Origin of the sequence: Arthrospiribacter ruber (genome assembly GCF_019343195.1) — a bacterium.
Classification (GTDB): domain Bacteria; phylum Bacteroidota; class Bacteroidia; order Cytophagales; family Cyclobacteriaceae; genus Arthrospiribacter; species Arthrospiribacter ruber.
The window spans coordinates 1-57,671 of record NZ_RPHB01000011.1; the positions used below are offsets into that span (position 1 = coordinate 1).

General features: G+C 40.8%; 46 protein-coding genes and 1 pseudogene. 32 read left to right on the forward strand and 15 right to left on the reverse strand.

Annotated elements, in window-relative coordinates:
• Positions 1-499 (forward strand): annotated as a pseudogene (locus tag EGN73_RS19685) (transposase); the annotation flags it as partial.
• Positions 500-816: 317 nt separating this feature from the next.
• On the opposite strand, the gene EGN73_RS19690 reads toward EGN73_RS19685, so the two are convergent.
• The 4 genes from EGN73_RS19690 to EGN73_RS19705 all read right to left on the reverse strand — a co-directional run bounded on the left by EGN73_RS19690 (position 817) and on the right by EGN73_RS19705 (position 4,751).
• The gene (locus tag EGN73_RS19690; RefSeq protein ID WP_219293557.1) at positions 817-1,803 is read right to left on the reverse strand and encodes a sugar phosphate isomerase/epimerase family protein; all 987 of its coding nucleotides are present in this window, start codon (positions 1,801-1,803) and stop codon (positions 817-819) included.
• Between the two features lie 300 nt (positions 1,804-2,103).
• Positions 2,104-3,345 carry a TonB family protein gene (locus EGN73_RS22620; protein ID WP_246611677.1) on the reverse strand — a complete coding sequence of 414 codons (1,242 nt, stop codon included), beginning with the start codon at positions 3,343-3,345 and terminating at the stop codon, positions 2,104-2,106.
• Positions 3,342-3,716, reverse strand: coding sequence for a BlaI/MecI/CopY family transcriptional regulator (locus tag EGN73_RS19700; protein ID WP_219293558.1), 375 nt, complete (start codon positions 3,714-3,716; stop codon positions 3,342-3,344). Before EGN73_RS19700 ends, EGN73_RS22620 begins: the two co-directional genes overlap by 4 nt.
• A 303-nt stretch (positions 3,717-4,019) precedes the next feature.
• Positions 4,020-4,751 (reverse strand): nitroreductase family protein, encoded by a 732-nt coding sequence (locus EGN73_RS19705; RefSeq protein ID WP_219293559.1) that lies wholly within the window; start codon positions 4,749-4,751, stop codon positions 4,020-4,022.
• Positions 4,752-4,849: 98 nt separating this feature from the next.
• On the opposite strand from EGN73_RS19705, the gene EGN73_RS19710 reads away from it, so the two are divergent.
• The 4 genes from EGN73_RS19710 to EGN73_RS19725 all read left to right on the forward strand — a co-directional run bounded on the left by EGN73_RS19710 (position 4,850) and on the right by EGN73_RS19725 (position 8,777).
• Complete coding sequence (locus EGN73_RS19710) at positions 4,850-6,337, forward strand: DUF5687 family protein (protein WP_219293560.1); 1,488 nt, start codon at positions 4,850-4,852, stop codon at positions 6,335-6,337.
• The gene (locus EGN73_RS19715) at positions 6,334-7,029 is read left to right on the forward strand and encodes an ABC transporter ATP-binding protein (RefSeq protein ID WP_219293561.1); all 696 of its coding nucleotides are present in this window, start codon (positions 6,334-6,336) and stop codon (positions 7,027-7,029) included. Before EGN73_RS19710 ends, EGN73_RS19715 begins: the two co-directional genes overlap by 4 nt.
• A gap of 90 nt (positions 7,030-7,119) precedes the next feature.
• Positions 7,120-8,307, forward strand: coding sequence for a sulfite oxidase (locus EGN73_RS19720; protein ID WP_219293769.1), 1,188 nt, complete (start codon positions 7,120-7,122; stop codon positions 8,305-8,307).
• A 2-nt stretch (positions 8,308-8,309) separates the two neighbouring features.
• Positions 8,310-8,777, forward strand: a complete 468-nt coding sequence (locus EGN73_RS19725; protein ID WP_219293562.1) for a cytochrome C — start codon at positions 8,310-8,312, stop codon at positions 8,775-8,777.
• Positions 8,778-9,796: 1,019 nt separating this feature from the next.
• Here the strand turns inward: EGN73_RS19725 and EGN73_RS19730 are convergent.
• The 4 genes from EGN73_RS19730 to EGN73_RS19745 form a co-directional block, all read right to left on the reverse strand.
• Positions 9,797-12,454 carry a DUF5686 and carboxypeptidase regulatory-like domain-containing protein gene (locus tag EGN73_RS19730; protein ID WP_219293563.1) on the reverse strand — a complete coding sequence of 886 codons (2,658 nt, stop codon included), beginning with the start codon at positions 12,452-12,454 and terminating at the stop codon, positions 9,797-9,799.
• A gap of 750 nt (positions 12,455-13,204) precedes the next feature.
• On the reverse strand, positions 13,205-13,816 hold the full coding sequence (locus EGN73_RS19735; RefSeq protein WP_219293564.1) for a hypothetical protein: 612 nt from the start codon (positions 13,814-13,816) through the stop codon (positions 13,205-13,207).
• Positions 13,797-14,405: a hypothetical protein gene (locus tag EGN73_RS19740; RefSeq protein WP_219293566.1), complete on the reverse strand. Its 609-nt coding sequence runs from the start codon at positions 14,403-14,405 to the stop codon at positions 13,797-13,799. Before EGN73_RS19740 ends, EGN73_RS19735 begins: the two co-directional genes overlap by 20 nt.
• 11 nt (positions 14,406-14,416) lie before the next feature.
• The gene (locus EGN73_RS19745) at positions 14,417-15,133 is read right to left on the reverse strand and encodes a hypothetical protein (protein ID WP_219293568.1); all 717 of its coding nucleotides are present in this window, start codon (positions 15,131-15,133) and stop codon (positions 14,417-14,419) included.
• A gap of 107 nt (positions 15,134-15,240) precedes the next feature.
• Here EGN73_RS19745 and EGN73_RS19750 point away from each other — a divergent pair, with 107 nt between their 5' ends.
• The 4 genes from EGN73_RS19750 (at position 15,241) to EGN73_RS19765 (ending at position 17,611) form a co-directional block, all read left to right on the forward strand.
• A complete protein-coding gene (locus EGN73_RS19750; protein ID WP_219293571.1) occupies positions 15,241-15,384 on the forward strand; it encodes a hypothetical protein in 144 nt (47 codons plus the stop codon).
• Positions 15,385-15,603: 219 nt separating this feature from the next.
• The gene (locus EGN73_RS19755) at positions 15,604-16,509 is read left to right on the forward strand and encodes an Abi family protein (protein ID WP_219293573.1); all 906 of its coding nucleotides are present in this window, start codon (positions 15,604-15,606) and stop codon (positions 16,507-16,509) included.
• Between the two features lie 103 nt (positions 16,510-16,612).
• A complete protein-coding gene (locus tag EGN73_RS19760; RefSeq protein ID WP_219293575.1) occupies positions 16,613-16,939 on the forward strand; it encodes a hypothetical protein in 327 nt (108 codons plus the stop codon).
• A 141-nt stretch (positions 16,940-17,080) separates the two neighbouring features.
• On the forward strand, positions 17,081-17,611 hold the full coding sequence (locus EGN73_RS19765; protein WP_219293577.1) for a hypothetical protein: 531 nt from the start codon (positions 17,081-17,083) through the stop codon (positions 17,609-17,611).
• Between the two features lie 28 nt (positions 17,612-17,639).
• Here the strand turns inward: EGN73_RS19765 and EGN73_RS19770 are convergent, their stop codons facing one another.
• The 3 genes from EGN73_RS19770 to EGN73_RS19780 all read right to left on the reverse strand — a co-directional run bounded on the left by EGN73_RS19770 (position 17,640) and on the right by EGN73_RS19780 (position 21,833).
• Positions 17,640-19,337: a hypothetical protein gene (locus tag EGN73_RS19770; RefSeq protein WP_219293579.1), complete on the reverse strand. Its 1,698-nt coding sequence runs from the start codon at positions 19,335-19,337 to the stop codon at positions 17,640-17,642.
• Entirely contained in the window at positions 19,318-21,255 is a 1,938-nt protein-coding gene (locus tag EGN73_RS19775) for a hypothetical protein (RefSeq protein WP_219293581.1), read from the reverse strand. Before EGN73_RS19775 ends, EGN73_RS19770 begins: the two co-directional genes overlap by 20 nt.
• 173 nt (positions 21,256-21,428) lie before the next feature.
• Positions 21,429-21,833 (reverse strand): helix-turn-helix domain-containing protein, encoded by a 405-nt coding sequence (locus EGN73_RS19780; RefSeq protein ID WP_219293582.1) that lies wholly within the window; start codon positions 21,831-21,833, stop codon positions 21,429-21,431.
• A 238-nt stretch (positions 21,834-22,071) separates the two neighbouring features.
• On the opposite strand from EGN73_RS19780, the gene EGN73_RS19785 reads away from it, so the two are divergent.
• The 17 genes from EGN73_RS19785 to EGN73_RS19865 all read left to right on the forward strand — a co-directional run bounded on the left by EGN73_RS19785 (position 22,072) and on the right by EGN73_RS19865 (position 48,739).
• A complete protein-coding gene (locus EGN73_RS19785) occupies positions 22,072-23,241 on the forward strand; it encodes a hypothetical protein (RefSeq protein WP_219293584.1) in 1,170 nt (389 codons plus the stop codon).
• Between the two features lie 4 nt (positions 23,242-23,245).
• Positions 23,246-23,596: a hypothetical protein gene (locus EGN73_RS19790; protein WP_219293587.1), complete on the forward strand. Its 351-nt coding sequence runs from the start codon at positions 23,246-23,248 to the stop codon at positions 23,594-23,596.
• The gene (locus EGN73_RS19795) at positions 23,593-24,627 is read left to right on the forward strand and encodes a HEPN domain-containing protein (RefSeq protein WP_219293589.1); all 1,035 of its coding nucleotides are present in this window, start codon (positions 23,593-23,595) and stop codon (positions 24,625-24,627) included. Before EGN73_RS19790 ends, EGN73_RS19795 begins: the two co-directional genes overlap by 4 nt.
• Positions 24,628-24,959: 332 nt before the next feature.
• A complete protein-coding gene (locus EGN73_RS19800) occupies positions 24,960-25,628 on the forward strand; it encodes a hypothetical protein (RefSeq protein ID WP_219293591.1) in 669 nt (222 codons plus the stop codon).
• A 25-nt stretch (positions 25,629-25,653) separates the two neighbouring features.
• Entirely contained in the window at positions 25,654-26,223 is a 570-nt protein-coding gene (locus EGN73_RS19805) for a hypothetical protein (protein WP_219293593.1), read from the forward strand.
• An 83-nt stretch (positions 26,224-26,306) separates the two neighbouring features.
• Positions 26,307-28,742 (forward strand): TonB-dependent receptor, encoded by a 2,436-nt coding sequence (locus EGN73_RS19810; protein WP_219293595.1) that lies wholly within the window; start codon positions 26,307-26,309, stop codon positions 28,740-28,742.
• Positions 28,739-29,788, forward strand: a complete 1,050-nt coding sequence (locus tag EGN73_RS19815; protein WP_219293597.1) for a DUF4249 domain-containing protein — start codon at positions 28,739-28,741, stop codon at positions 29,786-29,788. The genes EGN73_RS19810 and EGN73_RS19815 overlap by 4 nt, the downstream gene beginning before the upstream one ends.
• Before the next feature lie 603 nt (positions 29,789-30,391).
• Positions 30,392-33,376: a SusC/RagA family TonB-linked outer membrane protein gene (locus EGN73_RS19820; protein WP_219293598.1), complete on the forward strand. Its 2,985-nt coding sequence runs from the start codon at positions 30,392-30,394 to the stop codon at positions 33,374-33,376.
• Between the two features lie 19 nt (positions 33,377-33,395).
• On the forward strand, positions 33,396-34,898 hold the full coding sequence (locus tag EGN73_RS19825) for a RagB/SusD family nutrient uptake outer membrane protein (RefSeq protein ID WP_219293599.1): 1,503 nt from the start codon (positions 33,396-33,398) through the stop codon (positions 34,896-34,898).
• A gap of 106 nt (positions 34,899-35,004) precedes the next feature.
• Positions 35,005-38,280 (forward strand): VCBS repeat-containing protein, encoded by a 3,276-nt coding sequence (locus EGN73_RS19830; protein WP_246611678.1) that lies wholly within the window; start codon positions 35,005-35,007, stop codon positions 38,278-38,280.
• The gene (locus EGN73_RS19835; RefSeq protein WP_246611679.1) at positions 38,277-38,879 is read left to right on the forward strand and encodes a hypothetical protein; all 603 of its coding nucleotides are present in this window, start codon (positions 38,277-38,279) and stop codon (positions 38,877-38,879) included. The genes EGN73_RS19830 and EGN73_RS19835 overlap by 4 nt, the downstream gene beginning before the upstream one ends.
• A complete protein-coding gene (locus EGN73_RS19840; RefSeq protein ID WP_246611680.1) occupies positions 38,872-42,195 on the forward strand; it encodes a VCBS repeat-containing protein in 3,324 nt (1,107 codons plus the stop codon). Before EGN73_RS19835 ends, EGN73_RS19840 begins: the two co-directional genes overlap by 8 nt.
• A 3-nt stretch (positions 42,196-42,198) precedes the next feature.
• Positions 42,199-45,489, forward strand: coding sequence for a VCBS repeat-containing protein (locus EGN73_RS19845; protein WP_219293600.1), 3,291 nt, complete (start codon positions 42,199-42,201; stop codon positions 45,487-45,489).
• A 157-nt stretch (positions 45,490-45,646) separates the two neighbouring features.
• The gene (locus EGN73_RS19850) at positions 45,647-46,993 is read left to right on the forward strand and encodes a vanadium-dependent haloperoxidase (RefSeq protein WP_219293601.1); all 1,347 of its coding nucleotides are present in this window, start codon (positions 45,647-45,649) and stop codon (positions 46,991-46,993) included.
• Between the two features lie 314 nt (positions 46,994-47,307).
• Positions 47,308-47,940 (forward strand): 16S rRNA (guanine(527)-N(7))-methyltransferase RsmG, encoded by a 633-nt coding sequence (gene rsmG / locus EGN73_RS19855; protein WP_219293602.1) that lies wholly within the window; start codon positions 47,308-47,310, stop codon positions 47,938-47,940.
• A gap of 153 nt (positions 47,941-48,093) precedes the next feature.
• A complete protein-coding gene (gene vap15, locus EGN73_RS19860; protein WP_246611681.1) occupies positions 48,094-48,333 on the forward strand; it encodes a type II toxin-antitoxin system VapB15 family antitoxin in 240 nt (79 codons plus the stop codon).
• Entirely contained in the window at positions 48,314-48,739 is a 426-nt protein-coding gene (locus EGN73_RS19865; RefSeq protein WP_219293603.1) for a putative toxin-antitoxin system toxin component, PIN family, read from the forward strand. Before vap15 ends, EGN73_RS19865 begins: the two co-directional genes overlap by 20 nt.
• A gap of 9 nt (positions 48,740-48,748) precedes the next feature.
• Here EGN73_RS19865 and EGN73_RS19870 read toward each other — a convergent pair whose 3' ends face one another.
• The 3 genes from EGN73_RS19870 to EGN73_RS19880 all read right to left on the reverse strand — a co-directional run bounded on the left by EGN73_RS19870 (position 48,749) and on the right by EGN73_RS19880 (position 52,802).
• Positions 48,749-50,629 (reverse strand): alpha-amylase family glycosyl hydrolase, encoded by a 1,881-nt coding sequence (locus tag EGN73_RS19870; protein WP_219293604.1) that lies wholly within the window; start codon positions 50,627-50,629, stop codon positions 48,749-48,751.
• A 236-nt stretch (positions 50,630-50,865) separates the two neighbouring features.
• The gene (locus tag EGN73_RS19875; protein WP_219293605.1) at positions 50,866-51,504 is read right to left on the reverse strand and encodes a Pr6Pr family membrane protein; all 639 of its coding nucleotides are present in this window, start codon (positions 51,502-51,504) and stop codon (positions 50,866-50,868) included.
• Complete coding sequence (locus tag EGN73_RS19880; RefSeq protein WP_219293779.1) at positions 51,504-52,802, reverse strand: M20/M25/M40 family metallo-hydrolase; 1,299 nt, start codon at positions 52,800-52,802, stop codon at positions 51,504-51,506. The genes EGN73_RS19875 and EGN73_RS19880 overlap by 1 nt, the downstream gene beginning before the upstream one ends.
• 174 nt (positions 52,803-52,976) lie before the next feature.
• Here EGN73_RS19880 and EGN73_RS19885 point away from each other — a divergent pair, with 174 nt between their 5' ends.
• From EGN73_RS19885 to EGN73_RS19910, 6 genes are all read left to right on the forward strand, one after another.
• A complete protein-coding gene (locus EGN73_RS19885; RefSeq protein WP_219293607.1) occupies positions 52,977-53,126 on the forward strand; it encodes a hypothetical protein in 150 nt (49 codons plus the stop codon).
• Between the two features lie 98 nt (positions 53,127-53,224).
• Entirely contained in the window at positions 53,225-53,734 is a 510-nt protein-coding gene (locus tag EGN73_RS19890) for a hypothetical protein (protein ID WP_219293609.1), read from the forward strand.
• Between the two features lie 21 nt (positions 53,735-53,755).
• Positions 53,756-54,199, forward strand: a complete 444-nt coding sequence (locus tag EGN73_RS19895) for a DUF2147 domain-containing protein (RefSeq protein WP_219293611.1) — start codon at positions 53,756-53,758, stop codon at positions 54,197-54,199.
• Positions 54,200-54,203: 4 nt separating this feature from the next.
• A complete protein-coding gene (locus EGN73_RS19900; protein WP_219293613.1) occupies positions 54,204-55,316 on the forward strand; it encodes a DUF6268 family outer membrane beta-barrel protein in 1,113 nt (370 codons plus the stop codon).
• Between the two features lie 148 nt (positions 55,317-55,464).
• A complete protein-coding gene (locus EGN73_RS19905; protein WP_219293616.1) occupies positions 55,465-55,983 on the forward strand; it encodes a copper resistance protein NlpE in 519 nt (172 codons plus the stop codon).
• Between the two features lie 526 nt (positions 55,984-56,509).
• Positions 56,510-56,731, forward strand: a complete 222-nt coding sequence (locus EGN73_RS19910; protein ID WP_219293618.1) for an antitoxin VbhA family protein — start codon at positions 56,510-56,512, stop codon at positions 56,729-56,731.
• Positions 56,732-56,990: 259 nt separating this feature from the next.
• Here the strand turns inward: EGN73_RS19910 and EGN73_RS19915 are convergent, their stop codons facing one another.
• Positions 56,991-57,635: a hypothetical protein gene (locus EGN73_RS19915; protein ID WP_219293620.1), complete on the reverse strand. Its 645-nt coding sequence runs from the start codon at positions 57,633-57,635 to the stop codon at positions 56,991-56,993.
• Between the last annotated feature and the right edge of the window lie 36 nt (positions 57,636-57,671).

A 57,671-nucleotide genomic window follows, 5' to 3' on the forward strand; every position in this document is an offset into this window, starting at 1 on the left:
AATAGTAAGAGGGAAAGAAAAAAAGCCTGTGGAGTTCGGCGCCAAAGCCCACATTCTTCAGGTTGATGGCCTTACTTTTATTGACAAACTGGATTTCAATGCCTTCAACGAGTGTACCAGACTTAAGCTGTCGGTAGCCAAACATAAAAGGTTTTTCGGCCCTGCAAAACAGCTTGGAGCTGACAGGATCTATGCTACCAACAAAAACCGTGTATTCTGCACTGGAAAAAAGATTTTTACCTGCTTCCCTAAAAAAGGTCCTAAAAAACTAAGCAAAGCTGAAAAAAACCTGAGCTCGGAAATATCCAAACAGAGGGCCACTGTTATGGAAGGTGTTTTTGGAACAAACAAAAACTTTTACGGTCTGGGTAAAATCAAGGTCAAAGGGGAAAAGAGGGAGAAGCTGATGATTTTTTTTGGTATTATGACGGCCAACGCTGTTCTGATCGCTAAAAGAAGGAAAGCCAAAGAAAGTCCAACTAAGCAAAAAGCAGCCTAGAAAAGCATCCAAAAAGCAACTTTATGGGATAGGTGTGCCCATACGGAAAATCCAGGTCATTTTCATACAATACCTGACCGTTAATTGTACTTTTTCAACCCTAAATTGACTCCTGGATCAAGGGTCTTATACATAAAAAAAGAAAGTAGGATTTAGTTTCAACCCTACTTTCTAATTCCGGAGGAATTTTCCAAGAAGCCCTAATTAAACATTCACCAGATAAGCAAACACCATTGCTTTTTGAAATAGAGTATGGCAAAATAAAGAATGTGAGATCTATCAAGTAGATTAAACATCCCTTGCAGTCTGGATGGTTATCAAGAAATCTCCATCCCGACTCTTTCCAGCAATGCCTTGGTAGCCTTGATCCCTTCTACTTCTGATAGATCGTTTCCTTCATATTCTATACCTACATAGCCCGTGTATCCGGCATCCTTGACAATCTGCATCATTTTGTAAAAATCTGTTTCCACGCAATTGCCTTCTGCATCAAAGTTATTGGCTTTTGCGCTTACGCCTTTGGCAAAAGGCATCATCTCTTTCACACCCTGGTAGCGGTCGTATTCTTCCACACATTCTCCTTCCCACTCGGTCTCTCCGGAGCGCTTGACACAGAAATTACCGAAATCAGGCAAAGTGCCACAATTGTCCATGCCGGTATTTTGAATGACTTGGGTAAGCCATTGACCATTGGAGGAGTAGCTGCCATGATTTTCCACTATTACATTTATTCCGTGGGGCTTGGCAAATTCTGATAGGTTGCGCAGACCATCTGTGGCCGCGGCCCCCACTTCTTCAGCGGTTCCCCGCCCAAAAGCATTGACCCTGATAGAATGACATCCCAGAAACTTGGCAGCTTCTACCCATTTTTTGTGGTCGTCTACAGATTTCATTCTGGCTTTTTGGTCCAAATCCCCCAAAAACCCTTCCCCATCCACCATGATCAATACGGACTCCATACCAAGGTCATTTACCCTTTTTTTCATCTCTCCAAGATAGTCCGTGTCTTTGGCTTTGTCCTTGAAAAAAGCATTCACATACTCTAAGGCATGAATGTCAAAAGTGTCTTTGGTAAACTTCGCAAAGTCCAGGTTGTCCAGTTCTCCTGCAAAAAGCATCTTGTGCAGCGACCATTGGGCCAATGAGATTTTGAAAAACATGTCTTTGGATGTTTCTGATACAGTTTCTTCACTTTTTTGGCTTGCACCTCCGCAGCTCTGCAGCAAAATTGGGCTGACAGAGGCGCCTATTCCAAGCAGGCCAAGATTTCGGATAAATGTTCTTCTCTGGGCATCGTTCTTCATAGTTTTGTAAGATTGGGTTTTTGTTGATGCCAAAATACCCAATTCCAAAATATGTTGCTAACCTTTCACGTAATTGCAAAATTTCTACATCTGCAATTAGACCGGCTAACCAATTTAAAGAGGGACATAGATTCTTCCTTCGATATTAATAGATATTGGATATTCATAGATATTGGTTTGAAATCATAGGCTTATTCTATTTTGAAGATTCTACTTTTAAGAAGCCGTGAAATTATGAATCAAAAAAAGAGGCAAGACGAAACGCCTTGCCTCAATTGGTCCATCAAATAGCAATGGATATCAACTTAACTTAAATCTGATCGGCAATCGCATTCTGACAGCTACTTCACGGCCATTTTGTTTCCCAGGTATCCAGTCAGGAGATTGACGAATAACCCTGAGTGCTTCCTCGTCACAGCCACCGCCAATACCTCTGAGGATTTCCGGATTGGTTACCCTTCCATCCTTCTGAATTTCAAATACCACGTAGACCGTGCCCTCAATGCCCATTTCTTTGGCTTTATCCGGGTAATGCAAAGTCGAGCCCAGGAATTTACTCCACTCCTCCATTCCCCCTTCGAATTCCGGAGAATCTTCTACTACGTCGAAAATTTCATCTCCAGTTGAAGACAGGGTGTCAACGTCTAAAGGAATGTCCAAAGTCTCAGCAAAATCTTCCTCTTTGCCAGTGTCGCAGGCAAATACAACAAGCATAGCCGCCATCAATGGGAAGGCCAAGAGAAAAAGGGCCTTTTGAATGGCTTTTGGTTTTTCGTTTTTCATCATCATTTTGATTCGTTTTTTGGTTTGAAAATGGTTAAAGTTATTCATCAGCTGTCCGTGACTTTCTGTAATCAAAAGTCCCAGGAGTAATTTGGCATAATCGGTTTTTGGGTAGGTGTGGGTCACTTCCCTGTCAGCTTCAAATTCATGTACTTCTCTTAACTGCGCCTCGAAAAAAGTCCAAACGGGGTGAAACCATAGGATTGCACTGGCGAATTGGAAAAGCAAGAGATCAAGGGTATGCCACTTATCCGCGTGTACCGCCTCATGTTTGACGATCGGGTAGTGGTTTGGGTCCTCTGGGGCATATTCAGGCAGGAATATGTAGTGGAAAAAAGAGGCAGGTTGAAATTCCGGGTGGATGACAAGGCAGATACCATCTTGTTTGATTTTTCTGGACTTGCGGATTTTTTGGAAGGTAAGTAACAAGCCATACCCCAACATGCCAAGCTTCCAGGTAAAACCCAATAGGTAAACTCCTAGCAGAATGGGTATAATACCAATTTTTTGGTTTTGATTTTGGGTTTCTGAAAACTGAAACTCTGGTAGGTTGTAGGATAACAGTGCTGGAGCAAGTTCTGTGTTGTTACTTACAGGAATGGTGAGGAGAGGAAGTACCATTGCGAAAATCAATGCAATGATGAGGTAGGCCCGGTTCCAGGAAAAGAAAGTAGATCTTGCAAGGAAAATTCTGTAGAATAGGTATAGCAGTAAAATGGCCAGGCTTGCTTCCCAGAGGTAATTGAATAATGCGTTCATGATTTGTTAGGGTTTTCGTGCTCATCTATCAGTTTTTTCAGTTCCTCAATTTCCTTATCGGAAACACCTTTTTCTTTTACCATAAAAGAAAGCACGTTTTTGATCGATCCATCAAAGTAGTTTTTTAGGAGACTGTTGAAGCTTTTGCTTCTGTATTGCTCCTGTGAAATGATGGGAAAGTATTCATGGATGTTGCCATAGGTCTTATGGTCCAGATATCCTTTCTTTTCGAGTTGTTTGATATTGGATGCCAAGGTCGTGTAGGGAGGCTTTGGTTCGGGGAGTTCGTTGAGGATATCTCTGACAAATCCCTTTTCCAAGCTCCAAAAGACCTGCATCAATTGCTCTTCATTGTGTGTTAATGGTTCCATAGTTCAAACGTAATACTAAAAAATTAATATTCCTACGAAAAAGTCGTAAATCTACGAAAAAAATGTAATAGGGAGGGGGTGTTTTGTGGGTAACTATTATAATATTAAGGATTTACGATTTACAAAATACGATTTACGAGGCTTTTAGGCTATCATTCCTTCTTGATTCATTATCCGAAATTTTAAAATATTTAAATATCGAACACAGAACATCGAATAATGAATGTTGAAGTATCTTCCTTCCTCCTTCCTCCTTCATCCCTCATCCCTCATCAATTCAACCCTTTCCCCTTCCTTCCAATTCTATTTTTCAAAAATCACTTCCTCACTTGGAACCCTGAATCTTTCTCCGTAGATCCCTTCGGGAAGACCTTTTCCGCAAGCGATGATCATGGAGATTTCGGCGGATGCCGGTAGATCAAGTAGTTTTATTACCCGCTTGGAATCAAATCCTTCCAATGGACAGGTGTCGTAACCCTTGGATTTCATAGCATACATAAAGGTCATGGCCGATAAGGCAACACTTTTGTGAACTGAAATCCTCACATCCGTTTCTGATACTTCCCTCACCATGGGTCTGGAAAGCCCCACTACCCAGGCAATAAGTTGTTTGGTCCCGGACCAAAATGGATACTTGGCATAAAGTCTTGGTATCAACTTCCCATAATAGGCCAATACCTGTTTTTGTTTTTTGGCATTTGAGCCATTGTAGCTTTCTTTCACTTTATCATAATTAGCCTGAGTCGTCTTCTTCCACTTATCTCTCCTTGCCACTACCACCACCAATTCCCTGGCAGTTTTGGCTGCTTTTTGCCTCATGCATATCTCTGCCAATTTGTTTTTAAGGTTAGAGTATTCCGGTACCCTATAAAATTCCCACAACTGTAGGTTGGAGCTATTGGGTGCCAAAGTGGACAGTTCCAGGCATGATCTGACCACATCGTGATCGAAGTCGCCGTTTTGATCAAAGATCCTCACGGACCTTCTTGCCTTTACTACATCAAAAAATCCTGTTTCCTGTATGAAATCCTTCATTTGGTCAATTAATTTAACTAATTGTAAATGCTTTTTTTAGTTTTACTTCAAAGAGTTTTAAAATTACACTAATTTCCCATCAACATTAAATTAGCACTATGGTATTACAGCTGATCAGACTGGAATTGCTCAAAAGCATGCGGTCTACCTCCTTTGCCAAGTCAGCACTGGTGGCGATTTTTCTGGCCTTCTTGGCAATCGTACTTTTGGCCTACGTCCTGCTTTTGGGGATTGTTCTGAAAGATGTTTTGGAAAAAGTGCTCGAAAGTCAGGATGCTTATGCTACGCTGAGTGGAGGATTGATTTATTTTTTCCTTTTTGAGTTTATGTACCGGTATTTTACACAGCAGCTGCCTGTGATTGAAATGGAGCGTTTTTTACACCTTCCAATCAGCAAAAGCAAGATCATACATTTTCTTTTGGGAAGGTCATTTATTTCTCCGCTCACGCTTATAGTGCCGCTCTTATTTGGGCCATTTGCTATCAGGGAAGTATTGCCACGATTTGGAGATGTGGCAGCCATTTCTTGGATTGCTTCGGTGATCCTGACCAGTTGGTCATTGCATTGGCTGATGCTGTGGTTCAAGCAGAAATTTGAAGACAGCCTTATGGGTATAGGGATTGTGTTTGCAGTGCTCCTTTTGGGAGCAGGCTCCAATTATCTTGGCTGGTACAACTTAGGTGAAATCCTCCGTCCGGTGTTTGACTGGTCATTGACTTCTCCTCTCCCGGTACTGATCATGCTGGGTGTATTTGTGGGCATGTACCAGTTGGCTTTTATGTACTACCGCAGCAACGCCTACCTGGAAGACCTTACCGAGGAAGAAAACATCCGATTTGTCAATCAGGAGCTTGGTTTTCTGTCAAGATTCGGTCTGGCAGGTGAATTTGCCAATCTGGAATGGAAACTCATTATCAGGCATAAAAAGCCCCGTACCTACCTGATGCTGGCAGGCTTCTTTTTGTTATATGGACTGATATTCTATACCAATCCACAATACAAAACTGAGGAAGGTTTCAACCATTTATTTGTCTTCGTAGGTTCCTTCATCACTGGCATATTTATGCTGCAGTATGGTCAGCTCTTTCTTAGCTGGAATTCAGCCAACTTTGATTTTTTTCTACAAAAAAGAGAGGGAGTCGAGGCTTTGGTGATGGGAAAATACCTGCTTTTCGTAGTTGTTTCGGTCCTATGCTTACTTGCTTCCATTCCCTATGCCTATTTTGGCTGGGACATTCTTTTGATCCATGTGGCCGCATTCTTTTTCAACATGGGTGTGGTGATGCACATGGTGGTCTATCTTTCTCTTTGGAAGCCGAAGCCTATGGACCTGAATAAGGGCGCTATGTTCAATTACGAAGGGGTTGGGATTGCCCAGTTTTTGATGATTATCCCCATGATGGTGGCTCCTTATGCCATCTACCTTCCTTTTGCGCTGATCTTCAGTCAGTACATCGGCTTAGTTGCCATGGCCATTGCAGGAATGGCTGGAATAATTGCATTTAAACCACTTTCCAAGCTTTCGGTAAAGCGGGTACTCAATAACAGATATGAAATCTCATCCTCATTCAGACAAGAAATATGATAGATATTCAAGGACTAAAAAAACAATATAAAAGCACCGTGGTACTGGATATTCCGGAGCTTTTCATCCCCAAATCCGAGTGCTTTGGCTTGGTGGGTAACAATGGTGCGGGAAAAACCACCTTATTTAGGATCATCCTTGATCTGGTACGGGCGACCGAAGGCAATGTGCGCATTGATGAAGAAGATGTCAGTCAGACTGAAAACTGGAAATGGAAGGTAGGGGCTTATCTGGATGAACATATGCTCTTATCTTATCTCACCCCAGATGAGTATTTTGAAGCCTTGAGGAAAATTTACAGGCTTTCAGAGGATGACCTGAAATTGCATTTGGCGAGATTTGAAGAGCTGTTCAATGGGGAAATTTTAGGGAAAAAGAAATATATCCGTGACCTCTCTAAGGGAAATCTTAAGAAGGTGGGTATCGCGGCAGCCATGATGGGCAACCCTGAGGTGGTGATGCTCGATGAACCTTTTGAAAACCTCGATCCAAGTTCACAAAACAGGCTTAAGAGACTGGTTCTTCATGAAAAGGAAAATTCTCAGGTCACTTTCCTGATTTCCAGTCATGACCTCAATCATGTGACCGATATTTGTGACAGGATTGTATTGTTGGAAAAAGGCAATGTAATCAAAGATATCAAGGAAAAAGCGATCATGGTAGATGAGCTGAATGCCTATTTTGGAACCTAAATCAGAACAGGTTTTTGAAGAGTGTTCTGAACAGGAAAAAATAATTGTATCGTGAAAGAAGAAAGAAGGTCTTTTTTGAAAAAACTGGGTATGGCTTCCTTAAGTGCAGCGCTGGGGACTGAGATTGTATTTGCGGGAAATTTTCCCACAGGATATGTGCCAGTTGGCTTAGCCGAGCAGGATTCTCTCAAATCCTTGGGTAAGGATCCAGCTTTGAAAGTATTGAATGACCGACCGTGGAACGTGGAGACACCCATCCACCTGCTCGATGACAAGGTTACTCCGGCGGAGAAAATGTTTGTCCGCAATAATGGACTTTTGCCTGAAAACATTGATGCATCTGCATGGACTTTGGCTGTGCAGGGTGAGTCGGTGCCTGAGGAAAAAAACTATACTTTGGCAGAGCTTAAAAGTAAATTCAGGCAATATACTTATCAGCTCACACTGGAATGTGGTGGCAATGGACGTGGAGAATTTTATCCCCCCGCTGAAGGCAATCAATGGGGACAGGGAGCTGTTTCCTGCGCCTTATGGACCGGTATCAGACTCAGTGATCTTCTCCGAGATGCCGGGGTAAAAAAGGACGCGGTGTATGTAGGCTATTACGGTGCAGATGCCCATTTGAGCGGAGATCCTAAGAAGGAATCTATTTCTCGGGGTATTCCCATTGAAAAAGCCATGCAGGAAGAAACATTAATAGCTTTTCAGATGAACGGAAAGGACATTCCTTTGGCACATGGTCATCCCTTGAGGTTGGTGGCGGGAGGCTATCCTGCTTCAGTTTCGGGGAAGTGGCTGAAAACAATTGCCGTGAGGAATAAAGTCCACGACGGTTCAAAAATGGAATCCCCTTCTTATAGAGTTCCCATTGAGCCAGTGGAGCCAGGGGAGAGAACCTCAGATGACAATATGCGGATTATCGAATCCATGCCGGTCAAATCCATTATTACTTTTCCCAAGTCAGGAGCTGAATTTCCTTTGGGCAGGACTTTGGATATCAGGGGACATGCTTGGGCAGGAGAGGAATCAGTCAGCAAAGTGTCCTACTCCATAGATTTTGGTGTGACCTGGCAGGCATGTACATTAGAAAAGCCGGTCAACAGATTTGCTTGGCAGCATTTTCAGGCCCAGATCAAGTTTCCTAAAAAGGGATATTACGAAGTTTGGGCCATGGCCACGGATGACAAGGGGCGCAGCCAACCTATGGTTGTTCCCGGATGGAATCCCAAAGGTTACCTCAATAATGCCTGTCACAGAATTGCAGTCAAAGTAAGCTGATTATGGGGCAGGAGGAGATCAGGAAACTTTTGTTAACCATTACTTCACTTGGCGTACTTATGCTTGGGCTTATAGTAATGGCAATAGCTCTTGTGCTGACTGTTCAGTTTCAACCAAAATGGCTTGAATCATGGTTTTCCCAACCTGAAAAAAAGGAGGTGTTGCTGGCTGAAGAAACAGAGGAAGAATGGACTTCTGAGCGCTTGGAAGAAGTAGGCTTGGTGGAAGGGGAAGGCTTACAGTTGGTTTTGGCCAACTGCACAAATTGTCACTCTGCCAAGTTGGTGACGCAGAACAGGTTCACCCGTGAAGGCTGGCTTCAAGTAATCCGTTGGATGCAGGAAACCCAGGGTTTTTGGGATTTGGGTCAAAACGAGGAGGCCATATTGGATTATTTATCCACTCACTTTGCTCCAGAACCAAGAGGGCGGAGAATGCCACTTGAAGTGGAATGGTACAGCTTGGAGTAGGGGGTGTGGCGTCATCGTATTCTATGTCGGGAATTATTTCACGCCAAGGCGCCAAGGGAATTTGGCCCGCAGATATCGCTGATTCCGCAGATGGCACAATTTCCACCGTGCTTTAGCCGAAATAATAATTAAGACAACAAGGGAAAAGCGGCAACTGGCACATTCCTCTATTTGCCGATGCTAGGCCTTTAGCGGGTTTATGATCAATCGTAAAGGATAAGCTTGTTGAAAGCCCAAAAATAACTTTGCGTCATTGCGAGAAATAATGAAAGGTTTCACGCAAGGGCGCCAAGGCGCTATGGTTTTTTTCCGCAGATGGCACAATTTCCACCGTGCTTTAGCCTAAAAAATAAATAAGGCAACATGGGAAAAAGTGGGGAATAGTGCATTTCTAAAATTGCCGATTCTAGGCCTTTAATGGCAATATGTTCAATCGTATTGAATAAGGTTTTTGAAAATCTAAAAATAACTTTGCGTCATTGCGAGAAATAATAGGTTTCACGCCAAGGCGCAAAGGCGCTATGGTTTTTTTCCGCAGATGGCACAATTTCCACCGTGCTTTAGCCTAAAAAATAAATAAGGCAACATGGGAAAAAGTGGGGAATAGTGCATTTCTAAAATTGCCGATTCTAGGCCTTTAATGGCAATATGTTCAATCGTATTGAATAAGGTTTTTGAAAATCTAAAAATAACTTTGCGTCATTGCGAGAAATAATAGGTTTCACGCCAAGGCGCAAAGGCGCTATGGTTTTTTTCCGCAGATGGCACAATTTCCACCGTGCTTTAGCCTAAAAAATAAATAAGGCAACATGGGAAAAAGTGGGGAATAGTGCATTTCTAAAATTGCCGATTCTAGGCCTTTAATGGCAATATGTTCAATCGTATTGAATAAGGTTTTTGAAAATCTAAAAATAACTTTGCGTCATAGCGCCTTAGCGAGAAATTAAGAAATGTTTCACGCAAGGGCGCTATGGGTTTTTCTCCCAAGGCATATTTCTAATCTCTCGCTACTCCCCAAATCAATCCCCCATACTGATATTGATAAAGCTCGCTATTCCAAATCTGACACCGGCCCTTTGGAAGTTGCTGTTTTCAAAGCCCGCTCCCATTTCCAATCGGAAAATCCGGAACAGGTTGTCCAAAGAATAGCCTACTTCCCAATAGTGCGGCGATTCAGCGGTCTTGAGGTAGTTGAAGAAGATGTTTTCCCTTAGTCCTGAAAAACGCAACATGGGCAATTGGGTGAACAGGAACTTTCTGAACTGGTAATGGACAATGGCTGAGACATATTGGCTCTGGGTGGAGTATTGGTAATAATCCAAAAACCTGAAATTGTCTGCTACGCCCATATTGGCAAAAATGGTCCTATTGCCGCCAAAGTGTTTGAAATCCATAAAGTACACTTGCGAGTTGTTCAGAAAGGTACCTGCGGTCAGGTTGAAATCAAGTTTGCCACTCACTCCAAAATTGAAAAAATGTTCCAGATTGGCCTCCAAGCGGTCAAATGAAGCAGCCCCGGGACTGTTGAGTACAGAACCAAAACCCTTAGAATACTTCAGGTTGATCAGTGGGGCAGATTCATAAATGGGTCTTTTTCTTCCATTTCTGATATAATACTTCATTCCCGGCCTCCATTCCAAAGACAGGTCCCCGATCAAAGCTTGATGATCCTCAAAATTTTCAGGGGAGGCCTCCACATTTTCAGGACGGTTGGGCGTGTAGACACGCTCAGGTCTGTTGTACCAGCTGTAATCAGAATTGTTGAAGAGTTCCCTCCTGTTGGCATAGGTCAAGGTAGTCCGGTAAGTGACTTTGTCGTTGACCCGATGATAGAGATAGCCTTTGGCAAAATCCTGCTCATACAGCTTCATGTAGTTTTGTCGCAACAATAAGGAATATAGGGCATTCACCTGTTCCTGTATGGGGTTGTCGGCATTGAACTGGAAGATGTAAGAGCCACCGGTCAAGCCGAAAGTCAGTCCCATTTCTTCTTTGGTAATGGCTCTTCGGATATCCAAGGTGCCATAGGATTGCTTGCTGGCAAATCCGTACCTGAATTCCGGGCTAAAAGTCAAAGACCTGGTGTGACGGCTTACCGAGTCAGCCATTTTTTCAGAGCTGAAAATCCTGTAGTAAGCACCTAAACCCACTTTGAATCCTTCTACAGTGTTGAAAGAAAATTTTGTCAGGTTATTGCGGAAGCCAAGCCTTCTGCCTTTTCCAAAATCGTAGGCTCCTCCAGTGACTATATCCAGGGGTTGGAATTTCCTCCTGGCTTTTCGGGCTACAGAATCAACTTTGGATTCTTTTGCTGCTTCGATGACGGCAAGGCTGTCGTCTCTCTGGTATCCTCGGACTTCTTCTTCAGTCAATTTCACAGGCCTGATGCTGTCCCAATAGGAAAGGCTTCTTTTGGTCGCTAAGGAGTCGACTTTATAAGTTCTTTCCGAAAGTACATCCGCCTCTTCCCGTTCTTTTTGGGCTTCTTTTTCGTATTCATTGACCAATTTCCTGAAATCTTTTCGGGTGATCTTTTCAGATTGGGCCATTTGTTCCATGGCCGATAGGCTCTTGTCCAACTTGATGTCTTTGGGAACCTCATCTATCTTTTCGTCGATGATGGTAGTCTCTACAATCAGGTCAGGATTGAGGGTGATGTCATAATCCCTGGTAGAGGCCAGGTATTTGAATTCCCCGGCAAAACCGAAGAATTTCCCTCCAAAAGTATAAGTGTGGGTGGATGGCATCCATACATTTTCAGCCACAGGTTGATACAGCTGTTGTACTCCTATCTGGAAGCCTAATAAGGAAGTCTTTAGGTCCAGGCTGTGAATGGCCCAAAGGTTTTCAATGATGTAGATATGCCCTTCAAAAACCCTCTCACCTCTTGAACGGGGGGTCACCCTGATCCTATTGATCATCACATCACCTTCTATGAAGGAGCCTTCATATTTGAATTTGTAGTAGGCAAAAGCAGATGGAGCCAGGGGAGAAATGGCTTCGTTGATTTTTGGGTTGTAAAAACTCGTGGCGATGTATGGGGCAGGGGAGGTCTGATTGTTGTCTCCGGAGGTACGGATGCTGATGACTGTTTCTTCTACCTTATTGGGTTGTTGGAAGTGGATTTTGGATACGGATTCGGAAGTGTAGGCTTCATTTAATTTGAATCCGTCTTTTTCAATTTCTTTTTTAAGGAAAAAGGGGGCATTGGTCAATTTTCCGGTTCCTTTCAAGTAAACCATCATGCTGTATTCCTGCACCTGTAGCCTGTGGAATTTGGCTTTGGAAATGGCTTTGCGCATGATGGTCAGGGCAGGATCTTCCTGTCCGGTCCTGACTTCTACTTCCTGAAGGGCATAGGTCTGTTCTTCTAGGCCGAAATCCAAGGTAGCCCAGCCATCTTTCACCTCAACAGTCTTTACCTGTGTGGCAAAACCCAGGTATTGGGCGACCACATCATAATAACCCGGCTTGAGTTTGATTTCATAGTCTCCGTTTTGGTTGGCCGGAACTCCATCTCCTGTATTTCTGATGTAAATGGACGCAAATGGCAGTGCATCACCTGATTTGGAAGTAACGCTTCCCCTGATGCCCTGTGCAGAAATGTCGTGCAAATTGAGGGAGAAAAGTATAGCTAAAAAGCTGATAGCAAAGGCTTTTTTCGTTGCGGTCTTCATAGATTGGCTTAAGTAGTCGAAAAATAAGTTATTACCTTGGAACGGCATACGAAAGGCTAAGTTTTTGGGAATATTTAACTTTTTCACTTGCCCATCCGCTTTAACCTTCACTGATATTCAAAACTTTGCATAAGTAAAACCCACTAACCACCTGCTGTTTCGGCAGGTGGTTTTTTAGTATTTCTTTGGGGCAAAGAAATAGTGTTTAAATGTAGGTTTTTGTAAAGGTTTTTGATCCAGTATTACATGAAGAATTCACAAAGTCAGATCTCTCCCAAATAGACCGAATCGGAAAGGATTATTTTCCCTTTATACCATTTTTGGCTTTGGACTGTTTGCCCGGTGCGGAGCGGACATAGGTCACTCCGTCCACTTTATAAAAAATCCGGTTACCAACCCTGCCTTCAATGGCTGATGCAAGTGTGCCTCATACTCTTCCCATATCAGTGTCTGCTTGAAGTGAACTATGAAGATAAGGATAAATTCTATTATGTCAATTGTATAAGTAGTTGATATTAAAAGCAATCTAAGAGCATTTTAATAATCAATAATAAATGCTGTAGAAATGCATTTGGATTGGTAAAGTAATGGTCAAAGGTTTAATATTCTCAAGTTTAAACTTCCATGAATATCCACCTGGCCTCTAATGGTCTAAAGATGTGTATTACATAAAACAGGGAGCAACAAATACTTTGATTTAAAGTGGTGTTAAGCAGTTATTGTTTTTAGCTGTGACAGTTTAAGATTGTTTTATGTCAGTTGTTTATGGGTTTTTCTACGAAATTCATTTTCAGTAGCATAAATCAATAATCCGATATCAATCATCTTCGGCAAGAAATAGGTGCAAGTTGCTTGTTCCTGAAATCCGTCCCACTCTGGTTCAAAACCGAAACCAAGACAGTTTGTAGTACATAAATCAATGAATTCCATCCAATTGTCTAAGGTTAAAATTTGTTTGATTCTTTTTATTAATTTAAATGGATTTTCCACTTCTTTCGCACTTAGAGAAGATGGATAGGCCAGCCATAGCATTTCATTGTTCTTTTTTGAAATGGAATCCACTCTTTGTAAAAATCCTTCAGATAAGCTATAGGATGAGTTTTTGAATTCTTTTTTTCTTTCTTCCAAGACATAAAGGCTGACAATCACTTCCCTGATAAGTTTAGCTAAAAACAAGGTATAAGATGGTTCTTTTTTGAAAGTCTCATGAGGAAATACCAAAAAAGAAGATTCCAAAAATAGATTTACGTTATTTTTATTATACGCTAGGTCGCAATAGCCAAAAACTATCTCTAAGCTTTTAATTGGGTCTAATTCTTTAGCAAAGATAATCCATTCATCTTCAATCTTGATTATTCTCATCGGTTTGATGGTTAGGTTGAAATTCTCTTACAAATATTAAATAGCAAGCTTCCAGCAGTCCTAAGAAGTATTTTGAATCAATCAAATAAATATCGTCATATCCTATGAGAGAAGTTTTTCTGATGCTGAACTCAAGTAAAACATTCCAGTGCTTGATCCATTTTTTTAAGGACTTGTGATAGAAGAAAGAGTTTAAAAACAGGTTTGGATTCTTAATTTCTTCTTTAGAAAGACTATTTGGTAAGAAAGGAATCCGGTCCAGCAATTCCGTTTCGGATTCTATTGACTTTTTATCAATTAAATCCTTCCATTCGGGATTTTCAATATTTATGTTTTGATGCTTTCGAAACAAATAAAAAGAGGCAAAAATGAGCTTGTTAAACTGGCTTCCAAAGTATAACAGTGAGCCAGGAGACTCTTTTGGGAAACTTATGTTGTATGAAAAAGCATTTTTAAGAATAACTTGTAAATCTGATTTCCAATAATCGAATTCTGCAAATTCAATAAACAATTCATTGAGGGTGGACTGACAATCTTCCCGTGATCGACATTTATTCTTTGAGGGCAATAGTTTGAAGAAAATATCCATACTTGCAATTTTTAGCTTTTATTTTCCTTTTCAGTTGATTTAAAAGTTCTTACATAGACCAAATGGCAAGAATCTAGTATGATATTATAGATCAAATAATTCAGTAGATGATCTTGATAGAATTTGCTTTCTGCCCTTATTCCGAAGAGTGCACATTTATAGGTTTGGTCAAATGCTTGAATCATTTCTCCTAAACTCTTTTCTGCAAACATTACTTTTAGATTCTTGATCGGATCAAGGGAATCGGAAGGATCTGTAGCGGAAGGGAGAAAGCCTTGGATATTGTTGAACCTTTTGCTTTTTTCCAAAATGTGTTTGGGAACCATATTGATTTTGGTTGTGGTCTCTACTACAGTAGAAGGGATGTCATTTTTAGATATTATGTAGGCAGCTTCGATTAGTTTTTTAAAATGTTTTACAAATAAGAACATGTCGCTCAGAGATTTCCAATCAGTTACCTTTCCCTCTGCTGTAGCCTTTAGATAGATCATGTTTAGCTGATGTCTAGACTCGGGAATGGGGTAAAAGACATGGAAGAAATCCTGGATCAAGTCAAGAGGCTTTTCTTTTTCTTCATCAGAAAGCATAGAGGTAAATGTAGGCGCAGATACAGGAGAGATTACTTCATCTGTAATAATAGTCCGGCTATTCTCTCCCAAATTGTAATTGATAACGAGCATGGCAAAATAGGATTTAGTGAAACATGCCTTCAATTTCATCTGATCCATGATGCTAAAAAATTCAAGCCAAGGATATTTTATTCTAGGCTAATTCTAAGAAAGACCTAGAATTTATCTTTTTCTATTATCTTTAAACCAAAGCATTCTTTTTCACGATGACCACACAACAATACCTAGAGAGCATTCGAAAACGTTTTATGCTCGGCCATGCTACTGAACATTCTTTTAGAGGAGACTTACAACAACTGATAGAAACGGACAGGTTGATGAAGGAAGTGGATGGGGTTTCGGAGGTGTGACCCATTTGAATTTCCTTTAAAATAACTTTTTGAAAAAACAGTTTTAATCTATAGTTTAGGTAATTCTTTTAAGTAACACTCAATCAGTCTGTTAAATTTTATTAAAATAAAATAGAATGTTTTTAAATAATTATAATTCATCTTATATTTGTAGCAACAGTACCCGTCACGCTTCCCATAGATCAGCGCACCAGGACGGGTCATTTTATTTTTTAGGGTATGGAGTTTGACAAAAAACCTCTTGCTGTTGAACAACAGATCCAACTGCTACAGGAGAGAGGTATGACTATACCGGAACTCAAAAAAGCATCTCTTTTTTTAACGAATATTTCCTATTATCGCCTTAGTGCATATTGGTATACCTTTTTACAGAACCCCAAATCCGAACATGTTTTTATTCCTGGAACTACATTTGATAAAGTCCTCAACACCTATGTGTTTGATAGAAAACTTCGGCTATTAATTTTTGATGAAATCGAAAGAATCGAAATCTCACTTAGGACTAAGTTGATCTATGAATATTGCCTTGAATTTGGCAACAATTGGTATGAGAATAAAAGTTTATTTAAAGGAAAAGATACTTATTATTATAAACTTCAGGAATTATTGATTTCTGAGATGAACAAAACGAGTGAGGTTTTTATCAGGCATTACAGAAGGAAATATTCATCCCCACCTAACCCCCCTGCTTGGATGGCTTTGGAACTAGCTTCATTTGGTCAACTGTCTATGCTTTTTAAAAATCTTAAACCAAATTCCGTAAGAAAAAGGGTCGCAGCTCATTTTGGAGTAGATGAAATAGTTTTGGAATCATGGTTAGAGTCTTTATCCTATGTAAGAAATGCATGTGCCCATCATATGAGACTTTGGAATAGAAAACTACCAAAAACACCAATAGTCCCTAAAAACCCTCAATACATCTGGTTGGAAAAAAATCCGAATTCAAAGGACGAAAATAAAATCTATTTAACCCTCTGTATTATTGGTTACCTTTTGGCAAGAGTAAGTCCAGGAAATAGTTTCAGCAAAAAGATCAGTAACTTATTATCAGATTTTCCTGAAATCCCCAATCATTATATGGGTTTTACTCCAAATTGGAAAAAAGAATATCTTTGGGGTAGATAATTGACGAACAGATTTACAAAAATAATCTTGTGGAATATTTGAAAATAAAAACGGTTAAGGATCAAATGATGCTGATAAGCTTACTTCAATAAAATCAATGACTTTGGATGGTAAAGTTGGACAGTTGATGGGATGGTTTAGGCTGAACTTAGATATTTTAAAATTTGAGATTGAAATTATGAACATAAACGGCGGTACGCTAAAAGGAATTTATAATCCGGAAAATATTGATCATTTTAAGTTCGTCTTAATGAAGTTGAGCGTAGTCGTAGATGATTTTGCTAAAGACATGGTTGGTTCAGGCAAAGCTTTGAATTTACCCCAACAGGTTTTTAATAAACTGTTGCTCAGAACCCGATCAAATTTGGTAGCCTTGATTTGTTTATTGGACGTATACAAAGAGCAGTCCTTTATATTTCATTCTATTTAACATATCTATAGGACGCTTCTTGTTGATTTTCTTAATTTTTGTTATTTGATGTCATTCTTTGATCCTGAAGAGCCAGATTTCTCCTCTTTTAAGAACGAGTACGATTTCTTCAATAGGGATTATTTAAAATCCCTTTTAGAAATGGATGAAGTAGAGAGATTAATTCCTCAGGAATGTCCAATGTATGATATTGCCAATAAGAGTCAAGAAAAAAGGGAACAAAACTTAATCCAGTTGAAGACCTATTTTGCCCACTTGTATAGGAATAGCAATATAAATGGTGAAATAAAAACAGCAGAAGAGCTAAGGGTTAATTCGAAAGACAGCTTGTTTGAGAGTAAAGACGACAGGGTTAATCCAAAGATAGCGATGTTAAGTGAAAAGCGTAAGTTTCGACGTATATTGAAATCAGACTATAAGGAGTATGCTGATATATTCATCTACTATAAATATTTTACCCAGCAGTATCATTTCTCAGGGCATTCCAACTTACATGCTGGTCAAGACTCTTCGGATGAAAATTACCATAATCTCGTTTGGTGTACATATAGGATGACGGATTTTGTTAAATTACAAATTCAAGAGATTGTGGGAGATAGGAGGTACGAAGAAAAAATTCATCAAATACAAACTCAACTGACAGATTGCCTCAAGCCAACAATTCAAGATTAAAGAAGGTTGTAAGTTAGTTTGATCCAAGTTAATCATCTTTCAGTTCAGACTTATTCTGAATTAATTGCCGCCAATAACTAGGGAATACATACGTTCTATAGTGACGGCTTGCGAGTAATCCGATTGACCAAACTCCTGTCCTAAAAAATGCGAAGCCTTGCTCTGGGCAGTTGTTAAGATATTCAGAAAAAACTATGCGTTTAAAGTCCTCAAAGCTCTCTGGTAATTTAATTCCAGTTAGGCAGTAGCCTGAATCAGGTAAAGCACATTGGGTCAAGAAAAAACTTTCTGTATCAGATTCAGGAAACCAAAGTGTGAGTTCAACACCGGCAAACTCTTTTTCTATGACAAACCGGATCGTATTGTAGAGTTTCGAGTTGTCGAGAATGACAGTCCATTCTGCCAAGCATGTAAGCATGGATGAGGATTTATAGTCATATTTTGCTCTTTTGGAATAATTCACTTCGAGTTCGATCAGTTCTTCATGATTGTTGCTGTACAGTGGAGCTATGTTCATCAGTCGCTTTCCGTCCAATATACCTTTGATCAATCCAACTAATAGTGCTTCTATAACCTCTATTCTATCAGACTTATGTAATAATAGGAAGATAAGATTTATTTCGATGATTTGATCATCGAGTCTTGGGTTATAGGCGATTTTGTTATTGTTAAAAATTTCGATGACTCCAGTAATACATTGAGACACTCTTACTGATAAAAGTCGGGCTAATTGTTCGTTTTTTTCTTTGAAAATTTCATAAAGAAGGAATGATTCTAATCCTATTAGCGCAAGAATGCCTAAATGTTCATAGACGATCAAGTTATAGGTAACAGGATCAATACTGTGTCGGTAAAAACCATCTTTAATTTGGCTCACCGGAATGATTTTTGACAAATAATATTCGTTGATTTCAAGTTTAAATGTCAATAGATCGATGAAAAGTAGTGACTGTTCATCTTTAAAGGGTATCTTTTTGTCAGTTAAATATTTCCATACTCTCAAAATTGTAATTTCTGAAGCTTTTATCGCCAATCTACTGTCATTTTCCTTTTTACAATATGAAAAAATAATTCCAAGTACTAGTTTGATTTTTTTTAAGTTTTTTGTCCGAGTTTTTTTTGTCTTCTGATATTTAATTTTGTCTATCAACGAGTCTATCAATCTTACGTAGTCAGACAAGTCATATTCAGGGTTGTAAATATTAATAATTGTTTTTCTTAATAACACTCGAGCTTCATCTGAAAACAATCTTTCACTTATAAGCGAAGAAAAAACCATATTTACGATTGTTTCCAGTTGCCAAATTTCAAATTCGAAATTTGGATATTCCTTTGTAAAGCCGGCCCAGTTTTGTTGAATGGCCGGATCGTTGATTCCGTTATGAGCAATAATTATCTTGACTGGTAAACTTGAATGTGCTTTAGGAATGTTGTTTTTGACGAAAACCGATACAATTTCTCTCAGGGATGGTTCTAGTGATTGTTCTGTTCCATGCCAGTTTTTCCTATCCAGATTTCCTTGCTTTACGGTGATTAAAAATACCTTCTTCTTGTTGTCTTCAGGGTCCTTCCCTACTGCATATATATCCACACCGTATTGTCGCACTCCTTTTTTAGGAGGAAATGTCACTTCAAATCCTTTTTCTCTTAATAGCTCCTCTATGAGTGAGTCGAGCTCCTTTTCTTCCTTCAAAGAAGCAATATAATCAGTCAATATTAACTTCATCTTTCCTAAGTAGTTGCATTTCTCTTCTTATAGACTCTTGGTAAACGGGGCTGAGGATTTCTCCGGATGGAAACTCCATTTCGTAGGAGATTTTTCCCATATTTGAAATTTCGTGTTTAAAATCTCCGGGCCTTCTAAAAGCACAGCGATGAGCATTTACCTGAGTTTCTTTAATAAAATTTAAAAGACCATTTTTCTCTTTTGGCAAACTGTCAAATTGCTTTTGTTCATAAAATCTTCTTAATTGAACAATCCTAGAGTTTGGTTGGATTTCCCTCAATCTGTCTATTTGGTCTAAACTCTTAAAATAAGCTTCATATTCTTTGAGTGTTGACCGGAAGATTGATTTAGCAAATTTATTTAGAGACTTATTTTTAAGTTCTTCTTTTATGATTTTTAAGGTGCTTCTATAGTTATATACGAGGTAATCTGAAAGTAGAAAAGTAAAATTATGAGTTAAATGATCTTCTTTCGTTTGTATCGACTTTATCAAAGACAGCAATGAATGTTGTAATGGTTTTTGACTATAAATGTAGCCTACCATTTTTCCTCCAATGTAGATCAATTCCGCTTTGCTGTAGTTTTGAAATACATCTTTCGGCATCTGAAATATTTGCTCACTGATTGATAATGCAGAGATTTGAAGGATAGCCTTGTGGATAAGGGGGTTGTCTGAGTTAAGCCAAGAGATAAAATAAGTTCTAAATAGGCTGGGATCTTTTTCTGCGACATTTCTAAATGCGTCTTTTAAAAAGTGACTTCCTCCTAGATTACTAATTCTTGAATGTAATAGCTCATATGCAAAATTGGTATCCTTTTCAATTACGCCCGAAAGTAGTGTTTGTTGCCATCCCGTTAGATCTTTTTCTCCTACTTTAATTATAGACATTACTGTATTTTTGTACCAACACATATCTACTATTTCCTCGTTGTGGAATAGTAGATCAACTGCAGCTAGATAAATGTTAATGTCGTTCGAATTTAAAACTGATGTGACATATTCAAGTACATCTCTTGATAAATATCTGAACCTTGAGCAGAGGCGTATAAATCCTTCTGCCTTAAGTGAGCCAGAATTTCTTTTTTCAGTTATATAGGTGAAATAGTCATTTCGTTCAGTGTTTTCCTGCCTTAAAGTTGAGCCAATGGCATGTAAGATTTCATAGGTTGAATTGTCAGATACATTTTCAGCAAATAGTTCTATGTAATATTGTAGATTTTTCTCCTGCCTTGCTCGTAGCCCTTGCATTATGGCAGGTAGAAATTGTTTAGAATACTGGTTCGTCAGTATATTTGGAATTTCATCTTCAAAGTTCTTTGTATCTTCTGTGCTATAGGTTGCCCATTCTTTGATCGATTTTCCAATTGATTGTAGAGCCATATCTCTTTCATTGTTTTTCACAATTTCGCCAATCCATGGGCCTAATTCCACTATTGGTAATTCTGAAAAAGGTAAAAGATTTGATAGGAAAAAGATTGAAGTCCAGTCGCGAGAGTCAGAGTTATCTGAAAGTTTTCTCCAAGACATACCTCCCGTCCTTATCAAGTATGAGGAAATTGAGAATCCCAACTCTTCTCTAATCAGCGCATTAGCGGTACTCATGCTGTCAACTTTCAGTAGATTATCAATCTGTTGTTTTGACTGAAGTTTAATGATAGATTCTTTTAGTACTATATGGATGTACAGGTACAAAAAGATGTCTAGGTCGGTTTCTTGATCACCCGGTTCAGAAAGGAGGTTCTTTAGTTCCTCTTTGCCACATACCCAATAGTATAGATCATTACTTTGAACTTTGCTTTTTGGCTTTATAGATTTAAAAGATTGGGATAGAATATCTGCTAGCTCACTAGTGTAATGTAGTAGGCTGATCGTATCAATTAAGTTAAAAATCCGTTGATAGTCAACATTCCTTAACATTTCCTATTTGATTTGTGAGGGATGCCCCAAGTTCTGAATAATCATCTAGTATTCAATTATTTGCTATTACTTTGCCAAGTTAAAGCTCTCAATATAAGGAAGAAACTCCTTTGATAACTTAAAAGACAGGAAAGGTTCAACAATTACTTTTTTCATCCATATAAAACTAATAATCACCCCCCTATCAACCGCTCCAACCTCGCCATCATCTCATCCTTTTCCTTCAGCATCCGCTCATACAAAGCAATCTTCTCCTCATGAAGCTGAATTAGCTTTTCAATAGGATCAATATTAAAAATAGCACCTGAATTACCAATAAAGGCTTCTTTATTGAAAGTGTTAGATATTACATTCACCGCCTGTTCCTCATCAAAATTCTGAATGGCCTCCACCGGAATCCGGAGTATTTGAGAAACTTGCTTCAAAATATCTTCCTCGATCAATTCACGCTGCTCGAGCAAGGATATTTTCTTTTGGGACCAGTCTTCACCGAGTTCATGGGCCAGCACTTCCTGCTTGATGCCAAGCATTTCACGGAACCTTTTAATATTTCGGCCTTGATGGATTTTTTGCTGCATGGGTTTTTTAAAAATTGATGTGATATTAAACTATACACAATTTAATGAAAATCTTTTGATCTACCAGTGAAAGTTAAGGCTAACAATACCTTTTTAAAGCCCCGAATAATTTATCCTCCTGCAGAATACCATATCCCCTACCCATTGCTGAATTTGCAGCAGCTTTGAAGACCAGAGTTGTAGTTTTCTTTCTTGTTGAAAATCAACTGCCTTAAAAATTAAACAGAAATTGAAACGGATGGAATTAATAGAGATTATAGATCAAAAAGCTATGGTTGACCCATTTGGTGAGTTAACACGACAATTTTCTGACGTGATGAACTTACAATCTTGGAGAAAAGAGCTTAGAAAACTGGAAGTTGGAATCCATTGCGAAAAGAAATCTTGGATGGGTAAAAAGGAAAAAAAACATCACAAGGTAATGAGAGAATTTGAGAAAATGATAGCTGTGGCTTCTCTCTTAAGTTTATCAATGGAGGATTTTTTTAAAGTTAAAAAATTAAAGATCAAAGACATCTTGCTTCGAGATCCAATAGAAAAGACATTTCAATGGGTTGATTTTCCCCAACACCTCAGTGAAGAAGAAATGAAAAATCCAATAGAAGCACTTTATCAATGCTTCTATGCTTATGACTTTGGTGATTTTATTCAAATACTAAGACAATGGTCTACGATTTCTTTATCTCAATATTCAGTCGAAAATTTCAATTCAACTGATTTTATTCCTGATTTTAAAGAAGATTTTACATTTAAATCTATCTACAAAATTTTGGAATGTTGCCACCTTTTGATGGTCCGCAATGCCCAAGTATCTGCAAAAGATAAGAAAAGATGGATCAGGTCAATTGCTAAAACCAAAGTTGAAGATGCAATAAGCTTTATTGGTTATTTCTTCTATTTCGAAGATCTATCTTTTTGGAGGGCTTTCATTGAGACTTTAAAAGTAGGATACTATGACAAAAAACCAGTTTGGCATGGGCCTAACCCCCAAATGTTTTTATTCAGTGTCCAACAATTTAAAGATCTAATTACGCATTGGGAATCGCTTCATTTATATTATCAGGAATACAGTTTTGATTTCCCATCAAAACTCGAATTGAATGATTTTTGTCCTCCCGAAATAGAAGATCTAAATGCTTATCTCAGTCAGTATCCTAAGCTTTTGCCCTTGAATTTGTCTGAAGATGAACTACTGAACCCCATCAAAACAATTAATGATCTTTTTGAAATTCGAAGGAAAGAAGGTTGGATAAAATTTATTGGTGACTGTGCGATGGATTGTTTGGGTCACTTTAATGCCGCCGAGACACTATACTCAAATAAAGTACATGAAGACTTAATGGCTCTATTAAAGGCTATTGAGGGAAGTCATTTAATTCAGGTCAGAGAATCTAAAGACAAACTTTGAAAAGATGAAAAAGGAAAATATAATTATTGAACTGATTTTTCAAGACTTGAGATATTTTCAAGTATTGCAAACAACAGGAAGAACCACCTATTTAGATTTCAGTAGATATGGTATGCTTAAGCTAATTCTTGAAGTTTGGGAAAAAGACCAAGAACTAGACGTCTACGATGTTGCAAAAACATACATGGAGTTTATACGATCTGTCAAATATGAACCATTTGCATATTTTGGTGAGCATCTAAAACCAATTGCCTTGAAATGTTATGAAGCGCTTGAGAAGAGAATCAAATTTCTAAATGACAACCCTGAATTCAAGTATTGTTCTGAAGTAGGGTTTACTAGACATTTCAAATGAAAACTTTTCCACAACTCCCAATTTCATTTGCTTCTCCTGACCTTAAGGAATCTGGCCGGCAAAAACTATGGCAGCTGTTCAAGTCCTGGACTTTGGATAAAGAGAGAGACCAATCAGCAAACTCGGAAAAGGAAATGTTACTTTTCTATGAGGACTTATTGGCACTCTTGGATCAGGTATTTGATCCCGTTCCAGAGCCACATGATAAGCCCGAAAATGAAGCGTTTTCGAATCCTCCAAGCCCCTATTTTGAACAATTGATTGCCGCACTCAAAATTCTGGTAGACCCTGAAATGATATTCCTCTTTGAAATTCCTCTTGAAGACCATTCAGAAATCAAGTGCCGCAAAGAAGTCTATATGGTCATCAAACACCAAGAACCATCCAAAATGGAAGCCATACAGGGTTTGTTGACTTTTTTGCTTTGCAACAACCTAGAAGTTTGCATCCACCCCATTACGATCGGATTCTTGAACAAAGAACTGAAGGATGGTAATATTTTCTTCCTAAGCCACATCACTCAAACCAACCTGATATTCAAAAAGGCTGATGCCATTGCACTCCGGGAATTCAGCATGCAATACTACCCCCAGGTGCTAAGTCATGCTAAAACAGTAATTGAAAATGGGTGGGCCACGGCAGACCTGTTCCTGAAGCATGCTGAAATGGAAAACAAGGATGGTAATCAGGGTTTGTCCCTATTTTTTATACACCAGTCCATTGAACTCAGGTTACGGGCTTTGGAATTGGCTTGGGAAAGGCACGAAAAGAAAACCCATGAGATCAGAATCGTGATCCGGTCTTGTCTGAAATTTATTCCAGACCTAGCAAAAGTCTTCCCACAAAATTCCGAAGAAGAATGCAGGCTGCTCAAACTCCTTGAAGATGCCTATTGCAAGGCAAGGTACAAATCCTGCTTTCCTGTTTATCAGGAAGAGGCAAATGAGCTTTTGCAGAGAGCAGTTCAAATAAAAAGTCTTTGTGTAGCCCATTATCAGATGTATTTTGAGAGGTTTTTAATTGAGTCCTGAACTGTGGGAGTTCACAGGTGATATTTTTCAATCAGATTAATTTTGATGCCCAAGAGTCCTGTTGTTCGGTTGATGTTCCGGCTAAGCTCGAATCTTGTTTTTTCATCAAAGCATTCAGGAAATCCAGCTGTTATTTTGTAAGGTGTACAGGATCAATCTATTATGGGGTCTTGAAGTTTTTAGCGTGTTGATATTTGAGCAACCCCTTTCTTATTTTGTCAATTAATCACCAAAGCAATCATTATTTTAAAAATTCTGTAATAATAAAATTCTATACCGAACCTATTTTTTAGTTTTTCGTGTCTTTAGGTACAACCAAACCATGACGTCCTATGAAAAGCTACCTTTTTATCCCCGCTATGTTTTTGATTGCTTTGATGCTCAGTTCCTGCTACACGCCAAAGTCAGTAGTCAATAATTCTGAGCTCAGACAAAAAGGTGATGTGATGAATTTTATATTGCTTTACGTGGACAGTTCAGATGAAATTTTTGAATGGAATGAAGAATATTACAATCGACTCCTAAAAGGAAAATTCAACAACCTGGAAAGAAGTCAATTCAGACAGGTCTTTCACGATAAGTTCAGACGCAAATTCAATCCAACTTTTGTCCACAATTACGCTGATTATTTTTCGACCCACAAGGAATACAGTTTTGAAGAGTTCAACCAGCAATTGAGCAAGCAAAATATCGATCATATACTTCTTGTATCCCAAAAATCCAGTAAATCCGAAGTAATGCCATTGGTAGTAGGAGACTGGGTGTTGCCTGCCACCTCAAACCGCAACCACTATCAGGTATATTTGCTCGAAAGAGACAATCCCAATCCCATTTGGATATCTTATGGGTATGGCCTGTTGGAAGGGGGATGGTATATGAGACCTAAAAAAATTTCCAAATACCTCGCCAAAACAATCCGCAGAGCAATGGAACAAGATGAGCTATTGTTTGCCGGCAACCGTACCGGCAGGGCTTCAACCCAGACTGCTTCTAACAAATAATTCAGACACTCTAAACTAAAAAAATATGAAAAACCTGGCGCCGATCCTATTGATGACAATCATCCTCAGTGCTTGTACCAATTTCAACAGAGCAGTGAGTACTAAAGTGAATACCATACCTGATTCTCCTGTCGAGGGTTTTTTGGTATTGTTTGTTCAAAGCGATACTGAGATCCTTCAGTTGGATGAGGAGTTTTACAATAAAAGTATCAGAGGTAAATTCAATAACCTCGAACACCAGCGTTTTAGGGATTTTTTGGCATCGGAATCCTGGCGTGCCTTCAATCCAGTGATGGCCTATGATTCGAAAAATTTTTTCGAGAAACACAAAGATTATAGCTATGAGGAATTTAGGTCTGTCCTGAACCAAGCTGACTTTGATCATTTACTTATCGTATCCATGCGAAATGATCAGGACAGAGGAGAGCTTTCCATACAAAACTTCCAGGTGTATTTGTTTGACAAGGAGATCAGTCAACCATTGTGGACCGGTTTCGGCTATTACAATCAAGGGAATATTGTTCGCAGGCCTGCTGCCCAAAGGCTGAGCAATAGAATCAAAAGAGACCTAAAGGCAGATGGCATGTTGATGTAGTGAAAAAAATAAATATAGTAATCAATAGAGTTTTCAAATAGTAATTTATAACTTTTGCTATATTAGGTAGTGAAAAAGAAATTATGATATTTGATTTTACTGTTTTTCAAAGGAGGAATAAAGTATTTTTAATCCTCCTCCTGTTTTTTGCTACCGGTTTTCATCATACCCATGCCCAAAATGATTTCAAAGAGATCCGGTTTGAGGCTGCTCCTGGAGATAAAAGTGCCACATACTACCTTACAGGGACAATTCGGGATGCAGAAAATGCTGAGCCCATAGCGGGTGTTTCCGTGCACATTGATGGTTTTTTTACGGGGATCAATACAGATGAAAGGGGACAATATATCGCCCGTCTAGATTCCGGCAAACACAGGATTGTTTTCAGAAGGTTTGGAAGAGCTGCCTCATACTATATAGTGGAATTATACGGAAATGGTATCCTTGATGTCTCCCTCTCCGGCTTGGACTTCAGCTTGGATGTATTTACAGTATTGGCAGAACAAAGAGATCGAAATGTGAAAAGTGCCATCACAGGCCTTACCAGAATGAATATCGAGGAAATCAAATTGGTGCCAATGATGATGGGGGAACCGGATGTGTTCAACGTGCTTCAGGCCATGCCAGGAGTGACCTCAGTGGGTGAAGGTTCTCCTGGCCTGAATATCCGTGGTGGACAGGCAGACCAAAACCTGATCATGATGAATGAGGCCATTGTCCTGAGCAACAACCATGCTTTGGGATTTTTGAGTGCATTCAATGGGGACGTGCTTCAGAATTTCTCCTTATATAAAGGAGTCATCCCAAGTTATTATGGAGGGCGAAGTGCTGCTGCCATCAACTTGGAAATGAGAAAAGGTGACTTTGATTCCTGGAAATCGGGATTCTCTTTGGGTACAGCTACCAGCAAAGTGATCCTGGAAGGACCTCTCAATCCTGAAAAAACGAGTATGATTGCCGGAGTGCGCCGTTCCAATGCCAAGTGGTTGCTTGATTCCGTAGATGAACCCGATGTTCGGAACAGCGACATCAGGTTTCATGACATCTATTTGGGCTTAAGCCACAGGTTTTCTGAAAAACACACCTTGGATTTCAGTCTTTTGAATACCGGAGATTTCTTTCAATTTTCCGATCAGTTTGGTTTCGAATGGAACAATTTCGTCACTTCCCTTACCTCTAAAAACCTCCTTTCGGACAATTTTTCCCTAGTAAGTTTGCTGGCTTATGGATCCTTCAACAACGGGTTTTTCGAACCGACGGAGGTAGATGCCTTTAGGGTGGACAATGGACTATATTATCTTCAGGGAAAAATATCGGGATTGTGGACCAGAGAGAACTTTGATTTTACTTTTGGGGCAGAGGCAGTTCAGTACCAAATGAGGCCCGAAAGCCTATCTCCTATGGGGGAACAATCCGGTATCATGAATGAAAAAGTCCACAAACAGCAGGGATTGGAGTTTGCCCCTTTCATTTCAGGTGAATGGACCCCTCATGAAAATTTTGCGCTGACTGCCGGTGTGCGTTATTCGCAGTACCTGCAGTTAGGGCCGGATACCGTGTTTACTTATCAGGAAGGATTGCCTGTAAGTTCACTTACCACGACAGGGCAGCAGGTTTTTGGACAGGAAACTATAGTGCAGTATGGCGGGTTTGAACCGAGGATTTCATTTCGTTTGAGTCTGGATGAAGCCAATTCTATTAAGGGAGGCTATGCTTCGCTCTATCAGTACCTTCAGACCATTTCCAATGCCACAGGTCCTACACCTATAGATCTCTGGCAGTTGAGTACCTCTTACATTCTTCCACAGCGTTCGCATAATTTTTCTTTGGGGTATTTCAGAAATTTTGGAGAAGACGAATGGTCTACTTCTTTGGAGGGTTTCTATAGGCTCACAGAAAACCAGCTGGAATACCGGGACTTTGCCGATCTTTTTTTGAACAGGGGTCTGGAAACAGAACTCATCCAAGGACAGGGAAGGGCCTATGGGGCAGAACTGATGGTGCAAAGAAATAGGGGTGCAGTGACAGGCTGGCTGGCTTATACTTACAGCAGGTCTCAGATCAGGACAGTTTCGGAGTTTCAGGAAATTCAGGTGAATAGGGGAGACTGGTTTCCAACGAATTTTGACCGACCCCATATTGTATCTCTGGTTGCCAACCTGCACTTGGGCAGAAATAAGTCCCTTAACCTGCTCATGAATTATTCTACCGGAAGGCCGGTAACAGCTCCCACGACCAACTATGTTGTCGGGGGTATATTTATTCCCGATTTCGGGGATAGAAACCAATATAGGATTCCCGATTACTTTAGAGTGGACTTCAGCTATCTTACCAATGGTTTTGTAAGGACTTGGGACGACAGGTTTAACTTTTCCATTTATAACCTCCTAGGAAGGAGGAATGCCTACTCGGTGTTTTTCCAAAGGGAAGGAATGTCGAGAAGACTGAGGCCTTACCAGGTTTCCATTTTGGGTGCCATTTTTCCATCCATTACCTATTCTATCAATTTTAGCCAATGAAAAAGATATTCTACAATATAAAGATGGTGTTGGGCTTGGCTGTTTTGCTGGCGGTGCCCGGATCATGTGTGGATCCTTTGGATTTCATCGCAGACACAAATGAGGGTCAACTGGTGGTGTACGGCTTGCTAACGGATGAGCTGGGAGTTCACCGGGTAGATGTGGGGAGAACAGATTTGTTTGGTCTTTTGCCGAGAGGGGTAACTGATGCTACGGTAGTTTTATTGGAAGAAAACGGAAATTCCCATCTGTACGGGCACACAGAAGAGGGAAGGTATGAATTGTATGACTTTCAGGCTGAACAAGGTGTGAAGTATGCTATACAGGTTACATCGGGAGATCAGGTTTATCGATCGGAGTTTCAGGAATTGCCCAAACAGAGTGCTGAACAATCAGTGGATTATTCTTTTTTTACAGAAAGTGAAGGGTTGAGGACCAGACCTTTTCTTTCTGTGGATGCCACCGTGACCTTGCCGGAGTCCGAAGAGGATGTGTACCTCCGATGGGTGTTGGAAGAGACTTTTCTTTGGGTGCGTTTATGGACAGGAGGCCCGTTTACCCCTCCGCCGCCCAATTGTTTTATTTATGATGATATAGATCCAAGTACCTTGCCTTTATTGACTTCTGCTGGCACGGGATCCCGAAATTTCAGTCTGAATTTGGGGAGGAGGTTGGTGGATGATTCATTTTTGTATCCGTTTTTTGTCACAGTGCGGCAGTTGAGTGTGAGCAGAGAGACGTTTGAGTATTGGGATAGGGTAAAATTGGTATTGAACAATCAGGGCTCCTTGTTTGATATCCCTCCGGCACCTGTACAGGGCAATATCCGGAATCTTGCGGATGCTGATGATAGGGTATTGGGGTATTTTGAAGTAGCCAAGGTTTCCATTTCAAGGGTTTTTACCACATCAGCTGATGTTCCTTTTTTTATACCTAATCCCTGCGAAAGTTCGGGGAATCCTCCTGCTTTATGTTTCGAATGTGAAGCAAAGGCGATGGATAGGAGGTGGACTACCGTCGCACCGGAATGGTGGAATTTCAATTGAGGGTTGAAGGGTTCACGCAGAGGAGGCAAAGGAGCCAAGGATCGCAGAGGACACAATTTCCATCGCACTTTGGCCGGTGGTCAGAGCACGGTATCTTACGCGCTCGGACTTTAGTCGAAATTTTAAGGAAGCAAAGAATTTAGAGGAATATTGTTCATTGCGCCTTTGGCTTGAATAGGATTGGAATTTGAAACTCCTATACTAACAGTCCGAAGGCGAAACCTTCGGACAACTGGGCGGAACCTTAGGGCAAAGGTTTTTAACCTTTTTTAAAAAATTCTCCAAATCTTTGAATTTCGCCTGTTTTCAAAGATTTTGCTTTTTGTTAACATTCTGAAAAAATCTGCTCTCAATTTTCACATTTTTAATAAAATCGAAAAATTTTAACTATTCGAAAAGTTCAAACGTTTTCGGTTATTATTTAAGCAACAAAAACTAATTTTTGTTACCGATTACTAAAAAATACCATAATTCTGTTAACTCAGGCCTTGGCAAAAGGGCCTTAGGGGCTTTGTTAAATATTGCAAAATTAAATTTAAACAATCATTTTAGATTTGAAATTAACTATTAAACCATTTCGTTTTTTTCAAAACAACAAACCCTATGAGAAATTATTTACAAAAAATGAAGGCATTGATGCTGATCACCGTACTGATGATATGCAGTATGGCAGTAGCCAATGCACAAGGCAGGGAGGTAACAGGTACAGTCCTGGATGCATCCTTCGGTGACCCGCTACCAGGAGTAACCGTCCTGGTCAAAGGCACTACAAGAGGTACTACCACCGATCTTGACGGTAGGTATACCATCAGCGTACAGCCAGGAGATGAAGTTCTGGTATTTTCTTTTGTTGGATTTTCTCCAAGAGAAGTAATGATAGGCAATCAGTCTACCATCAATGTAGACTTGGATGAAGACGTACAAAGCCTTCAGGAGGCTGTGGTAATAGGGTATGGTACCCAGGACAAGAAGGAAATCACCTCAGCAGTGGCATCTGTGAGCTCAGAGCAGTTCAACAGAGGTAACTTCCCAAGCCCTACTCAATTGCTTCAAGGTAAAGTAGCAGGTCTTTCTGTAACCAGGCCAGGTGGTAATCCCAACCAGCAACCTACTGTAAGACTAAGAGGTATTTCTTCTTTTGGTGCTGCTCAATCTCCACTTATTGTATTGGATGGGGTAATCGGTGCATCTATAGATGCTGTCGATCCCAATGACATCGAAACGTTTGATGTATTGAAAGATGCTTCTGCTGCTGCGATTTACGGTACCAGAGGTGCTGCCGGTGTGATCTTGATCACTACCAAAAAAGGTGCTAAGAAGAAAGGTATTACCAGTGTGACCATCAATACTTTTGGGACTGCAGAAGCTCCAACTAACCTGATTCCGGTACTTTCTCCAGAGGAATTTGTGGCCAGAGGGGGTACCAATTATGGTTCACAGACCAACTGGAGAGATGAGGTATTGCAGACAGCTTACAACGGTACAGTGAATGCTTCCGTTACCGGTGGTTTTGAAAACACCTCTTTCCTTGCTTCTGTCAATTACCGTAATAATGATGGTATAGTACAGAATACCAATAGAGAAACTTTGAATACCAGGTTCAATATGGATCATGGTGCATTGAACAATAGGTTGAGATTGAACATGAGCCTGGCTTATTCTGCAACAGATGCTACTAATGTAAATGCTGAAGCGGTAAGGTATGCAACCATTTACAATCCCACAGCACCTGTATTCGAGGATACTGAAGGAGCTAGGAGGGATTTCGGAGGCTTTTTCCAAAGACCTTTGTTTGATTTTTACAATCCAGTTGCTTTGATCAATCAACAACGTTTCACCAATGAACAAAGGGCAGCGATCTACTCTTTCAGAGCAGAGTTTGACCTGAGTGATAAGTGGACCATTGCATCCCAGTTTTCACAGGACAGGTTTACAGATTTGGCTACTCAGTTTTATTCTAGGCAGGATTTTGAAACTGGCTTTGGTAGAAATGGTCAGGCAGGCCAAAACATGTTTGATAGAACGACTTCCATTTGGAACGGTACCATCCGTTTCGAAGATGAGATTGCAGATAGGTTGAACTTTGCATTTATTGCAGGAGCTGAAACCCAGGTTTTTGAAGAAAGAGGAATGGATGCTTCCACCACAAGGTTTTTGTTTGATCAAGGTCCTAACAACCTTGGTGCAGGTGGATTGAGATTGGGCCCAGGTACTGCAATGGGATCTTTTGCTACAAGAGCTATTTTGAACTCCTTGTTTGGTAGGGCCAACTTCAACTTTGCCAATACCTATTTCCTTTCTGCTTCGGTAAGAGCGGAGACCTATTCAGGATTCGGTAGAGAGAATCAGACAGGTATTTTCCCAGCTGTCAGTGCCGGTGCTGACCTGACCCAAGTATTTGACATGGGTATATTCAATCAGTTCAAACCAAGGGCTTCCTTTGGTGTGGTAGGTCAGTTGCCTCCTTCACCTACTTTGGCCTTGGGTATCTATGGAAACGGGAACAGAATTCCATTGGATCCAACAGATCCTAACTCTGTTTTCGTAGGTATCAATCAGCTTGCCAATCCTAACCCTCAGTTGAGATGGGAGACTACAAGAGAATTTACTGTAGGATTGGACTTTGGTTTACTTCAGGGCAAAATCACCGGTCAGGTCGATTATTATCAGAGAACCATTTCTGATTTGATTTTCAATACACAAGTTCCGGTGGGGGCTCCTAATGAATTCCTTCCCGGAAACTTCTATACTGCCCCCAGTATCTGGGCTAACATAGGTGATTTGACCTCCGGTGGTCTGGAATTTATTGCCAGTGTCAACAATTTGAACTTAGGTCCTGTATTGTGGACACCGTCCTTCAACTTTACGATTTATCAGAGAACAAGGATTGAAAACATCGGCGTAGGTTCTATTCAGCTTCCTGAAATCCGTCAAGGTGTTCCTGGATCTCCTGGACAAAATGACAATCCTATTGTTTGGAACAGAGAGGGTGAAAGAATTGGGGACTTTTATGGTCCAAGGTTGTTGGGCTTGACAGATGGAGGAGAGTATATCTTATCCGGAGAAAGTCCTGCTGAATTTGAAAGGTTAGGTAATGGTTTGCCTGTAGCAGATTTTGGTTTCTCCAACACCTTTATTTATGGCAACTGGGACTTGAACTTCCTTGCAAGAGGTAGCTGGGGTCACTTGATTTACAATTCCTTCAGAGGTTTCTATGAAAATGCAGATGGGGCTTCAAATACCTGGAATTCTGTGGTTACCCGAAACACTCCTACCTCTCCTTTAGTTACCTCTACACCAACCTTCTCTGATCTATATTTGGAAAGAGGAGATTTCATCAGGCTGGACAACCTTCAGTTGGGATACAATTTCCCTACTAATTCTGATGCGATCAGCAATTTGAGGTTCTATGGAGGTGTGCAAAACCTAATTACATTTACCCAGTTTTCCGGTGTAGATCCTGAGGTAAGATGGGAAGATTCAGGAGATGTCTTGAATCCTAATCCACTCGCTCCCGGTATTGAAAGAAGAAACACTTATTTCTTGCCAAGAATCTGGACATTGGGATTAACCCTTACATTTAAATAACATAAACTCAAAATTAAATATGTTACGATCAATTAAAACAGTATTAATGGGAGGCCTGGTGGCAGTAACCATGGGGTCTTGTTGGGAATTGGAGCAGGAGGTACTCTCGGGTATCACGCAGGAGGAGTTGGAAGCTAACGTTACTCCCGAACTGATCGAAGTATTAAAGCAGTCTGCTTATGGTGCAGTAGTAGCCAGTGGTCAGGGTGGATTTGGTTCACATGGTGGCTATTATTCGGTACAGGAAGTGTCTTCCGATCAAATGGCAATTCCTCAAAAAGGAGCTGACTGGGAAGATGGAGGTATCTGGCTGAGGACACATAGACATACCTGGATTTCTTTTGACGGGCCTTTGAATGGTGCCTGGCAGTATGGATTCAGAATAGTGGCAGAGTCAAACCTGCTTTTACAACAATACCCTGACTTGGATGATCTGGTATCTGAATTGAGGGTGTTAAGAGCCTTTGGTTATTTGTTGCTGATAGATAATTTTGGCAATGTGCCGATTATCCGCGAAACTGACAGAGGCGGTAGCCCTCCTCAAAATACCAGGCAGGAAGTGTTTGAATTTATTGAGGAGTCTATACTTGAAAATGTAGAATCATTGACAAGAGAAAATACAAGGACTAACCTGAACTATTGGACAGCCCACATGATGTTGGCCAAGTTATACTTGAATGCTGAGGTATATACAGGTACTGCAAGATGGGCCGATGCCGAAAGGATCCTGGATGTAATCATCAATGAAGGTCCATACAGCTTGGCGCCGAACTTCTTCTCTAATTTTGCCACCAACAATAATAATTCTCCTGAAAACATGTTCACTGTACCTTACGATGCCAACAATGCAGAAGGATTCAATATTCATCAAATGAGTTTCCATTATTCAAATCAGTTGACCTTTGAACTGCAGGAACAACCTTGGAATGGATATGCGGCATTGGAAGAGTTTTATAACAGCTATGAAGACGACGATGTTAGAAAGGCATCTTTGAGAGAAGGACCTCAATTTGCCGCTGATGGTGTGACACCATTGGTGGATGATGCCTTTGACGGAGATCCTGATGGACCTGAGATCAACTTTACTCCTCAGATCAACCAATTGGCTCCAAATGCCTTCCGTCAGGCAGGAACTAGGGTAGGTAAATTTGAAATTGCAATGGGTGCTGGTCCGGATCTCAACAATGATTTCCCGATTTACAGATATGCAGACGTCTTGTTGATGAAGGCTGAAGCAGCTTGGAGACAAGGAAACAATGGAGTAGCCCTACAGTATGTCAATATGGTTAGAGAAAGAGCCAATGTGCCTCAACTTTCTTCCTTAGATGCCAATGTATTGTTGGCAGAAAGAGGCAGGGAATTGTTTGCTGAAGGTCACAGAAGGTCTGATCTGATCAGATTCGGAAGATTCAATGATGCATGGTGGGAAAAAGCAGCCTCTCCATCATTCAGAAATCTTTTCCCAATTCCTGAAAACCAACTTCAGGCTAATCCTAATTTGTCTCAAAACCCTGGTTATTAATCAGGTTTTCAAATAATTAACTTCAAAGAAGTGCACCTAGGTGCACTTCTTTTTGATTTATAGAAGGCTAAAACCTATTTTAGCCCAAACACACACCCAAAAAAACTTGAGATTACCCATTGCCATATTGAGCCTGATTTTTGGTATCCTTTTTTCCTGTTCTGATCCCTCAGGGAAGGAAAAGATACTTTTTGAGCTGATGCCAAAAAGTCATACCGGAATAAACTTCAGCAACGAGCTCAATTATACGGAGCATTTTAACCCTTACACTTTTAGAAATTTCTACAATGGTGCGGGAGTAGCCTTGGGAGATATCAACAATGACGGGCTGATTGATATTTTTTTGGCAGGAAATCAGACAGAAAATAAACTCTACCTCAACAAAGGGAATTTTGTATTTGAAGACATAACAGAAAAAGCCGGGTTGGCAGTTCCTGGAATCTGGTCCACAGGCGTTTCTATGGCAGATGTCAATGGAGATGGACTTTTGGATATTTACATTTGTAAATCCGGGCCATTGGGAGGAGAAGAGAGACACAACTCACTTTATATCAATAATGGAGACCTGACATTCACTGAAATGGCTCAGGAATATGGTATTGCAGATGAAGGGCTTTCCCAGCATGCTGTATTTTTTGATTTTGACAAAGACGGCGACCTGGACATGTATCTGCTCAACAATTCCGCAAGATCAGTAGGTCTCAATGACCTGCGTACAGGACAAAGAGATATCCGTGACCCTTTTGGAGGCAATAAGCTTTACCGCAATGATGGGGATGGTTTTGCGGATATCAGTGAAGAAGCAGGCATTTATGGATCTGCCATAGGTTATGGTCTGGGAGTGACGGTAGCTGACGTGAACAAAGATGGCTGGCCGGATTTATATGTTTCCAATGATTTTTTTGAAAAAGACTACCTGTATATCAACAATCAGGACGGGACTTTTAGAGAGGCTTTGGAAGAGATGATGACTGAGATCAGCATGGGCTCCATGGGAGCGGACATTGCTGACCTGGACAATGATGGCTGGATGGATATTTTCGTGACGGAAATGCTACCGGCAAGTTTGGAACGTGTCAAGACCAAGACCCCGTTTGAAGAATGGGATAAATATCAGGCCAATGTGGATGCAGGCTATTTTCACCAGTTTACACGAAACACCTTGCAGCGCAATATGGGTTTCAAGCCTGCGAGCACTGATGTGCACTTTTCGGAAATTTCACGCTTTTCCGGAGTACATGCCACAGATTGGTCTTGGGGGGCATTGATTTTTGACATGGACAATGACGGCTTTAGGGACATTTTCGTAGCCAATGGCATTGTCAAAGACCTGACGGATTTTGATTATGTGGATTATTACGCTCACAATCAAGCTCAGATTGCCCAAAATAGAAAGGACTCTACTTTGATCATCAGTATGATCAATAATTTTCCTTCCGAACCGCAAAGGAATTTCTTTTTCAAAAACAAGGGGGCATTTGTATTTGAAGATGTGGCAGCTGCTATCGGAATGGATCAGCTGACCTTTTCTACCGGTGCGGCTTATGCCGACCTGGACAATGACGGAGATCTTGACCTGGTGGTAAATAACCTCGAGGGAGAGCTGTTTATTTTCAAAAACAACAGCAATGAATTGAACAACAACCATTTTTTGCAATTGGATTTAGGGAATCATTTTGGTGCTCAGGTCACTGTCTTTGCAGGGGAAAAGCTCTGGTATGCCGAGCATAATCCGGTCAAAGGTTACATGTCTTCAGTTGACCCACGCCTGCATTTTGGCCTTGGAAAAGTGGAGCAAATTGATTCTGTTCGGATTGTTTGGCCTGACGGGCAGCAACAGGTCATGGAAAGGATGGCTGTAGATACATTATTGAAAGTTTTGCCACAGCCCAACAGAGACCCGTTCGATTATCGCATGCCTGTCCAAGAGGAACGTTTAATGGAAATAGAAGGTGTGTTTCCATGGAAGCATAAAGAAAGTGCATTTATTGATTTTGACAGAGACAGGCTTCGTTTTTATATGATATCCAACGAGGGCCCAAGGCCGGCGATAGCTGATGTCAATGGAGATGGGCTGGATGATGTTTTTATGCCAGGAGCCAAGGGTCAGGCTTCAGCGCTTTTATTGCAACAGGCCGATGGGAAATTCAGAATTCATCAAAAATTTGATACACACAGCCTATCCGAGGATGTTGTGGCCCATTTTTTTGATGCCAATGGGAATGGACTTGTGGATTTGTATGTAGGCAGTGGCAGCCTTGAATTTAGCATCAAAAGCCCTCACTATCAGGACAGGATTTATTTCAATGATGGAAAGGGGAATTTTACCTTGTCCGAAAACTCCCTGCCACAGGATTTTGAAAGTACCGCTTTTGTGAAATCTTTTGACTACGATAGAGACGGGTACTTGGATCTGTTGATTGGGGTACGCACCTTCCCCTTTGCCTATGGTATGCCGGGCAGTCTCAAGCTGCTCCTCAATCAGGGAGATGGGAGCTTTGAAAAATTACAGTTGGAAGAATTTGAAAACTTGGGAATGCTAACAGATTTGGCTGTAGCAGACCTTGATGGAGATGGTGACGAGGAGATTTTGGTGACAGGCGAATGGATGCCAATTAAAGTTTTCAAGAGAACAGGTGAATCCTTTAAAGAGGTAGCAGAAGACTTGGGATTGAATGCAGGAGCAGGACTATGGAATAGAATTTCCGTGCATCAAGACAATGAGCAGTTACAATTGTTGGTGGGCAATATGGGTACAAATACCCGTTTAAAAGCAACGGAGGATGAGCCTTTACGCATGTATGTCAATGATTTCGACCGAAATGGAAGTATTGAACAAATAATCACCATATATGAAAACGGAGAGTCTTATCCTCTTGCACTGAAGTCCAGTCTACTCAAACAGCTTCCAGGGCTTAGGAAGCAGCTGTTGAGCTATGACATTTACAAAGACAAAAAGATAGAGGATCTTTTCTCCAAGGATATCATCGAAAGCAGTTTGGTTTTGGAAGTGAAGACTTTAGAATCAGTGCTTTTCAGAAGGGATGAAAATGGTACCTTTGTTCGGATCGATCTTCCGGCTGAATTGCAATATGCGCCTGTTTATGCGGCCTTCAATTTAAAGAAACTGACTGGGCAAAACAGTTGGCTGCTAGGAGGTAATCTTAGTAAAATTAAACCCGAACTGGGAACTCAGATGGGAAGCTATGGTTGGTTGTTGGAGGAAAGGGAAAGTAATAAATGGGAAGTGCTGCCTGCCAGCAAGTCGGGAATATTTGTCACCGGAGAAATAAGGGATATTCAACAAGTGAAAACCCGGGATGGCCACCTCCTTTTGGTGAGCCGAAACAATGATTACCCTAAACTGTATAAGAATAGATGAAGTATACGAGTATGAAGAAAAGTTTTGGATGTTTGATGCTGCTGTTGGCTATAGCTTTCGGCTGCCAACCAAAAACTGAATTTGATAAAGTCAAGGAAAGAGAGCTGGCATCCGGAAAGGTGGTAGAAGATTTATTTTTGGATTTGAAGTTTGGTATGGGGAGAAAGGAATTTTTTGGACATTGTTGGGAGCTGAACAAGCAAGGTGTGCTGACCAATGGTGCACATTATTTACAGGTCCTATACCGACCTGAGGTACCTTCAGGAAAGGAAGTCCACATGCATTTTTATCCTCAGTTTGAAGACGATCAGATTTACTTCATGCCTATAGAATTCAATTATCCGGCTTGGTTTCCCGGTAATGAAGATTATGAAGTGGAGAAGTTGATGGAAGATGTGGTGGGTTTATTGGAATCCTGGTATGGTGAGGGCTTCTTTGAAGTGACCAATAGCAATAAAACTGCAAGGGCCATCGTGAAAGTAGATGGCAACAGGCTGATCAGGGTGTTTAAGAAGAACATCACAAATGTAAGAGTGGAAATACTGGACCTTAGGGTGAAAGACCTAGGGGATATGATAAAAATGAAGGAAGATGCTTAAAAGGATGAGATCGCTATTTTTGCTATTGACGCTACTTATCTTCTTTGCCTGTCAGCAGGAAACAGAAGAAGAAAGAGATAGCCTTTTCCAAAAAATCCCATCTTCACATTCCGGTGTAGACTTTAGAAATGACCTGGAGTTTGATGAAAAATTCAATATTTTCACCTACCGTAATTTCTACAATGGTGGAGGCGTGGCTTTAGGGGATGTCAACAATGATGGTTTGCTCGATATTTATCTGACTTCCAATATGGGAGAAAACAAACTGTACATCAATGAGGGGGATTTTAAATTCAGAGATGTTACAGCAGAAGCAGGAGTGGCAGGTACCCGTGCCTGGAGCACAGGGGTAGCTATGGCGGATGTGAACGGGGATGGTTTGCTGGATATTTATGTCTGTAATTCCGGGGATGTCAAGGGAGATAATAAGCAAAACGAACTTTTCATCAATAATGGAGACGGAACCTTCACCGAAATGGCCGAAGCCTATGGGTTGGCGGATCAGGGATATTCTACCCATGCCGTATTTTTTGATTTTGACAATGATGGCGACTTAGATGTCTATTTGCTCAACAACAGTTATCAGGCCATTGGTAGCTTCAACAAGATGCAAAACGAAAGACCTCGAAGAGATCCTGTCGGGGGTGATAAATTGTTCAGGAATGACGGTGGAGTGTTTACAGATGTGTCTGAGGAAGCCGGAATATATGGCTCTGTTATAGGATTCGGGTTGGGTATTACCATAGGTGATGTCAATCGTGATGGATGGATGGATATCTTTATTTCAAATGATTTCTTTGAAAGGGATTACCTTTATATCAACAATCAGGATGGGACTTTTACCGAATCGCTCACCGATTATATGCGCTCTACTTCGGCGGCCTCAATGGGGGCTGATATTGCGGACATCAACAATGATGGGTATCTGGATATTTTTGTGACAGAAATGCTTCCCGAACCACCTGAAAGACTAAAGCAGATCACCACTTTTGAATCTTGGGACAAGTTCCAGTTTAACGTAGAGCACGGATATCATTACCAATATACCCGCAACATGCTCCATGTCAACAATGGAGACGGGACCTTCAGTGACTTGGGCCGTATGGCCAATGTGGAGGCGACTGATTGGTCATGGGCCGCTCTGATGTTTGATATGGACAATGATGGCCTCAAAGACATCTTTGTTGCTAACGGCATTTATCAGGACCTTACAGACTTGGATTACCTTAATTTCATAGACAATGCGGAAACCAAAAGGGCGATCATTTCACAGGAAGGGGTTGACTATCGAAAGCTGATTGACCCCATGCCTGTCAACCCCATTCCCAATTATGCCTATAAGAATAAAGGAGACCTTGTTTTTGAAAATGTAGTGCAGGAGTGGGGATTGGGAGACCCCATACATTCCAACGGTTCAGCTTATGGAGATCTCAACAATGATGGGACTTTGGACCTGGTTGTCAATAATGTGAACAATGAAGTTCTGATTTTCAAAAACAGGAGTTTGGAGTTTTTTCCCGAAAATAACTTCCTCAAAATATCACTGGAAGGAAAGGCTGACAATACTGCAGCCGTAGGTACACAGGTGAAAGTAATTTTGGATAATGGAACCCTCTATCAGGAACAAATGCCGAACAGGGGATTCCAATCTTCTGTAGATCCAAGACTGAATTTTGGATTGGGAAAAGCTGATAGGATCAAAGAGGTTCAAGTAAGATGGCCTGATGGTAAGCTTACCCTTTTGGAAGATATAGAAGTCAATCAAAGCCTTCACTTGAAATGGGAAGAAGGAGTAGATGCTCCTGAAGGTTTCAGGTTTTTTGAAGAACCTAAAGGCAAGATCTTCAAAAAAGAGAATGCAGAAGAAATCCTTGATTTCAGGCATAAGGAAAATCAAGCCGTCGACTTTGATAGAGACAGGTTGACTTATCACATGCTTTCAACGGAAGGACCTAAAGCCGTGTGGGGGGATGTGACAGGCAATGGACTTCAGGACGTTTACCTGGGTGGAGCAAAGGGTTTTCCAGGCCAGTTGTTCCTGCAGGTTGCTGAGGGACAGTTTAAGGCATCCTCTCAGGAAGTGTTCAGAGAAGATCGTATTTCTGAAGATACCCATGGAGTATTCTTTGATGCCAATGGAAACGGACATCTGGACTTATTTGTGACTTCGGGAGGTAATGAATCAGCCTTTGGAGCCTTGGATCTTTCTGATCGGCTGTACCTGAATGATGGAAAAGGAATCTTTACCAAGTCCTTGGATTCTGGTCTGGAAAATTTCAAAAACAGCAGTAAAGTAGTCCGGGTATTGGATGTCAATGGTGATGGACATTTGGACTTATTTGTGGGCAGTAGGGTAATCCCTTTCCTTTACGGGGTCAATGCCAGCAGCATGATATTGGTCAATGATGGGACAGGGAAGTTTAAAGACGGAACAGAAGAGTTTGCCCCTGACCTTAAAGAAATAGGGATGGTAACAGACGCCGTTTTGGTGGACCATGATGGTGATGGTCTTGAAGACCTTGTTCTGGTAGGGGAGTGGATGGCACCGACAATCCTGAAAAATACGGGCGGTAAATTTGAGAAGATGGACTTGCCCGATCTTGAAAATTTTAAAGGCTGGTACCAGAGTATTGCCGTAGGTGACTTCGATGGGGACGGAAGACCTGATTTTGTGCTGGGCAACCATGGGCTGAATAGCCGTTTCAAACCCACTTCCGAAAGCCCTATCCGCATGTTTGTCAATGATTTTGACCAGAATGGAAGTGTGGAGCATCTCTTTGTCCAAAAGGAGGGGGGAAGACATGTTCCGTTTACACTGAAGCATCAATTGGAAATGCAGGTTCCCTCCATCAAGAAGCGTTTTCTCAAATACAGTACCTACAATAACAAATACCTTGAAGACATCTTCACCCCACAGGAGCTTAAAAATGCCGTCATGCAGGAATTGAATTTCCGTGAATCGGCCATCATGCTCAATAAAGGAGGGGGTGATTTTGAGGTCAAAGCCTTACCGAGAATGGCCCAGAGGTCCTGGATGTACAGCATTTTGGTTTTGGATATTAACGGGGATGGAGCAGATGATCTGATTCTTGCAGGGAACCTAGAAGGAGCCAAACCGGAAGTAGGTCAATATGACGGAAGTTATGGAGAACTGCTTTTAGGGAATGGTGATGGGACATTTGAGTATGTGCCAAACAGAGAACACGGACTTCAGCTACATGGGGATATTCGGGATTTGCATTTGGTTAGGAAAAAGGATCAGACACTATTGATGGTGGTCAAGAATAATGATGCTGTTGAATTTTGGTCTTTCTGAGTTATGAGGAAGTTTGGGTTAGCTTGTTTTTTGATATTAATAGCTTGCTTTTCCTGTGCCAAGAAATCTCAGGAAAATGCCCTCTTTGAATTGATGGATCCAGGATATTCCGGGATTGACTTTAGAAATGACCTCACTTCCACGGACAGCCTCAACATCATAGAATATCTTTATTTCTACAATGGGGGCGGTGTGGCATTAGGCGACATCAACAACGATGGCTTGGTAGATATTTATTTTACTTCCAATCAGGGGGAAAACAAGCTGTATCTCAATAAAGGGGATTTTCAATTTGAAGATATCACCGATCAGGCAGGAGTAAATGGAGAGGGAGGATGGTCTACAGGTGTGACCATGGCCGATGTCAATGGTGACGGTCTGCTGGACATTTACGTCTGCCAAGTAGGAGGCTATAAAGGACTTAAAGGGAAGAACAGGCTTTATATTAATAATGGGGACCTGACATTTACGGATCAAGCGGAAAAATACGGGGTTGATTTTGAAGGTTTTTCTACCCATGCAGTTTTTTTTGATTATGACCAGGATGGAGATTTGGACCTATATTTACTCAATCACTCTATCAAAAAACCGGAAGTATTTTCCCATGCTGACACCAAATTCACCTCAGTAGATGAAAGGGGAGGAGACAAACTTTTCAAGAACTTGATCAGCGAAGGAGAAGAAAAGATGGAGGAGGTGACCGCTGAAGCCGGGATTCTTTCCAGTAGTTTAGGCTTTGGCCTAGGAGTAGGCATTGCCGATGTCAATCAGGATGGTTGGTTGGACATCTATGTTTCCAATGATTTTACAGAAGATGATTACCTCTATATCAATCAGGGTGATGGGACCTTCAAGGAATCTTTGGGAGAGTATATCGCCCATACCAGCCGATACAGCATGGGAAATGATTTGGCAGATATCAATCAGGATGGTTTGCCTGATATTTTTACCACAGATATGCTTCCCGAAGATCCTGAGATCTGGATGAAATCGGTGGGAGAAGACAAGCAGGAAGTATTTGATGTCAAGAAGCGTATGGGCTATAAAGATCAGTACGTGCGCAACCACCTTCAGCTCAACCGCGGCAATGGGAAATTCAGCGACATAGCTCTGTTGACCGGTACCTTTGCCACAGACTGGAGTTGGTCTCCGCTTATTTTTGATATGGACAATGATGGACTTGGGGACATCCATGTCACCAACGGAATAGTCAAGCGGCCCAATGATCTGGACTTCATCCAATACAGTCAGTCACCGGGTGCTGGCCTGGAACCGCAGGAAATACAGGATAGAATGATTGAGATGCTTCCTACCATGAAGCTCTCCAATTATGCATTTAGACAAAGCGGTAAGCTACAATTCGAAAATGTAGCATATGATTGGGGACTGGGACAGCCTTCCTATTCCAATGGATCGGCTTATGCTGATCTGGATAATGATGGTTATTTGGATTTGGTGATCAATAACCTCGATCAGGAAGCTTTTCTCTACAGAAACCTCAGTAAAGAAAAGCTGGGAAACAATTTCCTTCAGGTGGAACTGAAAGGAGATGCCTGGAATGTGTTTGGAATAGGTGCACAGGTTTGGGTCTTTGCAGGGGACAATACCTGGCAGCAGACCTTAAGTACATCGCGGGGCTTTCAGTCAGGTGGTTCTCCCAAGTTGACTTTTGGTTTGGGCAAAGTGGAGGAAATAGATTCCATAGTCGTCAGTTGGACTGCCAAAGAAGTAGAGAAATTTGAAAAGCAATCTGCCGGACAGAAAATAACCTTGGCCAAAGGCAAGGGTGAAAGGTCTTACAGACCAAAAAAGGAATTTCCGGAACCTGTCTTCACAATAGCAGAAGTAGATCTGGATTGGAAACATGAAGAAAACCTTGATTTTGACGAATTCAGGAGGGAGTACCTCTTGCCCAGACGTTATGGAATGGAAGGACCTGCAATGACAGTAGGGGATATGAATGGAGATGGATTGGATGATATTTTCATAGGGGGGGCTAAGGGTCAAGCTGCTGTTTTATATTTTCAGCAGGAAGACGGGAGTTTTGAAAAAAGGGAAAACAGATTTTTTGAACAGCTTAAAGTAGCGGAAGATGTAGTGGCTGTATTGGAAGATCTGAACGGGGATGGTTTCCCGGATTTGTATGTTGGAGGTGGGGGAAATGAATACAAAAGTGGAGAACTATTCAATTTTGACCGGATTTTTTTCAATGATGGTGAAGGGGATTTTTCATTCTCAATGAATGCACTGCCTCCAATTGGAGAAAATACCTCTACCATAGCCGTTCATGATGTAAACGGAGATGGGTTCCCGGATATTTTCGTGGGGGCATCGGTAGTAAGCGGAAGTTATGGTACTGAACCTAAATCAGTCCTATTGATCAATGATGGCAAAGGGGTGTTTTCAGATCAGACTGCTGATTATTTTGGTGAAAATCCAGGATTTGGAATGGTTCAAAAGGCTGTTTGGCAAGACTTGGATGGAGATGAGGAAAAAGAATTGGTGCTGGCAGGTGAATGGAGTCCTGTTATGGTCTTCAAAAAGCAAAGAGGAGGAACCTACCAACGAATTCTGAGTAAGGAGCTTGCCGTTACAGCAGGTTGGTATACCGGTCTGTATCCGGAAAATGGGTCTGGTCAGATAGAGTTTTTTTTGGGTAACCTAGGTCTAAATTCAAAACTGAAGGCAGAAGCTGAAAAACCCGTATGGCTGTATCTGCATGATTTTGATGGAAATGGTCAGACGGATCCAATAATTTTCCATTATATGAATGGCAGGTTGGTGCCTTTTGCCAGTAGGGACGATTTGATCAGGCAGATTCCTGCGATCAAAGGACAACATTCGGATTACAAAAGTTACAGTAAGTTGGAAAATTCTGAGGGATTGTTTGAGAAAAACATGCTGAAGCAGGCAGACCAAAAACCTTTCAGGAACCAAAATTCTGGGGTATTGAAGATCAAAGAGGGCAAAGAATTGGATTTTGAAGCTTTTCCAATTGAGGCTCAGTTTGGGCCAATAAGAGATTTCGAAAGGTTCCAGGACAGCAAAGGGGAAGAGTATCTCCTTGCGGTGGGGGATTTTGGTGGTTTCAGGAATGATTTGGGCAATGCTGCTGCCCAGCCCCTGACTTTACTTAAGTTAGAAGAAGGACAATGGAAATACGTTCCTATTTCTTTACCTGCCAATACATACTGGGGAGAATACCGCTATGTACAAAAAATAGAAATTCAGGGTAAGGACCATCTTTTGGCTGTAAGAAACAATGAGAGTCCTGTATTTTTCAGGATACATTAGATTCACTGCTGAAAATCATACAAATCAGTATTCATGAAATAATGTAAAATTGGTATTATTCCTTAGCTTTGGAGTCAAACTTCCCGGTTTTTGCCAGTGTTTTTGACTGACTGATAGGGATTTGTTAAATTTGAATAACAAAAGATTAAAGATTAGCATGAAGAGTTTATTCAACAATATGTTCCTGATAGCCCTGTTGGTAATTGTGTTGGCGTCCTGTCAGGAAAATGGGGAATATGAAGATGTGATCACAGATGGGAGTTATCAGACAGCTGCCCAGATCAGATTGACCAATGTCATCATCCATGATATTTTCTCCCCACCTGTGGCCAGCAGGATATATGCCTATCCGTCCATAGCCGCATATGAAGTGGCTGTATTGGCGGATCCACAGTACAAGTCTATGATGGGGCAGCTCAATGGATTTGAGAAAAGGGACTTTGAGGTTCCGGAAGATGTTTATTTACCCTTGGCCTCATTGGCCGCTTATTACAAAACGGCTACAGCTTTGATTTTTTCTGAAGAAAAAATGACCAGTCACAGGGATATGGCATTCGAAGAAATACGTAAAAAGGGAGTTCCAAAGAAAGTATTTCAAAAATCTGTGGCTTTTGGAGAGGAAGTAGCTGAACATGTGATTGAATATTCCAAGAAGGATAATTATCACCAAAGCAGGTCTTTTGAGAAGTACACCGTGAGCAATGATCCCAATACCTGGCAACCTACCCCTCCGGCATACATGGAAGGTATTGAGCCGCATTGGAACAAGATCAGGCCCTTTGCTTTGGATTCTGCAGGCCAATTTAAATCAGTTCCACCCACTGAATTCTCAAATGATCCTTCCTCACTATTTTACAAAGAAGCTGAAGAGGTTTTTCATACCATCAATAACCTCACCGATGAGCAAAAAGATATTGCATTCTTTTGGGATTGTAATCCTTACAAAGTAAATGTAAAGGGCCATGTGATGTTTGCGGAGAAAAAAATCACTCCGGGAGGACACTGGATGGGAATAGCTTCTATCGCTGCCAAAGCTGATGGGCGGGACTGGAAAGGTACTGCGGAGGCTTTGGCTTTGACCAGTGTGGCGCTATTTGATGGTTTTATTGCCTGCTGGGATGAGAAATACAGGTCTGTATTGATTCGTCCAGAGACCTATATCAATAAGTATATAGATGAGGATTGGTTGCCATTATTGCAGACACCTCCTTTTCCTGAGTATACTTCCGGTCACAGTGTGATTTCCAATGCCGCCTCCAAAACCCTGACCAAGATATTTGGGGAGCCTTTTCATATTGTGGATTCTACCGAAGTTGCCTATGGCCTTCCGATCAGGGAGTTTGAATCTTTCAGACAAGCAGCAGACGAAGCGGCGATAAGCAGGCTTTATGGGGGGATCCATTACATGCCGGCGATTGTCCACGGTTCCACTAAGGGACAAAAAGTCGGAGAGCATTTGTTGGGAAAAGTCAGTACCAAGACCGAAAACCTTGCCGAGAATTAAAATTCAGGTAAATACTAATATACTAATTTTCCCAGACCTGTCAGACTTTAAAAATCTGACAGGTCTTTAAGTTTCAGGCTGATTTATAAAGTAGAAATGAAATAAATCTTACGTTTATTTTTTTGCTATATTTATTGAATAAATCAAAAAACATATGTTATCTAGCTCTGTTTTTCTATGGCAAATTTTCAATTTCTTACTGTTGATAGGTTTGGTTTATCTTGTTTTTAGGGTTCTCCTCGTGTTTTTGAAAAGAAGTTGATTTATTTATCTGATCGAAAAGCTTAATTTTGACGGGTAAATAATAAAAACCGATGGAACTGCTTTTAAAATACTTTCCCCACCTTACGGAAGATCAGATTGATAAATTCAAAAAACTTGAAGCACTGTATGCGGACTGGAATGAAAAGATCAATGTAATCAGCAGAAAGGATGTGGAGCATTTTTATGAAAGACATGTCCTTCATTCATTGGGGATCGCCAAAGTGATACAGTTTGAACCTGGAACAAAAATCCTGGATATAGGAACAGGTGGAGGCTTTCCTGGCATTCCATTGGCGATAATGTTTCCGGATTGTCACTTTCATTTGGTGGATTCTATAGGCAAGAAAATCACGGTGGTAAAAGATATTGCCCGGCAACTTAAGCTAAGCAACGTAGAAGCACAGCAAGCCAGGGCAGAAGCCTTGGTCAGGAGGTATGACTTTGTAGTCAGTAGGGCAGTGACCCGCTTTACCAATTTTGTCCCTTGGGTAAAAAATAAGTTCAGGAAGGAAGATATCAATGAAATGCAGAACGGCATGTTATTGTTGAAAGGGGGAGACGTGGATGAAGAGATGGAAGAGAGGAATGTCGGTTACATCACTTATCATCTCGAAGATTACTTCAAGGAAGACTTTTTTGAAACCAAAAAGGTGGTCTATGTTCCCTGGGAAGGGAAAAGGTGAGTTGTTGTTTTTTTATTTATGGCTATACTAGTTTAGGTTTTTTGAATTTTTCGATCGTTTGGTTCGTTTTTATTGTACATTGAAAAATGTAAAGGCTGCATAAGAGTTGTAGTGTAGGTATGATTAGTGGAAAAGTCACAAATAATCTAAAAAATGAAAGAGATGAAAACAGCGCTTCAAATTGATTTGACTTTTGACCAGGTTTTGTCTATAGTCAAACAACTGTCAAAGGAGGAAAAGCTAAAGCTTTCAAAAGAACTGGAAAAGGAGGTGATTGAAAGCAGGCTTTCACGTCTTTTGGATACTTTTAAAACTGATGAATTGGATCTAAAAACCATATCTGAGGAAGTAGAATTCGTAAGACAACAGTTTTATGAAAAAAAATCAAGTTAAAGTCATCTTTGACACCAATATTTGGATAAGTTTTTTAATTGGTAAACGACTTTCACAGATTAAGAAATATATAATCGATGGAAGGATTAAGATTGTATTTTGTGAGCAGCTGCTTGATGAAATTGAAACAGTAACAAGTAGACAAAAACTTAAGAAATACTTTCCACAGGAAAGTGTTAAGGAATTAATAGACCTTCTTGAAGCTATAGGACAAAACGTTGAAATCAGATCAAAAAATATCGTAAGCAGAGATCCGAAAGATGATTTTCTTTTTGATTTGATCGATTTTTCAAATGCTGATTTCTTAGTGACTGGGGATAAGGATTTACTTGAAATGAACCCTTTTAAAACAGCTCAAATTATTACACCGAAAGAATTTGAAGATCTCATAAAAGGGTTTACTTGATATTTTCATTTATTTCAATTCCAATATCCAGCTTTCCAAAGGTTCTAGGTCCACTCTTATTTTGGCAGTTCGGTTTTCGACAATCAATTTGGGGTTTATGCTTCCGTACAAACGTTCTTCCAGCGGATACTCTCCGTCCTGCAGTTTCCATTTGCTGACCAAATCTCTCGGCAGTTGCAACTCAAAACCAAAACTGTCCTTCGGATCGAAATTACTCACGATAATCAGTCTTTGGCCGTCGGCCCACCGGGCAAATGAAAACACCTTGTCATTGTACCATTCTGTGTTTTCCCGATTATAGGAGTGGATTTCCATATATTCACCTCCCAAAGCAGGACTGTGAAGGGTGAAGGTCAAAAGCCTGGAATAAAAGTCCCGTAATTCTTTCTCTTCATTACTGAGTTTTCCTCCGTCAAATTTTCCCTCGTTCATCCATCGCTGATGATGTGGGACCCCGATATAGTCAAAAATTGAAGTTCGGCTTGGACTTCCAAAACCTGCATCCTCCGCACCTGGTTCACCTACCTCCTGGCCAAAGTAAATCATCATAGGACCAGCATCAATGGTAGCTGATACCACTGCGGCAGGCTTGGCTTTATTAGGATTGCCGGCAAACTCAGGACTTGCTATCCTTTGCTCATCATGGTTCTCAAGAAAATGCAGCATGTGCGCGCTGATATCTGATAGCCCTGTCTGTATGGGGGCAAGGTTGTCGGTAGATCCTTTTTGCTGTATGATATTTTTGAGTGTATCATACAGCTCTACTTTGTCGTAGAGGTAGTCCATTTTGCCGAGATGAATATAATCTCTGTATGCATTAGGGTTATAGATTTCAGCCAACAAAAAGGACGCAGGATTTTCAGTTTTTATCGCCGAATTCATAAATGACCAAAATTCTACCGGTACCATCTCTGCCATGTCAAACCTGAATCCATCTACTCCTTTTTTGGTCCAAAAGAGAGCTATGTCCCTGAATTTTTTCCAAGAATCCGGAACATCCTTATCCTTCCAGAATTCAAAATGGGCCTTGTAATCTTTCTCTGCATATTCCGCAGGCAATTGCGGGAAATCCATACTGCCATCAGGTTTTACCCCATAATTTACTTTCACTGTTTCGTACCAGTCATGAAAATGAGGCTGGGCTTCTCTGGATCCGTTGCCTGTCCATTTGGCAGGAGATTCGTCAAATTCTCCATTTGCAAGAGGATGTTTCTCTCCGCCCAAAGGCTTATAACCGTCCAAAGGCTCTGGTACCTTAAAGTCTTTTCCCGGGATATAATAAAAATTATTATCTCTTTTATAGGCTACAGAAGTGTCATCATCAGCACCGAAATCTTTGATCCCATCAGGGTTGTTTTTGCCTTCATATTTTCTGGCTACGTGATTGGGGACAATATCTATGATCACCTTCATGCCATGCCTGTGGGTCCGCGCAATCAATGCCTCAAACTCCTCCATTCTCTTAGCCGGATCATCTGCAAGATCGGGATTTACCTGGTAATAGTCTTTTACGGCATAAGGGGAACCTGCCCTTCCTTTGACCACGTCGGGGTCATCATCGCTGATGTCATAAGCTGTGTAATCCCTAATCACAGCATGATGAGGAATGCCCGTATACCAAATGTGACTGACTCCAAGTTTTTTGATTTCCTCCAAGGCTTGATCCGAAAAATCCGAAAATTTACCGACTCCATTTTCCTCAATGGTTCCCCAAGGTTTGTTAGTGGAATTGGTATTGCCAAAAAGTCTGGTAAAAACCTGATAAACGACTATTTTATGTTGCTCTTGCATGGCTAATTCTTCAAGGTTTTGTTCGGTTTCTCTTTGGCAGGCCATCGTTGTAACCGCAGCCAATACCAGGATGGTAAAAATTTGTATCCAATTTCTCATAAAGCTAAAGTACAGCTTTCAGCTTGTTCTTGAGCAGATTTATCGGGTAAAAATCATTCAAAATTTATGCAAACGTTTGACATCTATGATGATTGACGGTAATAGGTAGCTCTAGTTTGTCAGGTTTGAAACAATCAAAATTAAAGCTGTTTTGACTTACAGGCCTTGCAGGTTTAACTTGGTCCGTTACTTTCACAAAGAAGGATTAGTATTTGAAGCGAGTATCAATATTTGTTTTAAAGTGGAGTATGATTTGGATACCTTTTTGGATGAATTTTCTTTCCCGTCCAGATCAGACTCAGCGATAAAACAGAGAATACTGCTAATAAAGATATAAAATTGATCATCAAGCGGGTCCATCCAATTTCAGGAAGATTGACAAATGGGTAGGGGTAAAATCCAGTGACCAAGCCGTGTGACATTGCCCAAATAAAGTACAAAAATGGATACAGTAACCATTTTGGAACCTTATTCCAAGTTACTTTTTCCTTTTCTTCAAATTTGAACCAGAAAAAAAGGACTAATAATGGATTGATGGAATGTAAGAGTTCATCGACTACTCTAGCCATTCCCTGTGGATCCCAAATGGGCCTTAACACCACCTGATATACTAATCCTACCACTAAAATATAGACTGTTATGGAGCTTAAAGTGCCGGGTTTGTTCCAAATGCTTTGTGATCGCTGACTGCCTCGTAAAGCATGTTTTGTGAAATAAACAGCCACAAGTGTATTGGTTAGAATGGTAAAAAAGCTCAAAAATCTTATGGTGGTTTCCATAATTCCAGCCTCCCTGTTTTCCAGCATCAGAAAGTACTGAATTATAACTGCCAGCCATGAGATTAGTCCAAAAACAAGGGCATAAGTCTTTTTCATTAAATTTCATATAAAAGTCTATACACAAATACAGCACTTCTTTTGATAAGATCCGGGAACTCTTTCATATTGATAGTTTCGGCAGGAGAGTGGGCACCTGTTCCCGAAGCGCCTATCCCATCTATGCAGTCTAGATATTCACCAATATAGGAAATGTCTCCACCACCTCTTGAGCCCGGATCTCCCGGCTCTACTTTACCAAAGCCCATTGCTTCGCTGACTTCACTCAGCCTTTCTACCAGTTTGTAATTGCCTGCTGTGGGCACCATAGAGGGTATGCCGTCCTGAAAAATGATTTCTGCACTGGTTTGATTGAGGTTGCGTGAGACAATTTCTCTCATTTTTTCGCGGGCAGCTTCTTTTTGTTCCTCGCCCAGAAACCTCAGGTCACCTGTCACCAAAGCCTCTCGCGCTACGATATTCGTCTTGCCCAATGCTTCACCTTCTCCAGAATTGGAATCATAGCTGATATCTGAGCCTCCGATGATCTGACCAGGGTTGAAAGTGAGGTATTGTTCTCCTTCAAGTTCTTCCCGGAAGGTATTCAGGATCCTGGCAGCCTCGTAAATGGCTCCATATCCTGCATTTGGCTTGAACACTCCCGAGGAATGAACTTGTTTCCCTCCGGTTTTCAGGGTCCAGGTAGAGGCGCCTCTTCGGGCCACAGTGGCGATATTGAAGCCTTGAGCAGTTTCGTAACCTAGTGCATAATCGTGTTGCTTGGCTCTTTCTATGAAGTCCGCCCTACTGACATGGGAAGGGTGTCCGGCATTTTCTTCATCTCCATTGAAATACACAGTAATGGTCCTGTCCTCCAGCAGGCCAAGCTCGTGCAGTGCTTTGAGCGTGGCAAAGATCATGACATTTCCTCCTTTCATGTCATTGGCTCCCTGACCTGTTGCAGTACTGTCATTTACCAAGGTGAAGGGGTAAAATGGCATGTCTTTTTCAAAGACAGTATCCAAATGACCGATGAAAAAAAGTTTTTTGCCTTTGCTACCTTGTCTACTTGCTACAAAGTGACCCGCTCTTCGTAAGGAATCCGGTAGGCTGATCCACTCGGTTTTGAATCCGATTTTGGCAAATTCCCTCTCGAATACCTTACCTACTTCCCTGACACCTTCCAGATTGAGCGTGCCGGAATTGATATTGACCGTCTCTTCAAGCAAGGCAACCGTCTCTGAATAGTTTTTGTCTATGAGGGAAATAAGCTCTTTTTCAACTTCTGAGATCTCTTGGGCGTAGGATAAATTGATAGAGAAAAGAATAAACAAAAGGCAATAAAGTATTTTTCGCATCATTATTGTATTATTATTGGCGTGAAATCTAAGATAAAAGGCAATTCCTGCAATTTTCAGGGATATGGTGAAACATGCCAGCCTAATCAAAGTTAAAATTAATTGGGAATTATATAGCCTTGAAGAGGTATTTGATCCCATAATTTTAATGAGAAAAATTAAAAACTAATACTTATGCAAAATTCAGTAACATATCAGACCCTTTTCTCTCTTTGGGAATTTTTCAAATCTTGGCTGGAAGGAAATGTTTCCGGTCAAGCCCAACACCCGGAGCCAGTGCCAATTCCTGTGGCAAATCCTTCCAATAATGGGGAAAACAATTAAGCTTTTGATTTAAGGTGACTCCGCCTTTTATTGGGTGATGGAATACATTTACAAAAATTCTAAAGATTCCCAGTTAGGTTGAACTAAACTAATTTCTTATGCGAAAATTACTATATACAGCGCTTATTGGTATAATAATGGCCTTCATGATGTCTTGTGGAGGTGATCTGACCACCAAGGAGGTGTCCACTCCAGAACTTGAAATGACGGCAGAAGGGCCTCTCTTTGAAGGCTCAAATACAGCCACCGCAACTTGGGAGTTTGATCTTGCAGAGCTGCTTGCTGGTGAGGGAAGCAAAGTGTCCAAAGCAAAGGTGACCGCAATCTCCGTGGAACTTGTACCTGATGACGAACTTCCAAGCTTGGAGAAAATCGTATTTGAGGTCACTTCCAAAAATACCTCAATGACCAGAATAGGTCTCTTTGAAGGCAGTCTCGTGCCCGGTCAGGAAACGGAACTCTCTGTAGCCGGTAAGCAGGATAATCTTGCTTCGGCTTTTGAGGATGGCAAAATGACATTTGTCGGAGACTTTGACTTGCTGGCAGAAGAATATTGGGACAATGTCACTTTTAAGGTGAAAGTTACTTTCGAACTTGGAATCAAATAATCATATAAACTCAAAATAACAATGAAAAAAATACTTGCATCACTCGCTTTCTTATTGGTTTGCACCTTTGCCTTTGCCCAAGAGGCGGACGACTTGGTAGGGGTGTGGGAACCTGGACATGGTAAAGCCAGGGTTAAAATTGACAACATTGATGGTAAATACTATGGGAGAATAGTATGGCTTAAAGAGCCTAACGATCCCGAAACAGGCAAGCCAAAAGTGGATGCCAATAATCCGGATGAGAGTATGAGAAATGTTCCTCTTAGAGGTTATAGAATGCTCAAAGACTTCGAATACAAAGGTAAAGGGGTTTGGGAAGAAGGTACCATTTATGATCCTGAATCCGGAAACACCTACAGCAGTGTGATTACCATGAAAGATGAAAACACCTTGGATATCAGAGGATATGTGGGTGTGAAAACCTTCGGTAGGTCAGATACTTGGAGAAGGCTTAAAGTAAAATAAAAAGATGAAGAAAAATTATCTTGTTCTGCTGATGGCGATCTTGCTGTCAGCAGTTTCTTTTCCTTTGCTGGCCCAAGAAGAAGAGGAAGAAGATTGGGATATGTATGATGACTTGGAACTGGTAGATGAGTCCAAGGTAAAAAGGTTTGCCAAGCCTACGATAGTCGGCTTGAGTCCAACCCGTTTTTTTTCAGTTTCTTATGACCATCAGTTGCCTTATGATATGAACTTGTCTTCGGCAAGATTTCCGGCAAGCGGAAATTCAGGCTGGGGAGTAGACGAAGCTGCGCCGATATCGGAGTCCGGAAGGGTCAACTTTACCGGAGGAATCAGGTTCAATTCCAATGTTCCGGTTATTTCAAAGAGTAACCTGGTATGGCAAAGTGGACTGAATTACATGCGTGTCGGCTATAACATCAGTAATGTAGAACAGTCAGGAGATGCCTCCGGACTGACTCAGGTTCTGGACGAAAGGGGCTTGAACAACCTCAATTGGACAAATACCTTTTTTGTTCCGATTTCAGAAGAAAACTTCTTTATTTTCCAGGGAGCTCTGGACCTCAGCGGGGATTATGGCTGGGACCTTCAACCTTTTAATACGGTGAGGTGGAGTCTTGCAGCGGTGTATGCCAAAAGGGTATCCGAAAGGAAAAGATGGGGCCTGGGCCTTGCAAGAACTTACAGGGTAGGTAATTTGAATTATGTACCTGTAGTGATGTATGATGTGACGAGTGCGGATAGGAAATGGGGTACAGAAATCCTTTTTCCCGCGCGGGCACATGGCAGGTACAATTTCAGCAAAAATGCGCTCTTGCTTTTTGGATATGAGCTGGAAGGACAAAGTTATAGAATAGACGGTTTTTCTGTCGGCAATAACAGCTATGAGATCCGGCGGGGCGAATTGAGACCGAGGGTAGAGTTTCAGCGACAGTTATCTGGGCCTTTCTGGATGCATTTTCAGGCCGGATACCGGATGGATTGGACATTTAATGCCGACGAGCTCGAAGGTAGCCGCGAATTCTTTAGAGGTTTCTTTGGAACTCAGGAGTATGGCATGATCAATAATTTGAGCAATACAGTATATTTCAATATAGGGCTGAGTTTTGTGACCTTGTAATAGACTGCTTGTCAGTGAATATACCTTTTTGATTTGGTCTTTTTCACCTATATAGGCCGCTTCAAAAAGGTATATTTATTTTTTAAGAAATTATTTTATTTTTCGAGGTTTCTCTAGTTATTTGCTGGAAATATTCAACAGCTAAACTATGAAACTTAAAATCAGTTTTTTGCAAGTATTGGCCATAAGCTTATTACTTGTTGTTTTCTCTTGTGGAGAAAAAGATGAGCCAAGAGTGTCTCCGATAGTCGGTACTTGGGCATACAGCAGTTACAATTTGGATATAGCCATCAATGGGCAGCCAATTGTACAGTTTTTACAGGCAATTGGGGCAAGTGCGCAAGAGGCGCAGGAAGCAGCCAATGAGATCAAAGATGAATTCTTTTCTGACGAAGACTTTGAAGGAACTGAGCTGATATTTGATGCAAATGGAAATTACGAAATCAGGCAAAATGGAACTCTAGATGAAAGTGGTACATATGAACTTTTGGAAAATAACACCAAGCTACGCCTTACATCTTCAGGAGATGTGACTGATTTTACGGTCAGACAGCTGACCAATAACCGCCTTGGAATTTCCTTCATCGAAGAAGAAAGTGATGATTTCTTTGGTATTGGGCTTCCTGTTTTGGTGAGAGTAGAACTGGAATTGAATTTTGTGAAATAGCGTATGGAAAGTTGACAGGTTCATTTCTGATTGGGATTGGAGTGCCTCCTAATTACTTTTCTTTTTCTAGATAGAAGAGGGCAAAGGATTTAAGAGGCTGTCTCATATATTGATCTTCAGATTTATTAACCAAGCAAAATTCTGTTTAAGAATCAATCCCTTTGTGGCTTAGTGGCTTTGTGGCTAAAAATGCCACGAAGGCTCTAAGACACAAAGTTTCACTGATTACAAACCAAATAAAATTTTGGTAATTTTTTAAAGTATTGAATTATGAGACAGCCTCTTTTTTCTTTTAGGAATTTGGCTAGATACAGGGTCTGTCTTTCAGGTTGGATGTTTAAACAATTAGGTTTAGCTTTAGATAATTTAGAAATATCCGCAATGAGTTGCGCTATTTACGCTATAAGGAACAAAAGGCGAAATAGTTGCGGGAAGAGAACTGTTATGCACTTTTCTAAAAAAGAAAAACCTAAGAATAAAATGACGGAAATTTTGTAAATCCGTCAAGGTATTAAAATCAAAACATATGTTTGCTACAATCGAAATTGATAGGGTTAACCTAACAATCATGGGGGTGAAATTTTCAGATTTAAAGACATTAGAAAGCACAGCAAATGCTTTAGGAAGTAATATGTTTGAAGGTTTTAGACCTACGCCCAAAGGGGTTGAAATAATCCGGGATTATGTAATAGGCAAAATTTCATTGGGTGAATTAGTGAAGTTTGCGGAAGAAAAGGCTTATGTCTGATTCTTATAAGTACATAGACTTTGATTATACTTATGTAGACCCAAAACCAGGAATTTTAAAAAACATTCCGGGAATTACAGACCCAGATGTATTACTTTTAAAAAAGAACAGTCCATAACGGTCAGGTTAACCACCTACAATGAGGTCTCTCACTGTGTCGGGGTTAAATTGGTCGTTAGCAAAATTTATTAATGAAAATGCGAATCTTCCTGGGAGGAAACAATGAATTTTTTATCGGAAATGAGATAATACCAAGGTTTCAATTCACCTCAATATTGGTAAACCAAATAAACTTGACACCGTCCACATTTTTGTGTTCAGTAGCAAAGGTTACACCATTGAAATCTTTTTCAGCTTCCCAAGTGAAGGGTCTTCCCTCATCTCCATTTCCTTTACGAAATACCCACTCTTTAATCATTTTGTTGCTGTCCAAATACAAGTCATACGCATCTCCTGGAGTGTAACCGTCCTCATCGTTGTACACTATGGTCAATTTGGTAGACTTGTCTCCTGATATCGGTGCATTTGCTTCTTCTTCCACATCATAAGTGTATCCGGAATCCCAAGCCAACTGGAATGGATACATCAACCAATATTTGTCGTTGATAAATCCTGCATCAGCTTTAGGCATTTCTTCTTTTGGAAGGTCAAGGCTATAGGTATAACTTGTATCAGAATCCGCATAGTAAACTGTGCGGTCTTTGATATTCCATTTCCAGTCCCTTGTCCTGACGTCTGGTCCTACCTGTACGTTCCAGGTATAGGCAATTGAATTGAGCTTGTCAAAATTTTCTATGCCGTAGGCTTGCGCCACTTGCATGGGAAGTGTTTTTTCTTCAGGTTGGCTGCAGGAAAGGCAGAACCATACTGTCAATACAAATAAGGTATAGCTGAGGTTTTTCATGGATTCGGTGGTTTTGTAATTATTGAATGTAAGCTT

Bases quoted from the DNA above. Each gene is read 5' to 3' on its own strand.
- EGN73_RS19690 (WP_219293557.1), bottom strand. From the start codon at position 1,803: ATGAAGAACGATGCCCAGAGAAGAACATTTATCCGAAATCTTGGCCTG.
- EGN73_RS22620 (WP_246611677.1), bottom strand. From the start codon at position 3,345: ATGAACGCATTATTCAATTACCTCTGGGAAGCAAGCCTGGCCATTTTA.
- EGN73_RS19700 (WP_219293558.1), bottom strand. From the start codon at position 3,716: ATGGAACCATTAACACACAATGAAGAGCAATTGATGCAGGTCTTTTGG.
- EGN73_RS19705 (WP_219293559.1), bottom strand. From the start codon at position 4,751: ATGAAGGATTTCATACAGGAAACAGGATTTTTTGATGTAGTAAAGGCA.
- EGN73_RS19710 (WP_219293560.1), top strand. From the start codon at position 4,850: ATGGTATTACAGCTGATCAGACTGGAATTGCTCAAAAGCATGCGGTCT.
- EGN73_RS19715 (WP_219293561.1), top strand. From the start codon at position 6,334: ATGATAGATATTCAAGGACTAAAAAAACAATATAAAAGCACCGTGGTA.
- EGN73_RS19720 (WP_219293769.1), top strand. From the start codon at position 7,120: ATGGCTTCCTTAAGTGCAGCGCTGGGGACTGAGATTGTATTTGCGGGA.
- EGN73_RS19725 (WP_219293562.1), top strand. From the start codon at position 8,310: ATGGGGCAGGAGGAGATCAGGAAACTTTTGTTAACCATTACTTCACTT.
- EGN73_RS19730 (WP_219293563.1), bottom strand. From the start codon at position 12,454: ATGAAGACCGCAACGAAAAAAGCCTTTGCTATCAGCTTTTTAGCTATA.
- EGN73_RS19735 (WP_219293564.1), bottom strand. From the start codon at position 13,816: ATGAGAATAATCAAGATTGAAGATGAATGGATTATCTTTGCTAAAGAA.
- EGN73_RS19740 (WP_219293566.1), bottom strand. From the start codon at position 14,405: ATGGATATTTTCTTCAAACTATTGCCCTCAAAGAATAAATGTCGATCA.
- EGN73_RS19745 (WP_219293568.1), bottom strand. From the start codon at position 15,133: ATGGATCAGATGAAATTGAAGGCATGTTTCACTAAATCCTATTTTGCC.
- EGN73_RS19750 (WP_219293571.1), top strand. From the start codon at position 15,241: ATGACCACACAACAATACCTAGAGAGCATTCGAAAACGTTTTATGCTC.
- EGN73_RS19755 (WP_219293573.1), top strand. From the start codon at position 15,604: ATGGAGTTTGACAAAAAACCTCTTGCTGTTGAACAACAGATCCAACTG.
- EGN73_RS19765 (WP_219293577.1), top strand. From the start codon at position 17,081: ATGGATGAAGTAGAGAGATTAATTCCTCAGGAATGTCCAATGTATGAT.
- EGN73_RS19770 (WP_219293579.1), bottom strand. From the start codon at position 19,337: ATGAAGTTAATATTGACTGATTATATTGCTTCTTTGAAGGAAGAAAAG.
- EGN73_RS19775 (WP_219293581.1), bottom strand. From the start codon at position 21,255: ATGTTAAGGAATGTTGACTATCAACGGATTTTTAACTTAATTGATACG.
- EGN73_RS19780 (WP_219293582.1), bottom strand. From the start codon at position 21,833: ATGCAGCAAAAAATCCATCAAGGCCGAAATATTAAAAGGTTCCGTGAA.
- EGN73_RS19785 (WP_219293584.1), top strand. From the start codon at position 22,072: ATGGAATTAATAGAGATTATAGATCAAAAAGCTATGGTTGACCCATTT.
- EGN73_RS19790 (WP_219293587.1), top strand. From the start codon at position 23,246: ATGAAAAAGGAAAATATAATTATTGAACTGATTTTTCAAGACTTGAGA.
- EGN73_RS19795 (WP_219293589.1), top strand. From the start codon at position 23,593: ATGAAAACTTTTCCACAACTCCCAATTTCATTTGCTTCTCCTGACCTT.
- EGN73_RS19800 (WP_219293591.1), top strand. From the start codon at position 24,960: ATGAAAAGCTACCTTTTTATCCCCGCTATGTTTTTGATTGCTTTGATG.
- EGN73_RS19805 (WP_219293593.1), top strand. From the start codon at position 25,654: ATGAAAAACCTGGCGCCGATCCTATTGATGACAATCATCCTCAGTGCT.
- EGN73_RS19810 (WP_219293595.1), top strand. From the start codon at position 26,307: ATGATATTTGATTTTACTGTTTTTCAAAGGAGGAATAAAGTATTTTTA.
- EGN73_RS19815 (WP_219293597.1), top strand. From the start codon at position 28,739: ATGAAAAAGATATTCTACAATATAAAGATGGTGTTGGGCTTGGCTGTT.
- EGN73_RS19820 (WP_219293598.1), top strand. From the start codon at position 30,392: ATGAGAAATTATTTACAAAAAATGAAGGCATTGATGCTGATCACCGTA.
- EGN73_RS19825 (WP_219293599.1), top strand. From the start codon at position 33,396: ATGTTACGATCAATTAAAACAGTATTAATGGGAGGCCTGGTGGCAGTA.
- EGN73_RS19835 (WP_246611679.1), top strand. From the start codon at position 38,277: ATGAAGTATACGAGTATGAAGAAAAGTTTTGGATGTTTGATGCTGCTG.
- EGN73_RS19840 (WP_246611680.1), top strand. From the start codon at position 38,872: ATGCTTAAAAGGATGAGATCGCTATTTTTGCTATTGACGCTACTTATC.
- EGN73_RS19845 (WP_219293600.1), top strand. From the start codon at position 42,199: ATGAGGAAGTTTGGGTTAGCTTGTTTTTTGATATTAATAGCTTGCTTT.
- EGN73_RS19850 (WP_219293601.1), top strand. From the start codon at position 45,647: ATGAAGAGTTTATTCAACAATATGTTCCTGATAGCCCTGTTGGTAATT.
- rsmG (WP_219293602.1), top strand. From the start codon at position 47,308: ATGGAACTGCTTTTAAAATACTTTCCCCACCTTACGGAAGATCAGATT.
- vap15 (WP_246611681.1), top strand. From the start codon at position 48,094: ATGAAAGAGATGAAAACAGCGCTTCAAATTGATTTGACTTTTGACCAG.
- EGN73_RS19865 (WP_219293603.1), top strand. From the start codon at position 48,314: ATGAAAAAAAATCAAGTTAAAGTCATCTTTGACACCAATATTTGGATA.
- EGN73_RS19870 (WP_219293604.1), bottom strand. From the start codon at position 50,629: ATGAGAAATTGGATACAAATTTTTACCATCCTGGTATTGGCTGCGGTT.
- EGN73_RS19875 (WP_219293605.1), bottom strand. From the start codon at position 51,504: ATGAAAAAGACTTATGCCCTTGTTTTTGGACTAATCTCATGGCTGGCA.
- EGN73_RS19880 (WP_219293779.1), bottom strand. From the start codon at position 52,802: ATGCGAAAAATACTTTATTGCCTTTTGTTTATTCTTTTCTCTATCAAT.
- EGN73_RS19885 (WP_219293607.1), top strand. From the start codon at position 52,977: ATGCAAAATTCAGTAACATATCAGACCCTTTTCTCTCTTTGGGAATTT.
- EGN73_RS19890 (WP_219293609.1), top strand. From the start codon at position 53,225: ATGCGAAAATTACTATATACAGCGCTTATTGGTATAATAATGGCCTTC.
- EGN73_RS19895 (WP_219293611.1), top strand. From the start codon at position 53,756: ATGAAAAAAATACTTGCATCACTCGCTTTCTTATTGGTTTGCACCTTT.
- EGN73_RS19900 (WP_219293613.1), top strand. From the start codon at position 54,204: ATGAAGAAAAATTATCTTGTTCTGCTGATGGCGATCTTGCTGTCAGCA.
- EGN73_RS19905 (WP_219293616.1), top strand. From the start codon at position 55,465: ATGAAACTTAAAATCAGTTTTTTGCAAGTATTGGCCATAAGCTTATTA.
- EGN73_RS19910 (WP_219293618.1), top strand. From the start codon at position 56,510: ATGTTTGCTACAATCGAAATTGATAGGGTTAACCTAACAATCATGGGG.
- EGN73_RS19915 (WP_219293620.1), bottom strand. From the start codon at position 57,635: ATGAAAAACCTCAGCTATACCTTATTTGTATTGACAGTATGGTTCTGC.